Origin of the sequence: Colwellia sp. BRX8-5 (assembly GCF_014077325.1) — a bacterium.
In the GTDB taxonomy this organism is placed as follows: Bacteria; Pseudomonadota; Gammaproteobacteria; order Enterobacterales; family Alteromonadaceae; genus Colwellia_A.
Genome location: NZ_JACGVR010000002.1, coordinates 115343 through 173013, shown reverse-complemented (window position 1 = coordinate 173013; position 57671 = coordinate 115343). Strand labels below are relative to the sequence as shown.

Genomic DNA, 57671 nt, shown 5'->3' with positions numbered 1-57671 from the left:
AAATACGCCCATAAATTCAATCAATTTTCCAACTAATCTAGGATCTAACATCGTACCAGATACCTTAGTTAGCTCTGTAAGCGCAGAGTAAGTATCTAGTGCTTTTTTATAGTGCCGATTCCTCGTAAGGGCCTCGTATGTACAAACGACGGTTAACATTCGAGAATACAAGTTTATATTTCTCTTTGATAGGCCGCATGGGTAACCGTTACCATTATAATATTCATGATGCGAAGCAATAACATCACAAATAAAGTCAGGGAAATCTTCAGATTTTCGTATTAACGCGACACCTATATCTGTATGTGTATGTAAATGAAGTATTTCATTTTCAGATAATTTTTCCGCTTTATTAAAATGTATGGGTAAATTAATCATCCCGATGTCGTGTAACAAGGCTGCACAACCAAGCTCTAATAATTTATCTTTTTTGATGCCTATATATTTACATAAAGTAATATAAAGTATTAAAACCCGCACTGACTTTTGAGCTATTGTTGGCGCGTTACTCCGTATAGTATTTAAATATAAATAGGTGTTTTTATCAGCTAGCACTTGTATAACTAAATGATTAACCATTAATTGAATTTTATAAGAATTTATATATGCGTTTTTACTGATATTATTAAAAACTAAGTTGAGTAATTTGAATGAATGTTCGATTTTTTTGTGAGCAACTCTCTCATTTTCAATACTAAATGAATAATTCTCAATACGTTTGTGCGCATAGTTAACATTGGAATCAATATACACAAAATCACATAAATTACGTAATTTAGTTAATTGTTTTTCAGATTTTATAACAAAATTGTGCAGAATATAGGGGGTTTCTAACCAAGGACGGTCGAGTTTCACAACCTTCATCCCAATCTTGACGAGGTGTGTTTGTATTTTTTTCATAGTATCTTTTTTAATATCCATATTGACATTAATGTCAATAATAGTGAGTGAAATTCACCCAGTTTTTATTTAAAATTAGATACCATCCCATTGGTAATACGCCCATCCATTTGGCGAAAAAAATAATATATAAAAGATTGCTTTTAGTCAAATCTTTTTTATCTATTTTCATTTGAAAAAAATTAACAAGACACTCATCCTAAATTGAACAAGTTTTCCCTTTGTACTACGCTAAAGTAATCAAGCTACTTTATCTTAGGTGAGTTATGGCCACGCCAAGGAAGCAACAAATCAGTTTAGTAGACACACCTTATTACCATTGTGTGGCGCGTTGTGTTCGACGCGCTTTCTTATGTGGTGAAGATACCTTTTCAGGTCAAAGTTTTGAGCACCGGCGAGGTTGGGTGGAAGACAAACTGCATTTTCTAACGCAAGTCTTTGCGATTGAGGTTTGTGCCTATGCGGTGATGAGTAATCACTATCATGTGGTGTTATTTATTGATGAAGAAAAAGCGAAGCAGTGGACAATGACTGACGTACTTGTGCGTTGGCACCGCATACACAAAGGCACGTTACTGACCAAACAATATTGCAACGGTGACCGCTTAGCTCAACCCTTACTTGATGAGGTTAATGCAACCGCAGAGGTCTATCGAAAGCGCCTGATGAAAATCAGTTGGTTTATGGGGTATATTAATGAAAGTATTGCAAGAACGGCTAACCAAGAAGATAACTGCACCGGTAGGTTTTGGGAAGGACGCTTTAAATCCCAAGCGTTATTAGATGAAGCAGCGTTAGCGTCTTGTATGGCCTATGTTGATTTAAACCCTATTCGAGCCAATATCGCAAAGACACCAGAGAGCTCAGCCCACACAAGCATAAAACGTCGTTGTAAAGAGGCAAAAAAGGGCCAGCAGCCCAAGACCCTGCTTTCCTTTATTGGTAACCCCAGGAAAAACATGCCAAAGGGCCTACCTTTTGAACTCGCCGACTATCTTCAATTAATTACGTTAACTGGCCGTTGTATTAGCGGAGATAAACGGGGTTTCATCGAACAAAAACAACCAGAGATACTCAAGCGATTAAATATTTCAGCGGTCAACTGGTTAATCATCACCACCGAATTTAGAACACAATTTCATGGTGCCATCGGCCACGAAGATGTGCTGAGTGATTACTGCGAGCATCAACAATTAAAGCGACGACATAATTTAAGCCATTGCAATAAACTCTTTGCTTGAAGACATTAAAAGAGGTGTGAATTATTAATTAATGACTTTGGGTGAATAACCTTGCCAAAAAATTGTTATTTTGGGAGAAAATTGACTACATCTTTCTTTAACACACGAATATATTGTCAAAATATCTCTTATAGGTGAGGACTCCATAAATGTTGAAGTATATTTGTCATCTATTTAGCTTTTTAGCATGAGTGTCATATTAATTATTATATTAATTATGAGTGTCATTTTAATTACTTTTTGATTTTTACCGTGAGTGTCTATAAATCAATGGTTTAATGCCTCACTAGTTGTGCTGAATTCCTCGTAACTTTTGTTTCATAAAATCGATAAAAATGCGGTTCTTATTGGGTAAATATTTACTTTGTACATACTGCAAACAAATATCACCTTGGTAATTGCCTTGTAACCGCCAATCTTCCAAAAGTGGAATGAGCTTGCCACTGCTAATGCCCTGTTGCGCGATATAATCAGGCAGAGAGCCAATACCAAAGCCCTGTTCAATAGCGTCTCGACGCATTTCACTGTGGTTAAGTAAATATGAACCAGTGACTTGTACGCTTGTTTGTTGATTTTTTTGACTAAATCGCCACCGGCTATCTGACATATTTTCACCTAAGCAAAGACAGGGTAAATTTTTTAAATCGTCGGGGTGTGTTGGTAGCGGATGTTTAGCTAGAAAATCAGGACTGGCACATAACACTTGTTCACTGCGACCAATTTTAACGTTGACCAAAGCTTCAATCGGGCTGTCATTGATATGAATTAAGAAATCAACACCGTCATGAATAGGGTCTAAAATCCGGTCGGTTACTTTTAAATGCAATTGAATATCAGGGTAGCACTTTAAAAACTCAACAAAGAGTGGTCGCAATACGCGATTGGCGAGTGATTTTGGTGCTGCCACTCTCAACAAGCCACTAACTGTCGATGTTGTCGAGCTACTGGCATTAACGGCTTGCTCTGCAGACTCTATCATCTGTTTACAATAATTAAAGGTTAATGTTCCAGACTCAGTTAACGCTAGTTGCCGTGTAGTGCGTTGTAATAGCTTTATGCCTAAAGCATCTTCTAATCGGCTAATTTGGCGACTTACCGCTGAAGGTGTTACCCCAAGTTTTATTGCCGCTTTACTAAAGTTGCCCTGCTCAACGACAGTTACCAAAATAGCCATATCAGATAATAAAGGGATTAGTTTATTTGTGTCCATCAAGCACAAGTCCTTTTACAAATAGGTGTATTGTTTTAAATTTCTCATAGATTAACATAGCTGCACAGTAACAAGTGAGTTGTTATGAGACTATTTTAAATGATGAGAGAGAAATATGGAGTTGTTAATAAGTACTTACATGACAGAAATTATTGCGGTAAGCACCATCGCTATTTTTATGGCTATGTTGCCTGGTGCTGATTTTGTCATGGTGACTCGCACGAGTATCTATAATGGCCGTTTATCGGGGTTATATATGAGTTTAGGTATGTGTTTATCAGTTTGTATACATGCTAGCTATTCGATTGCAGGATTAGCGGTTGTGATTGCAAACTCCGCCTGGTTATTTGCGACAATCAAATATTTAGGAGCGGCTTACCTTATTTATATTGCCTGGCAGTTATTAACAACACGTGATCTGTTAAATAATGATCACAACAATCAAACAGCAGCAATGTCGCCTTTTAACGCGATGCGTCGAGGCTTTACCTGCAACATCTTAAATCCGAAAACATCTATCTTCTTCTTAAGTATTTTTACGCAAGTTGTTTCTGTAGATACTCCGCTAATAATGCAAGTAAGTTATGGGATAATTATTATGTTGGCTCATTTTATTTGGTACAGCGGTGTGGCGTTATTGTTATCACACCCTAATATAATGCCTCGTTTCAATCGTCACAAACACAAAATAGATAAAGTCGCAGGATTCATATTGATGATAATTGCTATAAAGCTCATTTTAATGAACGCTGTTTAAGTAAAAATTTCTCAGGCGTTTATTTAGGTCTGCCAACTTATATCAGCTTTTCAGTGATTTACCCTCGCAGTAATTTCGCTGGCAACCATAGGTTTGGTCATGCCGTAATCTTGAGCTAAATTACATCGCCTTTCTATAAGAGCTGCGCGATGTTCTATCGTTTCTTTGGCCTCACTTTACGTTTGAATGATTTAGCTAAGCCATCATCGTGATGAACTTTTTTATTGCTAAATGAAGCTTAATGACTGTTATTTTAAATAATACAATGAATTCAACTGGTTGATGAGATGGGTGTGTCAGATTTATTTACATATTTACTCTAATGTTATTTTTTGTTTTATATAACCAATTGAAATATATCCTATTTAATTTGTTGGCCTGTTATTTGCTTTGCTGGGGTATGATTATTGTTTTAATAATTATCTCCCAGATTTAATTGAAATAAATTTAAAGGCACAAAAAATGAAAATGAATTTTTTACCATTAGTACTATTAACAACTGCTCTTACTTTACTTACGACTACCGCCAGCGCAAGTTTAATTCTTGGCACAGGAACTGAGGCATTAGTGGGTGGTGATTTAACTGATCCAGAGAATGACGGTCTTGCTAATTCGAATGTAAACTATAATGCAATGTTTCGTTCTAGTATAGAACCTGCCTTTGGCAATGGAGAGAGTGCATTTAATGTATTTGATAACATTTTATCATCTGGTAACGCCAAGTGGTGTTGCGATGGTGGTAATGTATGGGTAGAAGCTGATTTTGGTACAAATCGTTACATTCTTGATAAATTCACACTTTCTTCTGCAAATGATGTTCCTAACAGAGATTCCGATCAGTGGAGTATCTTAGGCTCAAATGACGGAATCAACTATACGTCTATTTATTCTTATGACGTAGCAGGAAGCTCTATTTGGGGGGCAACACGCTTTGAAGTTATTCAGTTTTCAAATGCTGATGATTATAACGTTAATACGGCATATAGTATTTTCCGTTACCAATCAACTTCGGTTGTAAGCGGCAATAATCACCAATTAGGTGAAATTGAGTTTTTTGGTACTGCTGCTGTTAATGATTCTGCTGTTAATGTTCCTGAACCAACTACCCTGGCAATTTTTGCGTTAGGTCTAATTGGCTTAGCGTCGCGTCGCTTTAAGAGCTAACTATAATAGTGTAAACGTTCTTAGTTATATAAAAACATCAATTGTAATGATTGGTGTTTTTTTGCTTTTGTAGGTTCAGTTAAGTTTGTTCTAACTTAACTAATGTCTTTTTATTATTACAATTATAGTTACTGATAACTATTTACACTTTGCAGGCGTTCTTTTTGTGTAATATTTTATATTAAGCAAATTGGCTTATTAAACCTCTCAAGTTTGATTTAAGTCATTAATAGCATTACATTGATTATACATGGCTAAAAAATAAACATATTTATGGATTAAATGTGGCTGAATCTTTGATATCAGAACTGAAAAGGCGAAATGTTTTCAAGGTTGGGATTGCCTACCTTGTACTTGCTTGGGTTGTTGTTCAAATCACGTCAATTGCTGTTCCGGCATTACACTTGCCTAATTGGATAAATACTGCGGTATTTTTTTTTGGTCTTATTGGTTTTCCTTTTGCCCTTTTTTTTGCTTGGGCGTTTGAAATAACTCCCGACGGTATCAAGCTTGAATCCGCCATATCATCTGGAGATTCTACTGCTGCTCTTACGGGTCGTAAATTAGATTTTATCATTATTGGCCTTATGGCAATTGCCTTGATTTACTTTATTTATGAGAGTCGTTTTCAATCACCAACGGCTTTAGTCTTGCCAACAGAACAAGCTGAAGTTATTGCCCAAGTTTCCATCAAAGTTAATGCAAATAATCCATTAATATCAGAGCCAAAGGGTACCTCGATTGCTGTACTTCCTTTTGTAAATATGTCTTCTGATAAAGAACAAGAATACTTTTCAGATGGTATTTCAGAAGAAATATTAAATGTATTAGCAAAAATACCGAAACTACAAGTAACCTCTCGTTCATCGGCGTTTGCCTATAAAGATACTAAGATTAATATTTCGGAAGTTGCTAAAATTTTGGGTGTAAAAAACGTACTCGAAGGCAGTGTGAGAAAGTCGGGTGTAAGAGTGCGTATAACCGCTCAGCTCATCAATGCTGAAACAGATAAACACTTGTGGTCTGAGTCATATGATCGCGAGCTTGATGACATCTTTCAAGTACAAGATGAAATATCAGCAGAAATTGTCGATGCACTGAAGGAAACCTTAGGCATATCATTAGTTAAGACAGTATCTTCTGCGCAAACTATCAACCCTAAAGCTTATGATTTATATCTGCAAGGTCTAAGGGGACTTCATACCTATACCTTTGAAAGTTTAGATAATGCCGCTGCTGCTCTTGAGTTAGCAACAGATATTGCCCCCGAATTTTTGATGGCGCGCATTAAGCTGGCAGAAACATATGCTCGTCAAATTATTACGGGTAGTCGCTTTGATTGGCTAATACTTGATAAGGCAGAAGCGCTAATTAAAGAAGTACTTAGCATTAATCCAAACTCTGCTGAAGCTTATTTTGTTCGGTCATTAATTATAAAAACAGATCGTAAGTTACGTAATCAGTATGCAAAAGAAGCTTATCGGCTAAATCCTAATAATGTCGACATTATCATAAGGCATGCACAATCAAATGGTGCTGAAATGGGAGAAGATAACGCCAGGGCTTTATTTGAAAGGGCTCAAAAAGTTGACCCACTTAATGCTGATTTACCGTATTTTTTTGCAGTATATTTAGTACAAACATTACAAAAATATTCAGAAGCGGAACAAACGCTTAAACAAGCTATTAAGGTTAACCCGAAGAATACTTTTTATCCTTTTTATTTAGGACAAATATATGCACAGCATATGGGGCAAATTGTTGATGCTATTAAGCTGGCTGAAAATGGTGCAAGGTTAGACCCTAACGACCCTTATTTTCCTCAAGCACTTTCGATCTACTATTTATCTTTGGGATCTGGTCTTAAGTCTCTTGAATATGCAGAAAAGGCAATGTCGATTAATGCCAATAACGCTGAAATTATCAATCAAAAAGTGAACAGTCTTATTTATCTTGGGCAAACCGCTAAAGCGTTAATACTCATTAACGATACCATAGCCGATGTTAATACGGTATATCCCAGTACACAACTCAAAGAGCGCTTTATTACTGGTGCCATATACTTATTACTCAAGCAGCAAAAATTTACCGATGCAGAGGCATTGATTAATCTTCATATCCCGGGGATAAATGAATGGGTTAATCACCCCCCCCCCGCAACATTGAATGCTATAGAAAATGTAAATGGCATTTTGCTACTTGCCCGTGTTTATAAAGCACAAGGTCAGTTAGCCAAAGTTGAAAAGGTTGTTGAGAGAGTAAAGGGACGAGATGAGTCTTTTTATCTTACAGGTCAAGCACGCTTGTTGGGTATTGAATACATGAACCTTGCTATCAGTAGCTCACTCGAAAATAACGATGAGCAGACGATTAAGTACCTCGAAGCTGCCATTGATAATGGTTATTTATATAATTGGCGTTCTAACTTATTACAATCACCTTATTTTATCGATCTAGCGCAACAGCCAAGGTTTACGGCATTAATAGGACGATTAGAAACTGAAATGCTAAAACAAATAACGGTACTTAAGCAATAGTTAAGATTTTGATATAACGATATTTATACTCTTGTCTGTATAGAGTGCAGTATTTCTATAGTTAAATCAGAAGTTTTTGTGGCAGAACGTTTGGTTTATGGCTGATATCACTAAGGCGAAATCAGCCATATAATCGCAATGTGATTGGTACAGTGCGAATAATGCGATTTTTTTATTCTTCTTGCAATGCAATAGCAGCCATTTTCATAGTACTTTCAAAGACTTTGCTTCTGCTATAAACAGGCTATTTAAGCTACAAAACATTTGGTTTTTCTGTGTTTTTTATGTTTCTTGCAATGCAATAGCAGCCATTTTCATAGTACTTTCAAAAGTCTCTGCTCCGGCTATGAACAGGCTATTTAAGCTACAAAACATTCGGTTCTTCTGTGTTTTTTATTCTTCTTGCAATGCAATAGCAGCCATTTTCATAGTACTTTCAAAAGTTTCTGCTCCGGCTATAAACAGGCTATTTAAGCTACAAAACATTTGGTTTTTCTATTGTTGTTATTCTTCTTGCAATGCAATAGCAGCCATTTTCATAGTACTTTCAAAAGTCTCTGCTCTGGCTATGAAAAGGCTATTTAAGCTACAAAACATTCGGTTCTTCTGTTGTTTTTATTCTTCTTGCAATGCAATAGCGGCCATTTTCATAGTACTTTCAAAAGTCTCTGCTCTGGCTATAAACAGGCTATTTAAGCTACAAAACATTTGGTTTTTCTATTGTTATTATTCTTCCTGCAATGCAATAGCGGCCATTTTCATAGTACTTTCAAAAGTTTCTGCTCCGGCTATGAAAAGGCCATTATGACAGAACATTGCATCGTCAATACCGGTTACGGCTTTTAGCGCATCATCAGATAAGCCAGCCCATGCTTGAGGTAGTGATTTTCTATCTTCGAATGAACCCGGTTCAACAGGCACTGTTTGAATTCTCCAAGGACCAGAACCAGAAGGATAAACCATATATAAAGCTTGTGCAGACAGAGCATGAACGGTTCTTTTCCATGGCGTATATTTATCTAAAACAATCACTCTTGGATCTTCTGCATTCTCAATCGCTTTAGCGACAATTTCTTTTGCACTAATTCCGCCATTTGCAGAGGCAATAAATCGTGTCAAAATACGTGTCGCAAACTCAACCGCCTCATCAAAACAGCTATCAAAGTGACTATCTTCTTGCCAAGTAGGGTTGAACATTGAAATCGTTTGGCTAAGGCTAATACCTTGGTTTATACCTTTAGAAGCGCCTTCGGTATAGCCACAATCAATAGCGTCAATTGTTGAAACTAGCCCTGCATCAACAGCGTTAGCTACGTCTTGGTTACCCTGACATATTTCTAAGCCATATTTCTGCCAAACCAAGCCAAATGAAGAATAAGGAATTCCATTTTCGCGCTCACCGGCACCACCACGCTGATGGTGATCGAATCGACCTGCATCAGCGTTATATTCACCACCAACATCAATAACAAGATCTGCTTTACCGATAACCTCTAAATTGCGTGTGCGTATGAGGTTAAAGTTAGGAAAAATGTGCTTAAGAGCAGCGATACTAAACACGTCATCTGCATGAAAATTACCGTTGTGAGTTGCTATAGTTATATCATTCATTTTTTATATCATTTTAGAAAGGAATAAGAAGATGTTGCTAGTTAACTTCACTATTTTGACTGGCCGATTTGGGACAACGTCAAGGTGTAGAAATTATAAGGCAGATTCTATACGAAGACAGCTCACAAAAATAGTGGGCTTTTAATAACACTAGTTTTCAATAGCGGTGCAAAAATCAATAAAGAACAATAATATCCTTGTTAATAATGTTGATTGCATCTGCGTTTAGCTAAGGGGGAATGGTAGGGGGTATTTTCTAAATTGGGATTAAAACGCATCATCTTCGCTGTAAACATTAACATCAAGATCACCGTCCATGCTTTCTGAAACTAAAAAAATTATTGGTTTACAGCAAACTTGGCAATCTTCAATATATTGCTGGTCTACGTCGGCTGAATCAATGAGTACTTTAATTGTTTCGCCACAATAAGGACATCCTATGCGCTTTTTAGTCAATTGATTCAATTGTTACGGTTTCCTATAATTGTCAGTAATATAATCATTTATTATCGAGAGTTATTTTAAATGATAGGTGGGAAAGGTGTAATGATAAAGCCATATTCAAGCATAACTCAACGCTATGCCTGAATACTGGTAATTAACCAAAATGATTAAAAACGATTTTGTTACCATCTAAATCACGAAAGTAAGCACCATAAAATACGTCAGGTATACGCTGCCCTGGTTCTCCATCACAAGTCGCACCTAAGGCAATGGCTTTATGATACATTTCATCGCACTGCTCTTTTGAGCCCGGCGCAATAGCAAGCATATTGCCGTTACCACAGTTTTGAGGCGCTTCATTATAAGGTACACAAATAGCGAGCATGGGCTCTTTCATACTTTTACCAATAAATATAATGCGTTCCATTTTTATTAACGTTTTAGCGCCTATAGGTGCCAAGAGTTCATTATAAAAGGCTTCTGATTTTTCTAAATCGGTTACACCGATGGTGGCATAGCTAAGCATATCCATTCCTTTTTAATTATGATTAAGGTGATTCATTTTAAGTAGAATGTTAACTACAACAGGTTAACCAAATCATGTCAATAACGCTTGTTTATTCAGATATTATGGGATGGATTTATAACTCGTACAATATGATGAATATTAACTATTTTAATAACGTGGCTAACTATTTATTGGTATTTAGCAATAATTTTCTCAATGCTTTTATTATCAATCATTTGTTGTAATGCTTTATTTAATCTTGGTAAAAGTTCAAGTTTTGTTGGGTGTACACGCATCATAACTTCTACCGAGCTCACCACGTCTCCCACGACAATATCACTTAAAGTTGGAAGATGTCTTTTCATATATTGTATTGAGGATTTACTGATAAAAATTTGGTCAACACGTTCAGCCAACAATTGCTTAATGAGCAAACTTTCTGATTTATTTAATACCTTGTTGATGTCATTATTGGTAAAGGATGCCTCAAACCTAGGATAAGTAAAGCCTCTAACTATGCCTACTTTGTGTCCAAATAAATCTCTTGGTCCTTTTACTTCAAATTCATCACCAGAGCGAAAAACAATCACTTCTTCAACACGTTCATAGGCAATGGAATACAAACCTATTTCTTTTGAATTACTGCGCCAAATAGGGTTGATTCCGGGTTCAATATCAACACGGCCAAGGTCAAATTCAAGCATAGCTCTAGCGGCTGGCATTTTAACCATTATAAAAGTATCGCCGGTAATTTCTCCTATTTGGTGAAACATGTCGGCAAATATGCCTGATATTGTAGCCTTGCCTTGTTGATCTATTGTAGAGATATTGTGTGGAGGATTGGCAGGATCGTAAGAAATCACCTTATAGGTATCAGCGATGAGTGGCCATGATGTGATAAGAAGGATATTAATAAAGCATAACTTTATTTTACAACGTAGAGTCATTTTACTTTCTTTTCAATCGGTGATCTTACAATAAACATAGCAGAATATAGGTAGTTAAGGGAATAAATCTCATGGTGAAATTATAAATATTTAATGGGTTTTAATCCTGCTAAGTTTGTGGTGCTATGGCAGACAGCTTAATCGTTATAAGGTGAACTGATTGAACTGTATCGCCAAAGTGATACTGCGAAATAATAGTAATCTTCGCTAAAGCTTAGCTAATATAGCCATATTTTCAAGTTGTCGTTTTTTAAGTGATTGAAATAATGATAAAATATATAAGGAATAAACTTTGCAAGATAGCATTTTTATTTAATGAATAATGAGACAACCTAACCATGAATATAAACCTTTGGGTATTTTTAAGTATCGCTGTGATTTTTTTAGTGAGTTTTTTAATTATTTTGGTATTAAGTACCAATAAAAAGAAAATAAAAGAATTAGAAGTAGAAGCGTTGAAATTAGAAAAAGCTAATTTAGAGACAGAAGTCGCGGCAGCGGTTAATAAAACACTGGGTGACCAATTAAGTCGAATAGAGGTATTGGAAGCTATCGTTACCGATAAAAACTACAACCTAAACGAAAAAATAACTCGATTATAAAGAGTAATACGATTAATTTTTTCTGATACATTAATCGTATAAAATATTGATGTATTAGCGGTTAAGACAGACTGACCAGCAGATAAAATAGGCGATCAGCTAATCGCCATAGAAGGATGCAAATTTCTGGCTGTCGGTATACTAAACTAAAACATTAATGAATAAGCCCAAAGGGAGTAATTGCCTTTAATACTCCTAATAAGGATGGTTCAGAATATTCACTGAGTTTGTTGCTAGAATAAAATCTTTGGTTAATCTTTTAGGCCAATTTTTTCTAATAAAACCATCATAGGGCACCATTTAGTAAATGATGACTGTATTAAGTTGACCGCAATAAAAGCAGTAAACCATAACCAGTTTATTGATAATGTTACGGTTAAAATAAGTGAAATAAGTATCATTGTGCCTGCTATTAGTCTTAATGCATCGTTCTTAGTCATGGTAACTCCGTGATATTGGTATGGTTAAATTAGTATTACAGTAGATTATATTAGGTTTTATTAAATTAGCAAACACTAATGTATGTTGTTGGCGCAAGTTATGGTGGTTATGCGGCGGCCATGGCAGCGGTAAAAACACCTGACTTATTTCGGTGCGCCGTCAGTTTTGCCGGAGTGAGCGACCTTTGAAATATTGTTTTTAAGAGTCGTTACTACACTAATAAGAAATTTGTAGAACACCAAATGGGTAAAGATGTTGACAACTTAATCGCCCACTCACCCTTTTATCAGGCAAAGCGAATTAATATAGCTATGTTATTAATCCATGGTGCCAGCGATACCGTGGTTAATGTTCGTCAAAGCCAAAGATTTTACCAGAAGCTATTAGACTTAAATAAGCCAGTTGAATATATTGAATTGGCAGACGGCGACCACTATTTGTCTATTCAGCGCAATCGACACAAAGCTTTTACAGCCATTGCCGAATTTTTTAAACAACATTTAGTCAGCCTAAAGTGATGATGTATTCTTAATATAAAATAGGCAAAAGAGCTTAATTATGAAAATTTTATTTTTGGCTAATAAAGATTTAGCGAGTAATTTTGCACTGAATAAACTGCTACCAGAGGTCTGTAAACACCATGACGTTCATCTGTGGTTATCAGCAAAAGTAGGCAAAAGCAGTGTGATACCAACACCATTAAAGACGCTAAAGTTTTTCGAGCAAGACTTGTTTAACCAACTGCTAAGTCCGCTAATTCCTAAGACTAAAAGTAATAACGATAGCTATAAAACTTTTGATGGCTTTAGCGTCTTTTTAAATTCAGCGATTCGAGACGTCAAGCAAATTAATTCGCCTGAGATGATTAATGATTTGAAAGAGTTGGCGCCCGAACTTATTGTTTCAATACGCTTTGGTGGCATCCTAAAAGAAAAGGTTATTAATATTCCTACCAAAGGCATTATTAATCTGCATTCTGGCATATTACCTAAGTATAAAGGTGTGATGGCGACGTTTTGGGCAATGAAAAATAACGACGATAAAATAGGTACGACACTGCACACCATTGACGATGGTTCGATAGATACAGGAAAAATAATCAAGACTTCTACCACACTAGTTAATAGAGAGAAATCTTATTTATGGCATGTGCTTGAGCTTTATAAGCAAGGTGCAACCGATATATTAGCGGCTATTGAAACACTTGAAAATGACGAGTTACTTTGTTCTCAGCCACAAGAAAAGAGTGCTAGCTATTTTACCTTTCCAAATAAAAATGAATGTCTAGACTTTGAACAAAGTGGTTTTAAAATCACCGATGAGCAAGAGTACATTGAATTTATACAACAACATTACCTGTAAGTATAAATTTTAGTTTAACTAATATGTTGTTGCAAATAAAAGGGGGAGCATTAATAATGCTCCCCCCTTTAGTCTTTACCATTAATATAATCGCTAATTTATGACGTTCTAAGGATTATAAACAACATCCAAGCTTACACCACTAGCAGCTGAATAGCCGTAAATACCGATATGCCAAGTGTCTGCTACAGGGCTGGTAAATGAACAAACTTCATTATTGCCACCTTTGTATGGGCGACAATCATAAGTTGATGATGTTGGCTGTGCGCCACGTCGAATATATAAATCAGCATCACCAGTACCACCACTCATCGTGAAGTCTAATGTTGCCATGCCGGCTGGTACGTTAATGGTGTAATAAGTCCATGCTTGACGAGCGACACTAATATCCGTTAAAGATGCACTGCCACCCGTTGCTCCGCCACCTGTTGTAGGTTCAGTAAAGCTACCTGTTAAGTTAACACCAGAGAAAGCTGAGTAGGCAACAACTTTCACATAATAAGTGCCCGCTTGTGCCGTACTAATAGGACAACTTTCACTATTACCACCAGCATAAGGACGACAGTCATAGCTAGTACTTGTAGGTGCTGAACCAAATTTAACATATAAATCAGCATCACCTGTTCCACCAGCCATATCAAAGGTTAGGTCTGTTGCACCCGCTGGAACTTCCATTGTAAAGCTAAGTTCAGTACTTGAAGCTAAGCCAGTTTTGGTTGTGCCATTACTTAATACATCATCACCAGTTGGTGGCGGTGGTGGTGTTACGCTACCACCACAAGTTGTAGCTAATGCATCAGACGCTGCTTTTGCTTGTACTAAGCCAAAACCTGTCTTGTCATCGCGGCCAGCAACATCAAGATCAATAGCCGTTGATTTTAATGCACTTCGAACTTCGTCAGCGCTACAATCAATGTTATTACTCCAAACAATCGCTGCAACACCTGTAACATGAGGCGTAGCCATTGAAGTACCGTTGTAATAAGCATAGTTTTGCGAGCCGTTAACCGTTAACGTTGCCGCACTGCCTAACTGCGTCAATAATTGCTGACCCAACGCACGACTAACCGAAACACTGGGCACTGAAACAGCGTTAGTAGAATCAACTAAGAATGGATTTTGTAAACCAGGACGAGTACTGTCACTATAAACAATAACACCAGAGGCACCTGCATCAGCACAAGCTTTAGCTGGGTTTATTTCGGGGTAATTACTGCCTTTTTGGTTGTCATTACGTTCTGCTAAACAAATATTACCAGCAACATTACTACAGCTGTAGCTACTTCCTGAAAGTGTACAACTTGCTAAAACACCGTTCGCACTGCTATCTACATTGCTTACGATGAAGCTACCACCACTTTCAATGTAATGAGTTTGTGGCACAATATCATTAGCATAAGTTGTTGAACCTAAGTTAATAAAACCTAAGCGACCATCGCCAGCAACGGTTGATAAAACAGCTTCACCAGGCGCAGAAATTTCAACTTGTGGTGTGTATTGAGAAAACTCAGCATGTTGATTGTTGCTATCAAGTGCGCCAACAGCCATAACAGCGTCATAAGAAGCAGGGTAAGATAATGTGGTATTGCCATCATTACCTGAAGCGGCAACTAATAATACGCCAGAATCAGCAGCGGCTTGTAATGCGTTTTTCTCAGTAACACTTGAACCTGCACCACCTAAACTCATGTTAATAACTTTTGCGCCATTATTTACACAAGTATCAACTGCATCACTTAACTCGCCAACATAACCCCAACCAGCTTCATTAAATACTTTAACAATATGCAGATTTACATTGGTGTTCGGCATAATACCAACAACACCTTCACTGTTATTAACACCAGCAATAGTACCTGCTACGTGAGTACCGTGAGATCCCCCGTTTTGATACCAATTTCCAGTACCTGAGTTATTGGTACCTGAAGCATTGTTAGCATTTAAATCAGGATTTGCCTGTTCATAACCAGAATCAATAATACACACGGTCATATTTGCGCCGTCGTTATCAGTTAATTGGTCTGATTGTGTTTGTGCTATACCCCAAGGTTGATTTTGCGCCATTAAAAAGCGTTTGTAATCAGGCTCAATGAACTCAATTGATGAGTCCTTTTTCATGCGGTTGATCATGGTTTTCACATCTTTAATGTTCTTTTCTTTACCAAAAGAAATAATGTGATGACCATTTTTCAAAATCTTTTCGTGTTTTAACGATAAGCCTGCTTTTTTCGCTAATCCTGGTGGGATTGCTTTTCCGTTTTTCTTGTTTTTATATTTAACAATTAAACGATCAGTAAAATCCTGCTTTTCGAGCATTTGTTGTGCACGCCAATCAGCAAAACTTAATGTTGTTGATTGGGCAGATTCCATTCCGCTTTTATTTACTTTATTAATTTTAGCTTGGCTCGCATAACTTGCCGCGCTAGTTACGGTTAGAATAGATAAGGCTACTGCACTGAGTGCAAGGCGTTTGTTATTTCTCATCTGATATAAACTCCATCGTTTATTTTTACGTTTAATTTGAACGTTTGCCTAGGCTACCTTCAACGTATTTTATTATGTATTGCTTTAGTGGGTGAAAACCCATTGCAAAAATAATGGCTTGTTTGCGATATTTTATCTAGCAAACCACAGACTGTTTTTCATAGTAAAGCGACAAGTTGTTTTTTGTTTTTTTGGTTATCTACATGAAAAAATAGGTTTTATTTTTATTTTGTCGTTTTTTTTCGAAAAGCTGTCGCTATTTTGCTAGGGAATATTTTCTAACTTGATATTATCGAATTATGCAAGATGCACGATACTGATTTAACAAAGATAAATAAGTCATCATCAAGATAGTAAGGACTGCTCAATAAAATAAAACATAACGTTGATCATAAAAATAATATAAACAACGTCCCTATATATAAGAGAGAGTAGAACATATGAAAGCTTCTAAATTTACGACATCAATTATTGCTTTAGCCGTTACCGCAGCATTTTCAGCACAAGCTGCCGATGATCGATACATTATTAAAGTAGACGAAAGTAAAAAAGGCCTTGTTAAAGCTCTCGCTAAAAAATTAGGCGGCGAATTAAAAGTTGACGGCAAAGGTTTTATCGCTGCTTCATTCGCTGGTAAAGACTTAAGCCAAGTTAAAGGTTTATTAAATAACCCACATATTCAAATGATCGAAGAAGATCAACGACGTGTACCACTTTCTGTATATAGTGATACTGCAGGCAACCCTGCTACAACTCAACTTACTCCTTATGCGGTTGTTCAATCTCAAGCTGACCAAGTTAACTTTAACGCTGGCGCAGGTATGAAGGTATGTGTTATCGATTCAGGTTTAGATCGCTCTAACCAAGATTTTATTTGGAACAATATCACAGGTACTAATGATTCAGGCACAGGTAACTGGGATGAAAACGGTGGCCCACACGGTACTCACGTAGCCGGTACCATTGGTGCTGCAGATAACGGTTTTGGTGTTGTTGGTATGGCACCTGGCGTTGATATGCATATTGTTAAAGTATTTAACGAAGCAGGTTGGGGATACTCTTCTGATTTAGCTTATGCAGCAAATATTTGTTCTGGCGCTGGCGCGAATATCATCAGCATGAGTTTGGGTGGTGGTGGTGCAAACAGCACTGAAGAGAACGCCTTTAAAGCATTTACAGATGCTGGCGGTTTAGTTGTAGCGGCAGCAGGTAACGATGGTAACAATGTTCGTTCATTCCCAGCAGGTTACTCTTCAGTAATGATGATTGGTGCTAACGACAATAACAACGCTATTGCAGACTTCTCACAATTTCCAAGCTGTACAGCTACTTCAGGTAGAGGCAAAAATGCAACGACTGTCACAGACGAAACTATTTGTGTTGAAGTAACAGCTGGTGGTGTCGATACATTATCTACTTACCCGGCAGGTATGGCAACTAGCGCTTCAATGAGTGCTGATGGCGTTGCTTTTGCTTCCTCTGCAATGGAGAACTCAGGGGCAGTTTCAGGTAATACTTACAACATGGGTACTGCAGAGTCTACTGATTCAGGCGCAAACGGTATGGTTTGTGTTATAGAGCGTGGCGTTATTTCTTTCCATGATAAAGTGAATAACTGTGAACTTTCAGGCGGTATCGGTGCGGTTCTATATAATAACGAACCTGGTATGCTATATGGTACTTTGGGAGACACTAACGCAACTAGCATTCCTGCAGTAGGGGCTTCTCAAGAAGATGGAGCAGCGTTATTGGCAGCAAATACAGTTGATATTAACATTGGAGCTAGCGATTACGGTTTCATGAGCGGTACTTCAATGGCAACACCTGCAGTATCTGGTATTGCTGCGCTAGTTTGGTCTAATCATAACGGTTGTACGGGTACAGAAATTCGTGATGCACTAAAATCAACAGCGGAAGATAACGGCGCAACAGGTCACGATGACTACTTTGGTCACGGTATCGTTAAAGCAAAAGCGGCTAGCGATTACTTAACCGCTAATGGTTGTGGTGGTGGCGTTGTTACTCCTCCTCCAGTAGAAGGTGGCGATATCACTGCTGACGCATCAGGATACAAGGCTAAAGGTAAAAACAAAGTTGACGTAACTTGGTCAGGTGCAGCTACTGCAAGTGTCGATATTATCCGTAATGGTTCTTTAAGAACAACAACGGCAAACGATGGTGCTTATACCGACAGCTTTAGAACTTCTGGTTCGTTTACATATAAAGTTTGTGACCAAGGAACTAGTAATTGTTCTACGGAAACGACAGTTAATTTCTAGATTTATACGTTATTAATACAAGGAAGTAGTCTTATTAACTAGTTGATATCCAGTTCATTATTTGAGCTGGATATTTTTATTTTAGTAATGTGTAATAATTTGTAGTTATATGTATATACTCATAAGTTATTACAGGTTGGGTCCAGTTTAGTTTATGTTCACAATCAATGTGTATTTTGTAACTAATTATTAAAAATTGTTTAAATGTACAATTGTTTAAATTTAAATTACAAACATTAAGTTAAATTACCCTGACGTTTTTAAAAGATGTAACGGGAAAAGGGGATAAAATTTTGAATATTTCTGTAAAAAACATTATAAAACCACTCTCACTTTTAGGTCTTATCAGCGTAGCTGTTTGGCTGATCCATACAACAATTAATAAAAATGTAGATGCACAAAAGCAATCGTACATTATTTCTTCAAATAACTATCAATTATTGCAAACAGAATTAGTAACGCTAAACGTTCAACCAACGCATCAATTAACTATTATCAATGCTGTTGCCGTTTCTCTTAATATTGAACAGTTAGCTCAGTTACATGCACAGTTAGATATTCAAGTTACGCAAAATCATCATGTAGAAATGTCTGGTGGTAATGCCTGGGGCAAGCGCAAATGGCAGCCAAAGTCTGTCGTTAATGACTTAATTGAGGCCTCTGCTGCTCATTCGGCCTACAATTTTGGCGATGGTGTAACTATTGGTTTTTTAGATACAGGCCTTGATCAATTAGAAGGAACATCTTCAGGTTTATCTACTGATTTATATGGTCGGGATAAGTTCTGGGGAACTTATGATGCGGTTAATAACAATATCAGTAATTATAGTAATGAAGAAAGTGGCCACGGTACGCATGTCGCCAGTATTGCTGGCAATGCAGATTACGACGCTTACGGTAAAGTGTATGGTGTTGCGCCGAATGCTGCATTAGTTGGGATTAAAGCCTTTGATGCCGAAGGCAAGGCGACCTATGCAGACGTTATTCGTGGCATAGATTGGGCGCTACAAGTTAAAGATCAAATCAATTTAAAAGTATTGAACATGTCGTTCAGTGGGCCAGCTCGTTCATACTATTGGGAAGACCCACTTAACCAAGCAGTAATGAAAGCATGGCAAGCAGGTATTGTTGTTGTTGCTTCTGCCGGTAACAGTGGTCCAGACCCTATGACAATCGGCGTTCCAGGCAATGTACCTTATATTATTACCGTTGGTGCGATGACTGATAATTATACTGCTGATTATGCAGCTGACGACAAAGTAGCTACTTTTAGCGCGGCAGGCCCAACAGTTGAAGGTTTTGTTAAACCAGAAATTGTTGCGCCAGGCGGACACTTAACAGGTTTAATGGCTTTTGATACTCAAATCGTTCAGGAGCATCCAGAATTTCATGACGGCGGACGTTATTTTGAAATGTCAGGTACATCGCAAGCTGCTGGCGTGGTTTCTGGTGTAGTGGCATTAATGTTGACCCAAGATCCCACGTTAACTCCTGACGAAGTGAAGTGTCGCTTAATGGACAGTGCGCATGCCGCATTCGATAATAACGATGAGCTCGCTTATAGCGTATTTCAACAAGGTTCAGGCATGGTTAATGCTGCTGACGCATTAGCGAGTAACGCTTCAGCATGCGCTAATCAAGCATTAGATATCGCACAAGACATCGCAGGTAATGAGCATTTCTTTGGCCCTGCAAACATCAATGAAGATGGAAACTTCTATGTTGAAGGTTTAGGTGATGAATATATCTGGAAATTAGATGAAAGCAACCTTGATGGAGACACGGTTATCTGGAGAATGAATTTTACTGAAAATGCTTTAGATTGGAAAAATACCGCGTCTACGGATACTGTGATCTGGCGAATGAATGTCGAAACAGACACGGTTATCTGGAGAATGAATGTCGAAATGGATACTGTTATTTGGAGGATGAGCGTCGCTAATAGTTCTACTAATATCGGTGTTAATAATTGGGTTGAACAACAATAACTTAATTACCCTCAAGCCACTGCTTATAGAGTGGCTTTTTTTAATACCTTTATTCCATACTGTAAATTTATTTCATCAATATATAAGAGCTGTTTTGTGAAAAATATACTACTCTTTTTAATTTCTATTATCCTTAGTTTCAGTGTTATCGCGCAAGAAACCAAACTGTTTAAAAACTTTGGTATTGATAACCCAATGTCCTACAACTTTGTTAGAACCATCGCTCAAGATGAAGATGGTTTTATGTGGTTTGGTTCATCGGAAGGTTTAGATCGTTTTGATGGTCATCAAACACTTAGCTTTCATCATGATAGTTCTCTGCCTAACTCACTAAGCTCTAATGTAATAAGTCGTATTCTTATAGATAAACAGCAAAAACTTTGGGTCGGTACTTTTGGTGGCGGCTTAAATTTATATAGACCAGAAAGCAAAGATTTTATTCATTTTACTACAAAAACAAAAAATGTCACGCTGACCAATGATACCGTAAATGCTTTATTTGAAGACAGTGAAGGTAAAATTTGGATTGCTACAGAAAATGGTTTGAATGTTCTCAGTACAGATAAAGGTAAATGGTCAACTCAGCATATACTTCAAGAATTAGGCAACCCAAATAGTCTGACCCATAATGGTGTACTCTCGATTATTGAAACTCGTAATCGAGAAATTTGGGTTGGAACAAATGGTGGTGGAATTTCTGTATTTAATCTCCAAGGTGAATTTATTAAATCCGTCAAATACGGAAATCCAAATAGTGCGACTTACGTTAATAAATTTGTCAGCAGTATGTATCTAGATAGTAAAGGGGATATTTGGATAGGTACAGTTGATAGTGGTTTATTAAGATACTCCCTTAATACCGAGCAGTTTATACACTATCAAGTTAATGCTGATGGTCAGTCAACAATTAGCAGTAACGCAATAAGTAAAATTTATCAGGACTCAGAAAATAATATGTGGATTGCCACGGACAATGGTTTATCTATTTATAATTATACAACCAAGAATTTCAGTCGATACAATAACTCGCCCAATAACCCCTATAGTATCAGTAGTGATTTTGTTCTTACATTTTTTGAAGATAATAATAAAATGATGTGGGTAGGTACCTTTTCAGGAGTTAATCGTTGGGATCCTCGTATGGCAACCTTTCGTCAATACAGCAACCAAACTAATCCTATTTTAAAAAATAACAATATCACTAGCTTTACTCAGTTTGGTAAAGACAATTTGTTTTTTAGTACCTACAGTGGGGGAATTTATAAGTTGTCTAAACATGATAATTCAATTGCCCCCGTCGTTTTTAACGATTCGTTTTCAGAATATAAAATTATGACTCTGTTTGCCGATGGCAACACGTTATGGGTAGGAACACGAGGTTCAGGGCTATACTCAGTAGATTTAGCAACAAATAATGTTACTGGATATAGGCATGACGCTGAAAATTTCAACTCGATTTCGGCCAATAGTATTACTGATATAATTAAAGATGTTAATGGTAACCTTTGGGTATCTACATTCCATCAAGGAATTAATTTATTAAATAAAAATGGGACGTTTAAACGTTTTATAAAAAATGAGTCAAATTTAGAGAAAGGACCGAGCGGTAATCATATTTTACAGTTACTAGAAGATGAACAAGGCTTTATTTGGTTAGGAACTTTTGGTGGTGGGCTTAGTCGCTTTGATCCTAAGCTCGAAATATTTACTCATTTATTACATAAAGAGAGTAACCCCGAAGGGATCTCAGATGACTTCACATGGTTCATGTTACTCGACAATAACAAAAATCTTTGGTTCGGAACTCAATCTTCTGGCTTAAGTATGTTAAGTCGTGAAAATCGTTACAGAAACAACTTTTCATTTTCCCATCTTAATACTAAAGATGGTATGAAAAGTTTGACCGTATATGGCATCACCCAAGATGCTAATGAAGATATTTGGTTTAGTACCAATAAAGGGATATCTCGTTACTCAATAAATGATAAAAGTTTTAAGCATTTCAATTTAACTCATGGCTTAGTTGATCTCGAATATACACATTCTGCTGTATTTCGTTCAATAGACAACACAATATATTTTGGTGCAGGCAAAGGGATGAGTAGTATTAATCCTGAAAAAATTAATAGGAGTCTTTCTGTACCGGAAGTTCGGTTAACAAGTGTGTTAAAGTTGAATGAACCTATGCCTCTAGGGAGCTCATTATCTAATTTAACCGAATTAGAGTTTGATTACAGTGATCAAATAATTTCATTTGAGTATGTAGGCTTAAATTACTCAGATCCAGAATCAACCCGATATAAATATAGGTTACAGGGCTTTGATGAGGAGTGGATAGCTGCAGGTAAATCACGACGAGCCACTTATACAAATTTACCTGCAGGTAGTTATACACTGCAAATTATTGCTGGAAATAACGACAATGTTTGGAGTGAACCGGGTTATTCATTAGCTATTACGGTTAAACCAGCACCTTGGAATACTTGGTGGGCTTATTTATTGTATGCCATGGCAGTAGCTTTAACGTTATTAGTCTATTCACGCTTTTTGAATCGAAAACTATTGGTTGAACAACTACAAAAATCTTACCTTAAAGAGCAGGTCAAAGAGAAAACGCAAAAGTTACAATCGCAAAATAGCGAACTTGAACATGCCAATATTCTACTTGAAAAGTCGGCAACGGTAGATAAAGTAACTGGGGTACGAAGTCGCCGCTATCTTGATATTTATATTGAGCAAACTAGCCAGCTGATGAATCAAATTCATCAGAATATTCTACCAGTACAGCGGAGCACTTTACCCCGTCTTTACGTCTTAATGGTTCAGGTTAATGAGTTGACCAATATCAGTAATAGCCAGTTGATTAACATTACTGATTTATTACTGTTTAGCAGAAATACCGATGACCTAGTTGTTCGTTGGTCCGATGATACCTTTGCTGTTATTGGTTATGAAAAAGACAACAATGCTGGTGAGTTAGCAGCGCGGTTAGCAAGTAAGTTTGAAAAACAATTCGACGATAAAATTTCGATGAATATTGCTTATTCTTTTTATCCGTTTAATAGAGAGCAACCTATGGAAATATCGTGGGATCAAGTCAGTGTGATGATTGAACTTGGCTTAACATTAACAAGCGAAGAGCCAGCGATTGCTTGGCTTGGCTTATGTGAACCTAAGATACAACCCTTTAGCTACTTAGCGGTGATTCAAGGCGCTGATCTAGCGACACTTAAGCATAACATCCAAGTTAAGCAAGGTTAGCCTGAGTAGCTTTGTGGTTAGCTTTTAATGAATTGTTGTTGATATTGTTTTGGGGTGCAGTTAAACGACTCTTTAAAGCATCGACCAAAATATGTTTGTGAAGAAAAACCAACATCTAAGGCTATTCTGCCAATTTTAGAACCATTTTGTAGCAATATCTGTGCTTTTGCTAGACGGAACTCTTTAATGAAGTTATTAGGTGTTGTGCCCAGTGTTACTTTCATTTTTCGCTGCAGTTGGCGTTCACTCATCGCCATATTACTGGCTAGATCTTGAATACCTAAATCAGTTTCCAAGTACATCTTAGCAACAATGGTTTCTAGCTTCTCTATAAACTTTTCATCAACGGATAAGATAGCACTTTCGCTTGGAGTTAACTGCGACACTTTTTTTACGCTACTTTCTTTTTGTTGTTCTTTTTGATGGTCACGAAATTTATGTAAATAGTTCTGCTGGAGTAATTTACGATTTTCAATCAAATTTTCAATACGTATTAATAATTCCTGTTGATTGAAAGGTTTACTTAAATACTCATCTGCTTGTAAATTTAGGCCGTGAAGTCGACTATCTAAGTCTGAACGGGCGGTAAGCAAAATAACGGGAATATGAGAAGTAAGTTCATTTTCTTTTAATTGTTTAAGTACTTCGAAGCCATCAATGCCCGTTAGCATTATATCGCATACGATAAGGTCTGGTATATATTCCTCGGCGATGAGCAGTCCTTGTTCGCCGCTCATTGCTAATAAACAATGATGTTGCTGTTCAACCACACGTTTTATGTGATTTTGCATATCGAGATTATCTTCAATAACTAACACGACATTATGTAAATGATTTTTTGCTTTAGTTTTATTATTATTTTGTTCTAACAGCAATGATGATACTTCGCTTTGAGATACACTCATTGGCACTTGAGTTTCTATTTCGACAGCGGTAGCTAAAGGGATTGATAGAGAAAACTTACTGCCTTTATTGTATTCACTGACTAAATTGATACGCCAGTTATGCGCTTTTACCAATTCATTAACTAAAGATAAACCAATACCTACACCAAAAACAGCATGATTTTTTTCATCATCAGCTCTTTGAAAGCGTTCAAAGATTTTACTTTGTGATGCTTGATTAATACCTATGCCGGTATCTGTAATCTCTAAAATAACATTATCTTGATCAACATAAGCACTGACCTTGATGCTACCGCCAGCAGGTGTATATTTAATCGCATTAGCAAGTAAGTTGAAGATGATTTTCTCAAAACCTTGAGCGTCGCATTCTAGCCAAAGATCATCAGATATTTCAGCATCAAAACTTAAATCATTTTGTTTAGCTAAGCGTGAAAATGAATCAATTGGCATAGCCATTAACTGACTTAATCGATAAGTAGACAATGAAAGCTTAGGGTTGTCAGTAAGGCGAGAGAGTTCTAATAGTTGTTCAACCATACGAACTAAACGCAAACCATTACGCTTAGCGGTAGTAAGTTCCAACCCTTCTTCTTTACTGTGAGCTTTGAGTAGATATTGGTCTAAAATGCCATTAATAATTGTCAATGGCGTCCTAAACTCATGGGAAATGTTCGCAATAAACTTATCTTTTAAATCTAACATCTGCTTTTCAGCTAACTTTCGTGAAGTTAAATTAATAAAGGTAATAACAATAAGGGGTTGTTCTTCGCGATCTGCCCACTGCAATTCAACCTGAACTGGGAATTCAGTACCATCGGCACGTCGAGCAGCACACTCTACTGAAATACCGATATCTTTACGTTGTAAGGCGTATACATTACTTTTGAAGCCAAAAAAGTAATGCATAGTGTCTTCTGCAGAAAAAAGTGTGCTGACATTCGTGCCTTTCAATTCATGTTCTAAACTTTGGAACAATTGAACTGCGGCAGGGTTTGACGATAATATTTCGCCGCCCGTTGATGTCGTCAAAATAGCATTATTAGATGCTCGGACAATGGCTTTGTCTTCACTATTAAGAATTGAGCTGAGTAATTTATGGTTGGTCTGTATTAACTCTTTTTGTTCTTGTTGCTGAGTGAAAGCGTTTTCCTTAAATTCGAGCGTGTTTTTTCTTTTATTGTAAGCAATAAGAATGACTAAAATAAAAGCAATAACGCCCCAAATACCAATAACAAAAGACTGCCAGAAAGAATTTGTAATGTAGTGTGCCCCAACTTCTAAACCAACGATATGAATGCTAAAAATAATACTCACCAGCAATAAAATGTAAAATTCGGGAAAGGTATCTTTTGAAATAGGTTTGGTCGGTCTTTGAATGTTTAATGATGCACTTGCGGCAAAAATAAGACCACAGTATGGGATTAACGCTATTAAGCTGTTCGTATAATTGTCTTTATAAAGGGCTTGCTCTTGAAGAAGAAAATAACTATTAGTGTTATCAACTAACAAAGCTAATGAGGCAATGGCTAATGGCCAATAAATAGCGCGCCAAAATTTTTCATGACAAAAAATAACACAGCTGATTAGTCTAATAAAAATGAGGCCAGAAATGGTGATATGAAATAATAATGACGGTAATAACCTGTGATCTAACGCTTTTGAAAACTCTTCTGGCAGCAGTACGAAATAACAAAAACAGGTGACTGTAAAAAATAGTGCTGGCACTCGACCCGCAATGTATTTATTGAGTGGCGTTTCGCTGAGATGCGGGTTGGTTTCTATGGCCAGTAAGATAAAAAAGTAACTGAACAAAGAGAAAAAATCTTGCAGGATCGGGGGGGTGTTTATGTAGTTACCTGCGAAGATAACACCCGAAATAAGATCAATGATAATAGCGAGAGAGAAAAACTGCCAGAACAATTTTAATGAACGTGATCTGGTCTGTAAATAGCTATGAACAACAAAGAATACTGCGGTAGCCTGTAATAATATAGTAGGAAGTGATAGCAAAAAAGCAGAGGAAATATCAAGCGTGCTGGTGATCGTTGCATAGGGTAATAAGGTTAAAATTATTGTAATAAATAAAAGTGTTTTTTTATTAAAATATAGCAATGATGTGATCCAATATTAAAGTGACGTTTAGTATGTTGCCTAATCATGAGGCTAATTATTTTCTCCTTTAATAAATATAGTATACATTAATTTAACACTATATAAATGAATAGCCAGCTTTCACTGGCTATTTATATCGTTGAGTAAAAAGGCTAATTTTTCAATATTAGCATTCGACAATTGCCGATAATCAAAATAGGGACACACAATTAAATTTTTAGCTTTATCAATAGCAAATTGCTCATCTAGCCAAGTGAAATTAGCGTTTAGTTGATTTGTCGCTAACAAATTTTTGGCGTAGGTTTTTCCACAAATAATATGCAGAGTTTGCTTAGTGGTTGATAACTGAGGCGGAGAAAATAATAAAGCCGTTTGAGAGCCTTGCTGCAGCAAAAATCGCTCTCGATATTTTTGCCAAGTTGGCGCAAGTGTTGAGTAAGCGAATTTTTCTTTATCGAGTGCGTAAAGCAGCTTCGCATAAACATTGAAAACTTTCCGCCAACCATTGCCACAAGCTTGATTAACCATCTCTATTTCGCCCAAGGTTAGCGGCGATAGACAAGATAATTGCTGATATTCAAGCATACTCGGTTTATTGCCAATATAAACGGCGACGCTAAAGTTTGAGCAACCTAAACCAATAACATTCAATGGTACTTAACTCATTTTACGTGGGGGGTATGTTGAATTGTAAATTTATAATCGAGACAAGTAAAACGTCCTTAAAATTTTTTTGCTTGAATGTATGTAGTTACTGGTAAAGTTAGATCGATTGAAGATTATCAATGTCTAACAGATAACTAATATAAAATGTTAATATCGTATAGCTTTCTATGGCTATTTAAAGGTCCACGCGAGAAGTTTATCGAAAAAAATGACATTACAAGGGTAATGGTTTCAAATTTTGTTGGAGAAAACTGTTTTATATTTTATATTTGTGGCAGCTAAAAATATATTGCTTAGCTGCTGTTTAACATGACTACAGTATCAATAATGAATTCTAAAAAAAAATGATGGAGCGCAGCTATGAATGAAAAAATTGCAGCACTTAAGTCAGACCTAGCGCTACTTAAAGAACAATTTAGTAAAAAAATTACTGATGCAGAAACTCGTTTAAAAAATATGATTGAACAAGAAAGCTTAGATACTTCGGTTGAACGTGGCTATAAAATTCAAGCTTCTTTTGAAGAGCCAGCAGATTCTTTAGCTAATGGTGAATGTGTAATTTTACTGCATGGGCTTGCACGTTCGGCTAACTCCATGAAAGCTATTGAAAAACGATTGTTAGCAGAAGGATATTTTGTGATAAATATCAACTACCCTTCTAGAGATTATTCGATAGAAGAGTTGGCTGAAAAAGTGATTTCTAAAGCGCTATTAATTTGTGAAAATCGCCAAGTTAACTTTGTTACCCATTCAATGGGCGGTATATTAGTTCGCCAATATTTAAGTATGCATAAAATACCTAATTTACATAAAGTCGTGATGCTAGGTCCACCAAACAAAGGCAGTGAAGTTGTTGATAAACTAAAAAATACACCTGGTTTTAGTTTCATCAATGGTGATGCGGGTATGCAATTAGGTACCGGCGAATTCAGTGTCCCTAGTAACCTTGGCAATGCTAATTTTGATTTGGGTGTTATTGCCGGTAATCAAAGTATTAATTGGATATTATCAACACTTATTCCTGATAAAGATGATGGTAAAGTTTCGGTTGCTAGTACCAAACTTGATGGTATGAATGATCACATTGAAATGGAAACGACCCATCCATTTATGATGAAAAACGAAAAAGTTATCGAACAAGTTATCCATTATTTAAAATCAGGGAGTTTTCAAAAATAATTCGACTAGAAAACTTGCCTTTACTAACGACCTGTATATACTCACAGTAACAACTGTGTAAATTTACAGGCTCCCTATGCTAAATGAAATCAGCGAATTACGCCCTCTAACGAACCGACAACAACAAGTTTTTGATCTGATCAAAGACAAAATAAGCGATACGGGCATGCCACCAACGCGTGCTGAAATAGCCAAGTTTTTTGGCTTTAAATCAGCAAATGCAGCAGAGGAACATTTAAAAGCTTTGGCTAAAAAAGGCTATATAGAAATGTTGCCAGGTACTTCTCGCGGCATTCGTTTGACTGAGAAGTTAATGGAAGAAGCCGGTTTACCTTTAATCGGCAGAGTGGCTGCAGGTGAACCTATTTTAGCTGCAGAGCATGTTGAAGATCATTACAAAGTTGATGGTAATTTGTTCCACCCAGCTGCTGATTACTTATTGAGAGTTAATGGCGAAAGCATGAAAAATATCGGCATACTTGATGGTGACTTGTTAGCGGTTCATCAAACGACCGATGTACAGAATGGCCAAGTAATTGTTGCTCGTGTCGAAGAAAATGTTACGGTTAAACGTTATAAACGAGAAGGTAACATCGTTTACTTACATGCTGAAAATGATGACTTCTCTCCTATAAAAGTCGATTTGTCTGATCAAGAGTTTAATATTGAAGGGTTGGCTGTTGGCGTTATTCGCTCGGCAGACTGGATGTAATTAAGTTAACCTATCCAATAAACTTGGTGGTAACTAAGCCAATTTATCTAACAAATATAGTATTAAATATGTAAAACTGCTCCGCAAACTTTAGTGTATAAAATAGGCTAAAGTTTGCTTTTCTAACCTTTCGTATTCTTTTCATGCAAACCTTTCTCTTTACTAAGAATAATTTTCATTCTAAAGCCCATTCAAACAACTTTATCTTTCTCTGATTAAAAAACAACCAAGATCAATTTTTACAATACGCGTATTTATACTCAGCTGTTTATTTTTAATACTACGGCTACAGCCCTTTGTTATTAGGCCTTTGCCTGTATTAGAGTTGATACTCTATTGTTTTTATTGGTTTTTATTTTAAAATAGCTCGATTTTTAAATTGACCCAGATCAACTTTTAAGTAATTCTAGTTTGGAATGTGTACAAATATAAATATAAGGCGATGTTGTCGACGCTAACTGGTTGATAACAAAATCGCTAAGAAAATAATAAAAATCCGTACTAAAGGATGTGTTTTGTCCTAGGTATCAAGTTTTAAACTTTTATAGGGTGAAGGAGATGTCGTGTGAAAAGACGTAACCTAGGTTGGCTGTTGTTGGGGAGTGTTCTTTCCAGTTCAGCTTGGGCAGATATGCAATTAAATCTGACCAAGGGTGTAACAGAAGTAAGTAGAGATGTTTACGATCTACATATGCTCGCAATGTATATATGTGTAGCAATTGGTGTGGTCGTTTTTGGTGCTATGTTTTGGTCAATGGTTTTCCATCGAAAATCCAAAGGGGCTAAATCAGCAGATTTTCATGAAAGTACAAAAGTAGAAATCCTCTGGACAGCAATTCCCATTGTCATTCTTATCGCTATGGCTGTACCAGCAACAAAAACACTGATTGAAATGGAAAATAACGACGATTCTGACGTTACCATTCAAGTTACCGCCTCTCAGTGGAAATGGCATTACAAATATTTTGATCAAGATATTGAGTTCTACTCCGTTTTATCGACGCCAAGATCACAGTATGAAACACAAGAAGGTAAACACCTTAATGTTGATGCTGGCGATAAAGTCAAAGGTGAAAATTACCTACTCGAAGTTGATAAACACCTTGTCATTCCAGTTAATAAAAAAGTACGATTTTTAATCACTTCTGACGACGTTATTCATGCTTGGTGGGTACCTGCTTTTGCTGTAAAGCAAGATGCTAACCCAGGATTTATTAATGAAGCATGGACAAAAGTTGACAAGCCTGGGATATACCGAGGTCAGTGTGCTGAACTTTGTGGCAAAGACCATGGTTTTATGCCAATTGTTGTCGAAGTAAAGTCTGAAGCAGACTATGCAAAATGGCTTGATGAACAACACCAACTCAACGCTCAAGCCGCTGCTGCTGAGAAAGCATCTCTTAACGCTTCCGCATCAATGGATGAATTGATGACCTTGGGTGAAACTACCTATATTGCCCACTGTGCTGCCTGTCATCAAGTTTCTGGTGCTGGTCTACCTCCTGCATTTCCTGCACTTAAAGGAAGTCCAGTTGCTACGGGTAGTATTGCCGAGCATATTGATATTGTACTCAATGGTAAAGCGGGTACAGGTATGCAAGCTTATGGTAAGCAGTTAAGTATGAAGCAAATTGCTGCAGTTGTGACCTACGAGCGTAATGCTTGGGGTAACAATACCGGTGATGCCGTACAAGCCGCTGATGTTAAAGGTGCTGCTAAGGGATCAGGCAATGACACAGAAACACCGGTAGCAGTTGCTGAAATGGTTGCTGAAGAAGCCCCAGTAGAAGATCTAACTAAAGTGTACAGCGAAGATGAACTGATGGTTATGGGTGAGCAAGTTTACATGAAAGCTTGTGCTGCTTGTCATCAAGTTTCTGGTGCGGGTTTACCTCCGGCATTTCCAGCACTAAAAGGTAGTGCAATTGCACTGGGTGATATTGCTGTGCATATAGATATGGTTATTAATGGCAGTAAGAAAAACCCTGCTATGGCTGCTTTTGGTAGTCAGTTAACTAAAACCGAAATAGCGGCAGTTGTTACTTATGAGCGTAATGCTTGGGGCAATAACACCGGTGATTTAGTACAACCTGCAGCTGTTGATGCTGCTAGTGCGAAGTAGGAGGATATAAAATGACTACAGACGTTATAGAACAAGAATCGCACGACGATCATCATGATGACCATAAAATGAAAGGCATCAAACGTTGGTTGTACACGACAAACCATAAAGATATAGGTACGTTATATCTATGGTTTGCTTTTATTATGCTATTAACCGGCGGCGCTTTAGCCATGGTTATTCGAGCCGAGTTATTCCAACCCGGTTTACAAATAGTGGAGCCTGATTTTTTCAATCAGCTAACAACCGTACATGGTTTGATCATGGTATTTGGTGCAATTATGCCGGCCTTTACCGGGTTTGCTAACTGGATGATACCTATGATGATTGGTGCTCCAGATATGGCCTTACCACGTATGAATAACTGGAGCTTCTGGATTCTACCTTTTGCTTTTGGGATTCTTTTGTCTACATTCTTTATGGAGTCAGGTGCGCCTAACTTTGGTTGGACATTCTACGCACCACTTTCTACAACCTATTCAAATGGTAGTACGGCATTTTTTGTTTTTGCTGTTCATATTATGGGTATCTCATCAATAATGGGCGCAATTAATATTGTTGTTACTATTATGAATATGCGTGCGCCTGGTATGACTTACATGAAAATGCCATTGTTTGTTTGGACATTTTTTATTACCGCGTACTTATTGATTGCGGTGATGCCCGTGCTCGCAGGTGTGGTAACTATGTTGTTAACCGACACTTATTTTGGTACGAGTTTCTTTGATGCCGCTGGTGGCGGTGATCCGGTATTGTTCCAGCATCTTTTCTGGTTCTTCGGGCATCCTGAAGTTTACATCATGATTTTACCTGCTTTTGGTATTGTTTCGACAATTATCCCAGCGTTTGCTCGTAAGAAGTTATTTGGCTACAGCTCAATGGTTTATGCAACGGCATCGATTGCTGTGTTGTCATTTATTGTTTGGGCGCATCACATGTTCACGACAGGTATGCCGTTATTTGGTGAACTGTTCTTCATGTATTGCACCATGTTAATTGCCGTACCTACGGGTGTTAAAGTGTTCAACTGGGTCGCAACTATGTGGCGTGGTTCAATGAGCTTTGAAACGCCGATGTTATTTTCTATCGCGTTTGTCATCTTATTTACTATAGGCGGATTCTCTGGTTTGATGTTGGCATTAACACCTGTTGATTTCCAATACCATGATACCTACTTTGTTGTTGCTCATTTTCATTATGTATTAGTTACCGGTTCATTATTCTCGATTTATGCTGGTGCATACTTCTGGTTGCCAAAATGGACAGGTCATATGTATAACGAGTCGTTAGCTAAATGGCATTTTTGGTGTTCACTGATTTCAGTTAATTTACTATTCTTCCCTATGCACTTTTTAGGATTAGCGGGCATGCCTCGTCGTATTCCAGATTATGCGTTGCAGTTTGCTGATTTCAACAAGTGGGTCAGTATTGGTGGTTTTGCCTTTGGTCTTTCGCAACTAATATTCTTAGCGGTAGTCATTAAGTGTATTAGAGGTGGAGAGAAAGCATCGGCTAAACCTTGGGATGGCGCTGAAGGTTTAGAGTGGACTGTTGCAAGTCCTGCTCCGTACCATACATTTTCAACACCACCAAAAATTGATTAAGTTAATAAAATATGAATAAAGGTGACGAATTGCAAAATTCAAATAACAAAGATAGCACTGCTATAACGAAAAACAATCAAGTGATAAAAAAGCTGGTTATGATTGTTTTTGGTATGTTTGGTTTTGGTTTTGCACTTGTCCCTTTATATGATGTGTTTTGTGATATTACTGGTTTGAATGGAAAAACGTCAACCACTGCCGCCGCTGTCTATAATGTTGAGCAGATTGACACAAAAAGGATTGTTACGGTGCAGTTTATTAGTCGAACCGCCCAAGGTATACCTTGGCAGTTTGAACCTATGGTCCGTGAAATAAAAGTTCATCCCGGTGAAATGAAACTTGTTAAATTTTATGCAAAAAATGAATCCACCCGCGATATTATTGGCCAAGCAGTTCCGTCAGTATCGCCCGGTTTAGCGGCAGCGTATTTTCAAAAAATTGAATGTTTTTGTTTTACGCAGCAACCGCTAAAAGCGAATGAAGAGGTAGAAATGGCGTTACAGTTTTATGTTGACCCAGAATTACCTGAAGATATTTCAACGCTAACTTTGTCTTACACTTTGTATGACGTGACCGGAAAAGTGGAATCGTAGCAATTTATACTGAGCACTTAGCGTGTAACAGTATTTGTTTAGGGGAATAATAATGACAACAAAAGAATATGAAAGTTATTACGTACCATCACAAAGTCATTGGCCAATTGTTGGCGCAGTGGCACTGTTTTTAATTGCTGTTGGCGCCGGGAACTATGTTTCTACGTTAAATAGTAGCGAAGGTGGCATTGGCGGTTACATATTGCTTGCCGGCATTTGTTTAGTTATATACATGCTCTATGGTTGGTTCAGTAACGTTATAAACGAATCGATGGCAGGTAAGTATAGCCATCAAATGGATAACTCATTTCGTCAAGGAATGAGCTGGTTTATCTTTTCTGAAGTGATGTTTTTTGCAGCATTCTTTGGTGCCTTATTTTATGCCCGCACGTTATCAGTCCCTTGGTTGGGCGGCGCAGATAATAATGCCATGACTGGTGCTGTTTTATGGCCTGAGTTTGTCGCAAGTTGGCCGTTATTAGTCACACCAGATGGAACCGAAACAACTCAAATGGGCTGGTATGGCCTACCGTTAATTAATACTATTTTGTTATTAACGTCTTCAATTACTGCACATTTAGCACATTCAGCCTTAGAAAAAGATAATCGTAAAATGCTGAAAATATGGTTAGGTTTTACCATATTATTAGGTGTTGTCTTTTTATTCTTGCAAGTTGTCGAGTATATGCACGGCTATTCAGAAGAAATGAAATTGTACTTAACTAGTGGTATCTATGGTTCAACTTTCTACTTACTGACCGGTTTTCATGGTATGCACGTTACCTTAGGTACCGTCATGCTTATTGTGGTATTTTTAAGGGTGTTAAAAGGCCACTTTACCCCAACAAATGCTTTTGCTTTTGAAGCGGCAAGTTGGTATTGGCATTTTGTTGATGTGGTTTGGGTGATACTGTTTGTTTTTGTTTATATCGTATAAAAAATTACTGATATAAACGTTTAAGAAATATTGTAGGTGAAGCTAGCTTCACCTACTTTTTATTTTTAAGCGAGTTGATTAGAATGGTCGTGGGTGTGGCGTAATAACGCCTGTTAAAATAGCGACTAGCATAAGTATAATAATGAAGGCTGAAATCATCACGCGTCGGCCAATAAATTTTGACATTGACGGTTTACTTGGGTCATTTTTGTTTAAGACAAAGAGTGCCTGAAACAGGCTAAATACCATGAAGACTAAGCAGCCAATAATAATTATTTTTATCGCAAATGCCATTTAAAAATTTCCTATGTTGTTATGTTCGCTTTAAGCATATTTAAGGAATTAATTGTTTGAAAAATTTTATATCAAACATTCGCCTACCTTGGTTGATATTTACCCTACTTGTTTTTTCCGGATTAGTAAAACTCGGATTATGGCAAAGTGATCGTGCTTTACAAAAAGAGCAACGCATCGCAACCATTACACAATTGAGCCAAACACAAGCCTTGTCACTTTCTCAAGTGCTCTCAGAAAAAAATGAAATTAATGATCTACCGATCACTATGTTTGGGGAATTTGATAATAATACTATTTTTTTATTAGACAACCAAACGAATAAAGGACAATTAGGTTATCGTGTTTATCAAGTGTTTAATAGTGGTGAGCAGGCGGTCTTAGTTAATTTAGGTTGGGTAGTAGGTTCTATAAATCGTCAAGAAATTCCCGATGTGCAGGCTATTACTGGAAAGTATCAACTATCAGGTCACGTACGTAAAATAGAGCAAGGCATAATGTTAATGGAACAAGTCTTGGTTAAAGGTGAGTGGCCATTGCGTGTTCAGCAGATAGAATTAGATAAATTTTCAACATTAATTTCACGTCAACTCTTGCCCTTTGTCGTCTACTTAGATAAAACAGAGAGTGTGGGTTATGAAAAAAATTGGCAACCAATTGTTATGCCACCTGAAAAACATCGTGCTTATGCCTTTCAATGGTTCAGTTTAGCGATTGCATGGTTATTGTTGATGATATGGGCGTCAATTAAGTTGGGTAAAAATAGTGAACAAGCGTTAAATCACTAATAAAAAAAATAATAAGGTCTAAGTGTATGAATGATGTATCACAGAAAAAATCTCGTCGTAGTATGGTCATGGTGCTGGGCGCTTTTATCCTCCCTATCGTGTTAGCAAAACTCGCCTTAACTCAAAATTGGCTTGATTATGGTGTGACGAACAAAGGCACTTTAGTTGAGAATGAACTGACTTTAGAAAAGTTAGGCTTGAGTCAACCCGCTTTACAAAAAACTTGGTCAATTATTTATAGCTTGCCACAGCATTGTGATGATCACTGTGAACAAACGTTACTTAGTGTTAATAACTCTTACATAGCCCTGGGTAGAGAAATGCCCAGAGTAAAGCGCGTCGCACTTTCTCCTAATCCACTCTCACCTCAGCAAACGGAAAGGTTAACTGAAAACAGCTGGGTGATCATTTCTACTCCAAGTCTAGTTGATGACTTTTTATCAGATACCAAAGTCTTAGTTGTTGACCCTTTAGGTAATGTGGTTTTATCTCATAAACCACCGACAAATGATGATGCTCAAGCAATGTTTGGTAAAGAAATTTTAGCCGATATGAAGAAATTACTTAAGTATTCAAGGGTGGGTTAAGATGAAAAATCGTGTTAATCATCGTGTTCGTACCTTAGTCTTAATTAGTATTCTATTAGCACTAATCGTGGTTAGCTTAGGTGCTTATACGCGCTTAACGCATGCGGGTTTAGGTTGTCCAGATTGGCCAGGTTGTTATGGATTAATTGATGTACCTGCAACCGCAGAACAAATTATTAAAGCAGAGCAAGCATTTCCAGAAAGAAAAGTTGAAGCGCATAAAGCATGGAATGAAATGATCCATCGATATTTTGCTGGTGCGTTGGGTTTATTAATTCTAGCGATAGCATTTATGTCTTACCGACAACGCGATCAAGGTACGCCATTAAGGTTGCCGATGTTGATACTCGTGGTGGTCATTTTCCAAGCGGCCTTGGGCATGTGGACCGTAACCATGAAACTAATGCCGATTGTCGTTATGGGTCATTTACTTGGTGGTTTTACAACCTTGAGTTTGTTATTTTTATTATACTTACGCTTGGCTGACTTTAGGGTACCAGGTGGTGATTTCGCCATTAAGAAATATGGCAGATACGGCTTAATTGGTATTGTACTGTTAACCGCACAAATAGGTTTAGGGGGCTGGACATCGTCAAACTATGCTGCCTTGGTTTGTACTGAATTACCTATTTGCCAGTCAGGCTGGCAAGAGCAATTGACCTTCGAAGATTCATTTGATTTGATCCCACCAGAAAAAGACAGTTACGAATTTGGCCATTTATCTCATGCTTCACGTGTAACGATTCATGTTGTTCATCGATTAGGAGCCATTGTCACTGGGCTTTATCTTTTTTGGTTAGCATTAATGGTATTTCGAAAATCTCAATCTGCATTTTTTAAGAATGCAGCTATTAGCTTAGCGTTTATTCTTAGTTGCCAAATATTATTGGGTATTAGCAATATCTGGTTCTCATTACCGTTAGCAGTTGCGGTGAGTCATAACGTGGTAGCAGCATGTCTAATGTTGTCTTTGATCACGTTAACCTACAGTTTACGACGGAAATTATAAGGAATACTTATGAGCGAATCAGTATCAACAGAAAGCCCAAACGGGCCAGCAACTACACCTGAAGTTATAGAGACTAAAACCGCTATTTGGCGAGATTATTATGAAATCACTAAGCCTCGTGTAGTGGCACTCTTAGTGTTAACCGCTCTGGTGGGGATGTGTCTTTCTGTACCGGGTACCATTCCATGGCAAGTGCTTATTCCTTCAATGGTCGGTATTGGCTTTTTATCATCAGCCGCCGCCGCGATAAATCACATTGTTGATGAACGAATTGACAGTATTATGGGGCGAACTTATAACCGGCCCGTTGCTACGGGACGTTTAACGCCGAGAAATGCGACTTTGTTTGCTATGTTTTTAGCGGTCAGTGGTTTTGCCATTTTATATAGCTTGGTTAATCCCTTAACGGCATGGCTTACTTTTGCAGGTTTGGTGGGGTACAGTTTTGTTTATACTATGTATTTGAAACGTGCTACGCCTCAAAATATCACGATAGGTGGCTTAGCTGGAGCCATACCACCACTGTTAGGTTGGACAGCAATGACCAATGAAATACACCCTAATGCTTTGTTATTAGTGTTATTGATTTTTACTTGGACACCTCCTCATTTTTGGGCTTTAGCGATACATCGTAAAGATGAATATGCAAAAGTAAATATTCCCATGTTGCCGGTAACCCATGGGGTAAACTTTACAAAAACCCAAATTTTACTTTATACCGTGTTACTTTTTGTTGTTGGCTTGTTACCTTATTTAGTGGGAATGAGTAATTGGTTATATTTAATTGGCGCAGTAACATTGAATCTGATGTTTTTTGCTTACGCCTGGAAACTTAAGTTTAATGCCGATGAGAATACGGCAATGGACACTTTTAAGTTTTCAATCGTACATTTAATGGGCTTGTTTATTATCCTATTACTTGACCATTATTTGTTACCTATGATACCAAGCTGATCAATTATCTGATCATTGTTAAGGGTAAGGACAAAGCTACTTCGATATAATATTTAGTAGTAGGATAACGACTTACTAAATTTTATATCGGGTATTTATCTATTTTTCCAGATGAAAAGTAGACCATTTAATCAGTCAAATGGTTATTGGATAAGACAAACGGAAATAATTAAATATGAACAAGTTGTTGTATGTCATTGTCGCCCTTGTTGCTGGTGCAGTAGGTTTTTTTGTCTTTCAAAAAGCGACAGTATTACCACAGCCCGAACATGCTTTATATTATCAGCAGGTTCGGGAAGTTAAGCCGTTTCAATTAACGAATCATCATAACCAAGCCTTTACCAAAGAACAATTAGCCAATAAATGGTCGTGGGTATTTCTAGGGTATACTTCTTGTCCTGATGTTTGCCCGACTACATTACAAGAACTAAACTTTGTTTATGACGATTTAAAAGCGATCAGTAAAGATACACAAATTTTGTTGGTTTCTGTTGATCCTAGTAGAGATACGCCAGAAAAATTAGCTCAGTATATAGCTTACTTTAATGAGGAGTTTATTGCGCTTACGGGTGACCATGGTGTGTTATTTCCGTTTGCTCGTAACCTTGGCATGATGTACGCGATTAACGAGCCTGAAGGCGATGAAGCCGACAATAATGGTTACTTAGTCGATCACAGTGCTTCTTTAGTGTTAATTAATCCACAGGGAGATATCGCGGCTATTTTTAAGCCTAGACAAGCCTTGGGTGTATTACCTACCATTGATGGCGAGAAACTGGTCAGTGATTTTGCAAAGATTGTAAAATTAGCTGAATAAAGGAAACTTGTCATCCTTAACTTTATGGGCTGACAAGTTTATTAAATCGCTATATTTGTTAAAGCGGATACCACTGCATACCTTCTTTTAAGACAAACCAAGGCTTTGAGTACCAATAATAACGTCCTGGCTCACTAATACTTGGCGCGGTACAGTTACAGCGAACACGGCCAATGGGCAAGGGCGCGCTATAATTAATGGTAAAGCTATTTTCTTCTTGCCATTCTATTTTTTGTCGACCTAAACCCGAAATATAACAGTTCAATTGTGCGGGAAGAAAATCTTCAACGACAACATCAAAAGTCACTGATTTTGATTGGTTATACTCGACAATAGTACTTGCATTCTCATTACGTAAAGTCATGTTGAAAGGTAAAGATTTTAATTTATCACGCAGACTAGATATTTGATCATAGGGTTTTGACGCAGGAAAACGTGGCACGCTTGTTAAATCTGTCGCTAAGCCTACGGCTCCTGATTGTTGTGAAAAAGCAATGAAATCGTTTTGTGCTACCCATTGTTGTACTGCCGGAGTGTACTCACCATAAGGGTAGGCAAAATAGCGCCAACTTTGTCCGGTTTTTTCTTTAATAATACTTTCAGCCTCTAATAATAGTTCAGTATGTTTCATTAGCCATTGCTGTTCGGTTAAACCTTCACTAATACGGGCCATAGAGTCATGTTCCATGCCATGGTTAGCTATAATAACGCCTTGATCAGCCATCGTTTTAAGTTGTTGCCAAGTAAGATAGTTACTCGAACCACGCTCAACAATGGCAGGGTTGATAAAAATCGTAAAAGGATAATTAAATTTGTCGAGAATAGGCTTACCATTGAGTAGAATATCAAGATAAGCATCATCAAAAGTTATTGCCACTGTTTTGTCAGTAATAGGTTGCTGTTTCTTGATAGAATTCATTAAATCTGAAAGCGCGATAACATTGAAATTGTTATCAGATAAATACTGCATATGAATTTGAAACTGTTCCGGTGAAATACTAGTACTTGCCGGTGTTTTGTCACTAACATGGTGATATTGTAAAATTACAGCGGCAAAGCTAGAAAAGTGAAAGCAAGATAGCAATAGTGCAGGTAATAAAAATTTCATGAGTGAAGCCCTTGTTTAGTCAGTCATAAAAATAGCGCGTTTTGCTTTCTTTTTATAGTAAATTTTCAGGTAATTTTTATATGGAATACTTTTTTGAACGTTAATACTATCAACCACCATAAACAACTATTCCTCATCGCCTTACCGATGATCTTTTCAAATATCACCATACCTCTTCTAGGCTTAGTTGATACTGCTGTTTTAGGACATTTAGACCAGGCCTATTACCTAGGTGGCAGTACAGTCGGGGCAATGATTATTACCTTTGTTACTTGGTTGTGTGGCTTTTTACGTATGTCGACTACAGGTCTTACCGCTCAGGCATTAGGTGAAGAAAACGCACAAAAAAGTTTATTGGTTCTGCTACGAGGTTTGTTAGTGGCTTGCTTAATTGGTGGTGCACTGATTTTGTTACAGTCTTTTTATCTTGATCTGAGCTTAGGTTTAGCCGGAGGATCTGAACAAATACAATTTTATGCTAAACAATATTGTGATATCCGTATTTGGGGTTTACCTGCTGCGTTATCAAATCTTGTTATATTAGGATGGTTGTTGGGCAATCATAAAGCTAAGGCTGTAATGTGGATATTGATCGTCACTAACTTAATTAACTTGTCGCTAGATCTATTGTTTGTCTTAGTGTTTGATTGGCAAGTGCAAGGGGTGGCATCAGCAACGTTAATTGCTGAATATTCAGGTGTTATTATAGGGTTGGCTTATATTATCTTTGCGCAACAGACAGGTAATCGACAACCCCTAAAAAGTATATTAATAAAAATGGTGGGTAAATTTACAGCTATCAGAGATCAGTTATTTGAGAAGTCAGCGCTGACCAATTACTTTCAACTTAATCGAGATATTCTTATTCGAACACTGTGCTTAGAGATTTGTTTTGTCTTTATTACTTTTCAAGGGGCTAGGTTAGGGGATGATGTTATTGCAACTAATGCCATTTTAATGAACTTTGTTTTGTTAATCTCATTTGGATTAGACGGCATTGCCAATGCAGCAGAAGTGCTAGTGGGTAAAGCACAAGGGCAAAAGAATCTTAAGCAGCGTAATTTTGTCGTTAAAATCGCTTTATTTTGGACAGGACTCTTTGCGCTCACTTATAGTGCACTCTTTGCCATAGCAGGTGATTTCTTGATTGGTTTACTAACCGATATTCCAGAGGTTGTTTTCTCGACCGAACAATATGTACATTGGATGATTATCTTACCTGTATTAGGCTGTTGGTGTTATTTATTTGATGGTGTTTTTGTTGGTCTAATGAAAGCCAAAGTGATGCGAAATAGCATGATAATTGCGACCTTTGGTTGCTTTTTTCCAATGTGGTGGCTATTACAAGGCTTTGGTAATCATGGGTTATGGGCTGCATTTAGTGTGTTTTTGCTGGTTCGAGGATTAAGCTTAGCTTGGCATTATTATCGCGTTATAGAAAAACAACCCATTAGTCTTTAATTTTTTTATTTGTCTGACGATCAAAAATATTGAGTAAACGATTAGCAAAGATCCCACTGTAACCCCAAGCAGAGGTTAACAGACCAACAGCTAAAAAAACAATGCCGGCGATTTGCCAATAATAATGGTAATAGTAACCGATAAAAATTAAGCAAGCGCCAATAGCAAAAAGACCAAGTCCGCGAGTAAAAAGCACTAAGCTTCTTTGCGGGTCTTGGCCTAATTTTTCAAGTATTGTTATCATTTTAAATTAATGAATAACTCAGCAGTCAGTATAGTTGTCAGGTTAACGAACAAATAACTTAATAGTAAGAATGATCACCACGTTCGTGTTCAGTCATATCACGAACACCTTTTATCTCGCCTGCCATTGTTTCGAGAAGTTGCTTTTCGATACCATCTTTTACAGTGACATCAATTTGACTACAACCATTACAGCCACCACCAAATTGTAGAATAGCGAAGCCGTCGTCAGTAATTTCCATTAACGTACACTCGCCACCATGGCCAGCTAACTGTGGATTAACTTCTGCTTTTAAGAAGTAGTCAACACGTTCGAATAATGGCGCATCGTCATTTACTTTTCTTAATTTAGCATTTGGCGCTTTTAAGGTTAATTGTGAACCCATTTGATCTGTGGTGAAATCTATTTCAGCATCTTCTAAGTACAGCTTACTGTCACCGTCAATATAAGCAGAGAAGTGTTCGAATTTCATTTCAATATCTTCAGGTTCTATCGCGTCAGCTGGGCAGTAAGACACGCCACACTCTGCACTAGCAGTACCTGGATTAACAACAAATACACGGATACTTGTGCCTTCTGCTTGTTGTTCTAATAATTTAGCGAAATGCGATTGTGCTGTTTCGGAAATATTGATCATCACGGTTATTACTCTCTTACACTTGTTACCAAAATTTCTCTAAAGTTTCTCACGGACCTTAGAGATTGAAAATATTAATACCTGACTAATTTAGTCAGGTATTAATATTTTACGCTGTTATCTACCTATACGCTAGTGAAATTATAGTTAATTGAAATAACAATATGATAAAAAGAGACAGTTATTCTGGTGTGTTTCGATAGATTTTGGTATTTTATTGTTATTGAATTCAAGGATATATTTTATGTTACCACGATTGTTTTTAGCCGTGCTGGTCGGTTTTTTTATTTTTTCACCATTGAGTTATGCGGCAAAAGTTACCGACTATTTACCAGCCGATCACACTTACAATCAAGCTATTCCAACCCCAGAAAGCTCATTAGGCTTTGGCATTGGCGAGCGACATATTCGTCATGATCAACTCCTCAACTACATCAAAGTATTAGCAAACAGCTCAGAGCGGATCACACTGACGGATATTGGACAGACCCAAGAACTACGCCAGCAAGTGCTATTGACGATTTCTTCTAAAGATAATTTAGCTAATTTGAGTAAAATATTGGCAAAAAGATCAGCCACGGGGAGCGCCGATGACATCAGTTCACCGTTAGTCATTTGGCTTGGCTACAGTGTACACGGTGATGAAATTAGTGGCGCTAATGCGGCAATGGCCGTGGCATATCATTTGGCGGCAAGTGAAAACACTGATATAAAACAAATGCTAGAAAATACCCTGATTGTTATTGAGCCAAGTATTAACCCTGATGGCATGGATAGATTTGTGCAATGGGCGAATATGCATCGCGGCAGCACACCTAATGCGGATCCTAATCATATCGAGCATCACCAAGGTTGGCTTACCGGTCGTACCAACCATTTTGGTTTTGATCTTAACCGTGACTGGTTATTACTCGCACAAAAAGAAAGTCAACATAGATTAGCGTATTTTCACCAATATCAGCCTCATGTATTAGGCGATTTTCATGAGATGAGTGCCAATGGCAGTTACTTTTTTCAGCCAGGCATTCCAACGCGTACTCACCCATTAACGCCAAGTGCCAATACAGAAATGACACAACTTTTAGCAACCTATCATGCGAAGGCACTTGATAAAAATGATCGCCTTTATTACAGCCAAGAAAATTTCGATGACTTTTATTACGGGAAAGGCTCTACTTACCCAGACATTAACGGTGGAGTCGGTGTTTTATTCGAACAAGCAAGTAGCCGAGGTATGCAACAAAACAGTGATAATGGCTTATTAACCTTTGAGTTTGGTATTCAAAATCACGTATTAACTTCACTCTCGACCATTGAGGGGGCATGGAAAAATAAGACCAAGCTATTGAGTTACCAGAAAAACTTTTATAAAGAGTCAGAAAAATTGGCTGATCAAGAAAGCTTTAGTGGCTACTTATTACATGAAACACATGATTCTTATCGCCTCAACGTCCTACTTGATAAATTAAAACAACATCAGATTAAGGTCTATCCGCTGACTGAAGATTTTCGTTTAGCTGGCGTTGTTTATGCTAAAGAACATAGCTTCTATGTGCCATTAGACCAGCGTCAGTATCGAGTTATTCAAGCGTTATTTTCGCAGCAAACTCAGTTCGAAGACAATACCTTTTATGATGTTTCGGGTTGGACAATGCCACTGGCAATGGATATAGACTTTTATCGGGTTGGTCGTACTTGGGGACTAAAACTGGCAGATAATGCTTGGGAGAAGCCAACAAATATAGCGGATAACAGTGGTATTGAGCAACAGGCGTATGCCTACGCATTTGAGTGGCATCATTTTTTAGCACCCAAATTACTCAATGACTTACTTAATAAAGGTATTAAAGCAAAGGTTGCTACAAAAACGTTTTCGTCACGATTTAAACTTGATGGAAAAATGGTTAATAAAGATTTTGCGCGAGGCAGTATTATTATTCCTGCGGGCATACAAACGCAATTAAATTGGCGTGATATTGTCACGCAAAGTAGTCAAAAAATTGATATACCTATTAATAGCTTGTCGACGGGATTAACCGTTAAAGGTATCGATATAGGTAGTGGCTCTTTCCGGTTATTATCGCCAGTAAAGGTTTTAATGCTTGGTGGTAAAGGCGTTTCTCAATACGAGAGTGCAGAGATGTTATTTTATCTTGACGATACCCTGTCAATCCCTGTAACGGTTGTAGAGCAGCAGCGTTTAGCAAAAATTGAGTTAAGTGGTTATAGTCATATTATTATGGTTGATGGCAAATACGATTCTCTTGGACAAGATGATGTCGATAAAATAGCGGCATGGACAAAAAGTGGTGGTGTTATTTTTGGGCAGAAACGAGCAGCTAAATTTTTATCAGAATATGAATTACTGGCGATGAACTTCGTTACTACTAATGAAATCAACCAGTTATTTGATACGGATAATGTACGCTACCAAGACAAAGAAAAACTGGCTGGGCGTAAACGTATTGCTGGCGCGATTTTTGAGTCAACACTCGATATCTCGCATCCGTTAGCTTATGGTTATACGGATAACCGTTTACCGTTATTTCGCAACAGTACATTAATTTTGCAACATAGTTCAAAGCCGTTTATCTCAGTGGCGAAATATAATGCACGGCCATTATTGAGCGGTTATGCTGATAAAAACATGGTCAATCGAGTGGCAAATTCTTCAGCTATAGTCGCCCATAATTATGGTAATGGGCGAGTGATTGCCAGTACTGACAATTTAGCTTTTCGTGGCTATTGGTTAGGCAGTTCAAAGCTAATAGCGAACAGCTTATTTTTTGCTAAAGCATTTAACGCTTCTACTACTCATTAATAATTTGTTGAAAGATGAAAAGATTTAAATTGTGTAAAGCTAACACCGTATAAGTTAACTTTTATTGAATTTTGTTATTAGGTAAAGATAAACAAAGGCTTAATACGGTAACTTTTTTAACGCCATTAGCTTTCAATAAACGACAAATTTCATTACACGTTGAGCCTGTTGTTACCACATCATCAAGGAGCAATACGTGTTCAGGTAAACGTGATTGTTGATCGCTTTTATTGACTAAATATTCGCTTGACAGTTTAAAGGCATGGCGTAAATTTTTACGGCGAATAACACCGGTTTGACCCGCTTGGCTTTTATCGTGACTAATACGCTGCAATGCATCTGGACAATAGGGCATTTGTGCAAGGCGGGCAAAATCTTCTGCCAATAAATGCGCTTGATTAAAGCCTCGCGTTTGCCATTTTTTCATGTGTATTGGTACGGACAATAGTAAGGGTTGATGGGGACAATGCGTATAAGGTTTATTTTCATACGGTAAGGCGTTTTTCCATTGTTTAAATAATAAAACACTCAGTAAAGGGACTAATTCAAAACGGCCGTGATACTTTAGTTGCCTGACCCATAAGTCTATGGGCCATTGGTAAGCTGATACTGAGATTAACTGATCAAAAATTCTTTTAGGTAATATAGTATTTATCGCTGGCCAGGTTAATAAATCACCGTGTAATTTTTTTAAATCAAAAAGTGGTAAATCAGCCAAGCAAAAATCACAAATAAGCGCTTGGCTTTGACAGCGACCACCACATAAGTCACAACAACTTAATTGTGTTGTAAACAACTTTAAACGATCAATAAAGTTAAATGATTTTTGTTTTAAATATTGAATAAATTTTACGTGGTTAAATTCCATTTAATACCTTCTTTAAGTAAACTGTCGTTAACTTCGTGTAATAAAAATTAACGGTAATACCCTCTATTATGAGCATGGCAGAAACTTTAAAAATATCGAGTCAAGGGTGCGGACTTCCGCTAGTTTTTATTCATGGCTGGGGATTAAACTCAGGCGTTTGGCAACCGAGTGTCGAGGTATTAAAAGAGCACTTTGAAGTGATCACTGTCGATTTACCTGGTTTTGGTGCCAATTTAGAACACTCAATATCTCCTTATACTTTAGCTGAAGTTGCATCATTAATAGCGCAATCTGTAGCAAAACCTGCGGTATATATAGGTTGGTCGTTAGGTGGTTTGATTGCCAGTGAAATAGCATTAAATTTTCCAAAGCAAGTGAAAGCATTAATCACGGTCGCTAGCTCGCCTTGTTTTGTTGAGCAAGAGAACTGGTTTGGCATTAAGCCAGATGTTTTAGCGATATTTCATCGACAACTAGCAGAAGATACCGCCAAGACGATTAATAACTTTTTAAAAGTTCAGGCGATGGGCAGCCCTCATTTACGTCATGATATTAAATTGCTACGAGAACTCGTTATGCAGTTTCCAATGCCAACCAAATCAACTTTAGATGAGTCGCTGCAATTATTGACAACCGTTGATCAGCGCGAAAGTCTCGCCCAAATATCGATACCCTACTTGCGGTTATACGGAAAGCTTGACGGCTTAGTGCCGCGCAAGGCAATTACAGCTATTACTGCATTATCACCTAACAGTGATGTTGTTATTTTTGAACAGGCATCACATGCACCTTTTATTTCTCACCCGGAGGCGTTTATCGAAACACTAACGACTTGGCTAGCCCCTTTAGTTGAAGGTACTTATCGATAAATCGATCCTTTACTTTTTAGTCGTATTGTATGATAATTGAACAAAGATGTTGCAGGGTTAAATAGCAAAAACTGAGTACTTAAGCCGATTACTTAAGCTAAGTATTTAAATTAAATATGTAAATTAAGTCTGTAAATTTAGTATTTACTTATTTGTACATTGTTATTCTGTTAATAGGTATAGAGGAGTTTGTTATGGAAATACAATCAGCATTAACAAGTGGTCTACAAGGCTTTCAAAAAGCGCAAGGCGATGTAACAGAAGCTGCAGCAGATATTGCGGCTAACTTAGCTGTTAGTCCTGAAGATTTTGGTATTGGCCAAGAAAACAATACTGATAATGCACCTAGCCCAGATACAGCTAGTAAGAATGCTAGTTCAGCAGAATTACCAGACCTTACCAAAGCCGTTGTCGATTTAAAAGTTGCAGAATTTCAAGCGAAAGCGTCCGCCGATGTTATTCAAACAGCTGATGAAACTTTAGGCACGCTATTAGACGTTCGAGCATAACCGATGAACATCACGCCGCAAACGCCTACTCTGTCTATTCCTACTGCGGTTAATCCGCAAACGGATAGCTTGCGTCGTGAAAATAATATCCGCGAAGTTATTGCAAAACCAGCGGCCTCAAACCAGTCTCCAGCAGAAAAAGGGGTAGCTTCTGACAGAGAAAGAGGCAGAACCCCTGCACAGAATAATGAAAATTTTGATTTTGAAAGCATCCGCAAGCAGGCGGAATCAGCAACAAAAACGATTAGCGGTGATAGTAATCGCGAGAGTGGTTCATCAGAGCAACAATCTTCAGCTGAGACTTTTCTAGCAAACGAAAATGCTATTGAAGATGATAGTGAAAATGGTCAAAATTCAGCAAGCTCCCCTGATGGCAAACCGGCTCCTAACAGTCGAGAAGCTTTTACCGAACAAAGAATTATTAATGAGCTACAACTAAGAGATCAAGAAGTACGTGCTCATGAATTGGCACATGCTTCTGTCGGTGGCGCATCAACGGGCTCACCTTCATATACTTTTGAAATGGGTCCAGACGGAAAGAAATATGCTGTTGGTGGTGAAGTTTCAGTAGACCTTTCTACGGTTAATGGCGATCCAAGAGCAACCATAACTAAAATGCAAAAGGTCTATGCCGCCGCACTAGCACCTGCCGATCCATCAATTCAAGACACCCGTGTTGCAGCTTCAGCGTCGCGAGCTATTTTACAAGCGCAAACAGAGCTGGCCGCGATTAGTTCAGCAGACACCAGTGAAGCAAAAAATGTAACCGTCCAAGGTAAGTCTCGTGATGTCTTTTCAGCAGAAGAAAATCAAGAAACAGAAGATTTTGATACACTAGTTAATCGCACGTTAGCGTCTCAGGACGAAATTATAGCTAACCGTGATAGTTCTGTTGATGAGCGAGCTTTAAGAATTGAAAGCCTCTATGCTGGCATTACTCAAGCTTATGAAAAAGAACCCAGTTTTCATTTCCAATTAACGGCCTAAAACCTCTTAAGCCTAAACCTCTTAAGTTATTGCGCTATAAAGAAAAAGCCTCATTATTAATAAATAATGAGGCTTTTTATTGTGCTTGTATCATTAAGCTAAAGTGATATTAATGATTGTCAGCTAAATACCGTAATTCTCACGGTATTTATTAATACTCGCTAAACTTGTCGCTAATGCAGGTTGCAAAGCAAGGTTCTCTTCAAGGTAAGTAACCACGTCAGCTAGGGTAACAATGGCAATAACTTCTGTACCAAAGTCACGTTCAACTTCTTGAATAGCAGATAATTCACCTTGGCCTTTTTCTTGGCGGTCAAGAGCGATTAATACACCAGACAATTGAGCGCCATGGGCCTTAATAATTTCCATTGATTCACGAATAGCAGTGCCGGCAGTAATAACGTCGTCCACTAACATTATCTTACCTTGTAAAGGAGAGCCAACTAAGCTGCCACCTTCACCGTGAGTTTTTGCTTCCTTACGGTTAAAACAATAAGGCATGTCCATACCGTGATGATCAGCTAATGCTACTGCAGTGGTGGTTGCAATTGGTATGCCCTTATAAGCTGGACCGAAAAGCAAATCAAACGCGATAGTAGAATCAACGAGTGCTTGTGCGTAAAAACGACCTAAGCGTGCTAAATCACCGCCGGTATTAAATAAACCCGCATTAAAAAAGTATGGACTTGTACGGCCTGACTTCAAAGTGAATTCACCAAAGCGAAGTACTTCTTTCGCTAGAGCAAATTCAATAAATTCACGTTGATAATCTTTCATCTTTATTCCCACTTTAATCAGAGTATTTAGCTAAGGGCTAACTTTTGTAAATCAAATAATTCGTTAATACTATCTTTTGCTAACGCTAGCATATTGTGCATTTCATCAAAACTAAACGGCGCTTCTTCTGCTGTGCCTTGAATTTCAATCAATTTGCCTGTGTCTGTCATAACGACATTCATATCGGTATCGGCAGCAGAATCTTCTGGGTAATCAAGATCCGAAACGGCTTCACCTTTATAAATACCAACAGAAACTGCTGCTATCATATGCTTTAATGGATTAGTTTTAATAATATCTTTAGCGCGCATATAATTTAAAGCATCGACTAATGCGACACAAGCACCGGTAATGGAAGCAGTACGTGTACCGCCATCAGCTTGTATAACATCGCAATCGACGCTAATGGTATTTTCACCTAGGGCTTTCAAATCGACAGCTGCGCGCAATGCACGAGCGATTAAACGAGATATTTCCAACGTACGACCACTTTGTTTGCCGTTAGCTGCTTCTCTGCGCATACGGGTGTGGGTAGAGCGAGGTAACATGCCATACTCTGCTGTGATCCAACCTTTACCTTGTCCTTTTAAAAAACGTGGTACACCGACTTCTACTGAGGCAGTACAAATAACTTTGGTGTCGCCAAATTCAATTAATACTGAACCTTCAGCATGAGTAGTAAATTGACGAGTAATGGTTACAGGACGTATTTGACCTGGAGTTCTGCCGCTTGGACGCATGTTAATATACCTATGGTGAAATAATTGTTGCGCATTATAATCGTTCAGCAACAAATTTGACATAATCACGTGAAAACAATTTGAAATATAGTTAATCTAATTAGGGTCTAGTTAGCAGTACTTTACAATATCCTAATTTATATTGAGCCTACTTATGAAAAGCTTTGTTGTGTTAATGCTTGTTACTTTCGCTTCTTTTTTGTTAATAACACCCGCCTCAGCCATTAACGCTGATGATTTACCTAAATACAGTAAAGTCTATGATGAAAAAAGTGATCCCTTTAAAGATGCGAATGCGGCAATAAAGCTAGCTCAAAAAACTCAGCGTAATGTGCTAATTGAAATTGGTGGCAACTGGTGCAGTTGGTGTAAAAAAATGGATGTTTTTTTGGCTGAAAACCCTGAGGTTTATCAGAAGCTCCATAGTGAGTTTGTCTTGTTAAAAATAAGCGTCAGTGACAGTAATGAAAATGAAGCGTTTATGAAATCGTTACCACCCGTTTTAGGCTATCCTCATATGTACGTATCAACAAGTAGCGGTAAAATGCTTTTATCAAAAGATACTGCCGAATTACTCGTTGGTGAACAATATTCTAAAGAGCAGTGGTTAGCCTTTCTTAATAAATGGCAAAGCAGTGAGACAAAAGGATAAATCAATGTCAGGTACAGCATTAAATAAAATCAACAGCTTCTTTGATAAAAATTATCAAACACCATCTTGGTTATCACATAAGTTTTCTCGTCGTAAATTATTAAAATCAGCGGCGGGAGCAACGGCAATCTCTGCACTTCCTGCGGTAGCGTTCAGTCAACATGAAAAAGATAAAGTGTTTGAGACTTTGCAGGCAGAGCCTTGGTTAACCTTGAATGCCGTGCTTGATCATCTCTTACCAGAATCAAGTAGTGGTCCAAGCGCCAAAGAGTTACAAGTCGTTATTTATTTATATAACGTTGTTTATCAGCAACCCACTGAAAAAAGTGAAATTGACTTTATTTTTAAAGGTGTCGGTTGGTTAAATGGTTATACACAAAACCAATTACAAAAAAACTTTACTGAGTTAAGCAAAGTCGAAAAAGAAACTATGTTACGAGGGATCAGTGGCTCGAGAGCGGGCGAAAACTGGCTCAATAATCTACTGGGTTATATTTTTGAAGCTATGTTATCGCCACCTGCTTATGGCGGTAATCCAAAAGGTACTGGTTGGCAATGGCTAGAGCATCAAGCGGGCTTTCCATTACCTGAAGCGGGTCAACGTTATTTCGAGTTACCCAAACGTTCGGTGACCAGCGACAAAAGTGCCAACAACATTATTCAATCAAAAGACTTATTAGCAAATAAAAAGTGGTCGACAGTTAAAGGAAGTAACAAAGCATGAGTTTTGATATTTGCATAGTTGGTAGTGGTGCAGGGGCCTCACCTGTCGCTTATACATTAGCGAAAGCTGGCGCTAAAGTATTAATACTGGAAAAAGGTCCGTGGTTAACCGAGAAAGAATTTTTCAAAGATGAATTAGCGATTAGTTTACGTGATTCTTATAATCCCAAACTGGCTGATGAACAGCATGTTATTGAAGAAGAATATCAAACCGCTGACGGAGAAAACTATTGGCAAGGCGAGCCAACAAGTGAGTCGGGCTGGAGCTTCTGGAACGGTAATGTTGTCGGTGGTTCATCTAACTTTATGAGCGGTTATTTTCATCGATTAAAGCCGGTAGATTTTAAGTTAAAGTCAACCTTTGGTGATATTGAAGGCGCTAATATTGTCGATTGGCCGATCAGTTACCACGAGCTTGAAACTTTTTATGCGCAAGTAGAACGAGATGTTGGTGTCTCGGGGAAAGTTGTTTCACACCCTCATCAAGAACCACGCTCAACCGATTTCCCATACCCGCCATTAGTTGATCATCAAGTATCAGACTGGATTGACAAAGCAGCAAAAAATATTGGCTATCACTCATTGCCAGTACCTCGTGCCATCTTATCGACTCCAGCCATGGGACGAAAAAGTTGCGAGTATTCAGGGTATTGTAGTAGCTATGGTTGTTCAACCGGTGCCAAAGGTAGTGGTCGAGCTGCTTTGTTAAACCATGCCGTGGCAACGGGAAATTTAACCATTAAAGCGAATGCTAAGGTTTATCATATAGCGAGTGATGATGAAGGTAAAATATCTGCCATCCATTATTACGACTCACAAGGTCGAGAACAAAAAGCCACAGCAAAAATTTATGTTGTTGCTTGTCAAGCGGTTGAAACATCACGTTTATTGCTGGCTTCCAAAGGGAAAAAATTCCCACAAGGGCTTGCGAACAATAGCGGACAAGTGGGTAAGAATTTAGTGTTTAGTGGTGGAGGTACAGGTAAAGGGGACTTTTTATTTGCTGATTTAACAACGCAAAAGCAAGCTCAATTAAAGCAAGTTGGCCCTTTTATAAATCGTGCTTTACAAGACTGGTATCAAATTGACGATAAAAGCTTCTCTGGTGCTAATCAACAAGGTCAAGCGAAAGGCGGCACCATAGACTTTCTCTTTTATCAAAACCCTATTGCTCGTGCACAAGGGCAACAATTCAATGATGCAAATGAGTTAGTGTGGGGCGAGCAATTACAGAAAAACTTAAAAGAAGAATTTACCACTTATAAAACCTTACGTTTTGAAGTCTTTAATGACTGGTTACCCACCGACGATTGTTTTGTTAGTTTAGACCCAGAAGTCACTGATAAATGGGGGCAAGCAGTCGCCAAGGTAAGAATTGGTGCACACCAACATGATAGGGTGGTTGGAGAGTATCTAGCGGAGAAAGGCAAGAAGTTGCTGGAAAGTATGGGCGCAAAAAATATTACTAGCTCTGTTAGCAGCTACCCGCCAACAAACTTAATGGCAGGAGGTTGCCGGTTCGGTAATGACCCCAAAACATCGGTATTGAATAAATACTGTCAAGCCCATGAAGTCAATAATTTATATGTTACTGATGGCTCATTTATGCCCACAGGCGGTAGTGTTCCCTACACGTTTACCATTTATGCCAATGCATTTCGAGTTGCAGAGCATATTAAACACCGTTGGCAAGAGTCTATCATTTAGCCATTGTTATTGGGGGGAGTGTTGTGAGGAGATAAAAGCATACCCTCACAACAGTTTATTGATTAGGTTTTAACGAGACATCAATTTTCTAAGGCTAATCGACGAGTCTGATCTGAATTCGCTATAGCCACGTATTACTGCACAGTTTAATTATAACTTGGTGTAATAAATTGCTAATCAAAGCGAATGTTATTATTACACTTAATTCGTTTGTCCGATAACGAGGAGTAATACAGTATTGTTAGCACATAAACCATTAGGGGTGATATTTGATCTCGACAACACCTTGGTCTCTTCATCTTTAGATTTTGACAGTATAAGAGCTTCCTTGGGGTGTCCAAAAGGCATCGATTTATTAGATTTTATTGATGCTTTACCAGAACATCATCAAGTTGAAGCTCATGAGGTGATAGTAGAATATGAAATAAATGATGCTAGGACAGCAAATAAGTTGGCGGGAACCGACCAAATTTTAACTTTATTAGCTGAGTTGTCTTTACCTTGTGCGATTGTTACCAGAAATTGTCGACAAGCAGCGACGATAAAAGTAAAAAACAATAATATCGATATTGAGATATTACTGACCCGAGAAGATCACAAAGCCAAACCAGCTCCTGATGCGTTACTACATTTAGCCGAGCTTTGGCAGATAGCCCCTGAAAATTTATTGTATGTCGGTGATTATTTATATGACTTGCAAGCGGCGCGAAATGCTAACACCATGTCTTGTCTTATCAATTATGGTATAACAGCAAGCTATGAAAATTTGGCAGATGTTGTCGTTCTCGACCTTAATGAATTAAGCGAGACAATTAAGCAAGTATCGATTGTAGAACATGCATAATGGAATTATCTGCAGTGTATGTTCTTTACTGCAGATTTTCATGCACATTAAATCGTTAATTACTTATTTTCAAGTAATGCTGTTAGGCATGATACTTGTTCGCTCAATACGGTAACTTGCCTTTCTAGATCTGCTACTCTTTGCTCCAGACGAGGCTGATTTTCAGATGAACTATCGTCTATATCGACAATGTTAGTATCAGCTAATTGATTTTCATGGGTATCAGAAAGTAAATGAACGTAGCGAGAATCACGTTTGCCAGGCTCTCGCGCTAGCTTTTTGACTAATATCTTACTGTTTAAATTTTGCAATTGATGCAAAGTCGTTTCAACTTCACTGACATCGGTAAAGTCAGCTAAACGATTGGTACGAGTTCTTAACTCTCCCGGGGTTTGCGGCCCTCTTAGTAATAACACACAAATAATGGCTTTTTGCTGGCGTGTAAATTTTAAATGACCAAACTCAGTATCACAAAAACGATGAAAATATTTATTTACCCTTACCGAAGCTTTTCTATCTACCATTAATTGATTCATTTCTACCAATTCATCGACTAAGTTTTGCACATCACTTTCAGAAAAATTCGTTACCGGCTCACGGTTACTTTTTTGATTACAGCCTAGGGTAATACCATTTAATGAGAGTGGATATTGCTCAGGTGTTGTGATTTCTTTCTCAAGCATTACACCAATAATGCGGCATTGGTTGGCGGATAGTGTGATCATTTTTAAAGTTTCCTGACAAAAGTCTTTGCTAATGTTATACCAAGCTATGTCTATATTTACTATGTTAAGTTGTTTTATCAGTCATAAAAAAAGCCATAGTTTGCTATGGCTTTTAAAAGAATCAAACCTACTTAATACCTATTCGATATTCGCGATCTGCTCACGCATTTGCTCGATAAGTACTTTTAGTTCGACAGCTGCATTGGTGATATCAACATTAATCGATTTAGATCCTAAGGTATTCGCTTCACGATTAAATTCTTGCATCATAAAATCTAGGCGACGACCTTGTGCACCACCTTTTGTTAGGATGCTTCTTGTCTCTTTTACATGGCTAAATAGGCGATCAATTTCTTCGTCAACATCCATTTTTTGCGCAAGTAACACTAGCTCTTGTTCAACTCGGCTTGAATCAAGCTCAATTTTGGCGTCGGTGAATTTATCGGTGATCCGCTTACGCTGCCATGCAATGATTTCAGGCATAAATGCTTTTACTTTGTCTGACTGCTCAACAATACCTTCAAGGCGTTGTTCAATTAATACTTTTAAGTTTTCTCCCTCACTTGCCCGAGCATCAATAAAGTCTTTTAGCGCTTGTTCAAATCCTTCCAAAATTTCTTTTTGAATGTTGGTCATATCGGCTTCTTCAGCTTCCATGACACCAGGCCAGCGCATAATTTCTAAAGGATTTAATTGACTATTAAGTGTTTGTTCGTTTATCCAACCTGCGTGCTGTAACAGTTGTTCAGCTAAGCCTTTATTAAGTGATAAATTGTTTTTTGCTGATGGGTTAGCATTGAAACGCAAGCTGCACTCTACTTTGCCACGATTTAATTGTTTACGAAATCGCTCGCGCAATGCCGGTTCAATGCTACGAAATTGTTCTGGTAAACGGAAGTAAGTTTCCAAAAATCGTTGATTTACAGATCGAATTTCCCAAACTGCATTACCCCAATCACCTTTCACTTCAAAGCGAGAAAAAGCCGTCATACTATGGATCATATTGTTATCCGTTTACTGAATCTAAAAATTAAGGTAATTATGCCAAACGCGTAATCAGGTAGCTACTATATTTTATACGCTTAAAGAATGAATTTTTATTTATACTAGGGTTAATCTAATTTCCATTTTTCTTTAATTTTTGCAAGTTGACCTGTGGTTACTAGTTGTTGAAATGCCGTTTGGTATTTTTTTATCAATGTTGGTGACGTATCAAGACTAAAGGCAATACTGAGTTTGTTATTTAAAGCGGCTACTTCGTTTAACCTTTGTAACTCATTAAAATCATAGCCCAGATTTTTAGCTCTGGTTTCTATGGTGATTTGTGTGGCAAGTATTAGGTCAACTCTATCAATAAATAGCATATTCATGGTTTGTCGCTCGTTAGCAAGTTGGTAAATATTGGAGAAGTCTTGAGCGATTAAATATTGTGCTGAATTAGAATTTCTAGAAACAGCGATCTTACGGTTTTTTAATGCGGAGACTTTATAGTTAGTTTTAGGGTAATGTTTTTTTAATCCCCAAAAATATAAGCGCTCTTCTTTAAGGGCACCGATCCAATGAAATTTTTTATTTCTAAGCTTTGTATGTGCAATAGAGTAAATTAAAACATTAGGGTTATGAAGTGCAACGTCGTATGCCCTTGCCCAAGGCATTACCTGAATCTTAGGATGGTCTTCAGTTATTTTAAATAAAGCTTCAACGACATCGGTAGAAAAACCACCTAAGCTACCATCCGGGTTTTTAATTTGATAAGGCTCTAGAAGCTCGGTAACAACTTCAATGACTTCAGCTTTGCCATTAAACGGTACCAATAAAAGGAAAAAAGTTATTATTAAAATGGTGAGATAATTGTTAAATAATTTGATCATATATATTTTAAGTATCCGTAATATACTCGGTAGCAATACTATTTATAAACCTTAACCAAGATTTTTATTTTTATTAATATAGCTCATTTTATTTGAATGGGTGGTTATATTATTAAATTTAGGCATAAAAAAAAGCAGCCTAAGCTGCTTTTTAAAATAAACGCTAGATATAGGTTAACTTAGCACAAAGTCTAAAATACCTATTGCTGCTTTGCGGCCCTGATCAACAGCTGTAACAACAAGGTCTGAACCTAGCACCATATCACCACCGGCAAAAATATTTTGTTTAGTGGTTTGTAAAGCAAATTCGCTATTATCAGCGGCTAACACCAGACCACGTTTATCTATTTCAACACCGGCATCTTTCATCCATTGTGGTGGACTAGGTAAGAAACCAAAAGCAATAACGACGGCGTCAGCTTCCATAATAAACTCACTACCCGCTATCGGTTCAGGGCTTCTTCTGCCTTTCGCATCCGCAGCGCCTAGTTGAGTTTTTACAAATTTAACACCACAGGCATTACCTTCTTTATCAACAGCAATATCAAGAGGTTGTATGTTAAATTGAAAGTTAACACCTTCTTCTTTAGCATTTTGAACCTCACGTGGTGAACCCGGCATATTGGCTTCGTCACGACGATAAGCACAGGTTACTTCGGTAGCACTTTGACGAATTGAGGTACGTACACAATCCATTGCCGTATCACCACCACCGAGGACAATGACTTTCTTATTTTCAAAACTAATAAAAGGTTTAGCATTTTCAGTAATTTTCATTAAGTTTTGTGTATTACCGATTAAGAAATCGAGTGCGGTATAAACACCAGCAGCGCCTTCGTGTTCAAAGCCACCTGTCATATCTGTGTAGGTACCGAGCGCTAAAAATACCGCGTCGTACTCTTCACTTAATGAATCAATGGTAATATCAACACCGACATTGACATTTAATCTAAATTCAATGCCCATGCCTTCAAAGATTTCACGACGCGTTTGAATAACATCTTTTTCTAGTTTGAATGATGGAATACCAAAAGTGAGCAAGCCACCTATTTGAGCATGTTTGTCGTAAACAACAGCGTCGATACCATTACGTGTTAGTACGTCAGCACAAGA

The 57671-nt window shown here is 37.7% G+C and carries 50 protein-coding genes and 2 pseudogenes (2 of these 52 running past the window's edge); 30 read left to right on the top strand and 22 right to left on the bottom strand.

The window, feature by feature from the left end:
• Positions 1-900: the 5' portion of an HD domain-containing phosphohydrolase gene (locus tag H4J62_RS02285; protein ID WP_182214486.1), read on the bottom strand. The gene continues 150 nt to the left of window position 1, outside the view; 900 of the gene's 1050 nt are visible here — the first part of the coding sequence; it begins with the start codon at positions 898-900; the stop codon falls past the left edge of the window.
• A 266-nt stretch (positions 901-1166) separates the two neighbouring features.
• Here H4J62_RS02285 and H4J62_RS02280 point away from each other — a divergent pair, with 266 nt between their 5' ends.
• Positions 1167-2141, top strand: coding sequence for a transposase (locus tag H4J62_RS02280; RefSeq protein WP_182214484.1), 975 nt, complete (start codon positions 1167-1169; stop codon positions 2139-2141).
• Positions 2142-2427: 286 nt separating this feature from the next.
• Here H4J62_RS02280 and H4J62_RS02275 read toward each other — a convergent pair whose 3' ends face one another.
• Positions 2428-3351, bottom strand: coding sequence for a LysR family transcriptional regulator (locus H4J62_RS02275; RefSeq protein ID WP_182214483.1), 924 nt, complete (start codon positions 3349-3351; stop codon positions 2428-2430).
• Between the two features lie 115 nt (positions 3352-3466).
• Between H4J62_RS02275 and H4J62_RS02270 the strand changes: the two genes are divergently transcribed.
• The 3 genes from H4J62_RS02270 (at position 3467) to H4J62_RS02260 (ending at position 7809) form a co-directional block, all read left to right on the top strand.
• Entirely contained in the window at positions 3467-4108 is a 642-nt protein-coding gene (locus H4J62_RS02270; RefSeq protein ID WP_070375462.1) for a LysE family translocator, read from the top strand.
• Positions 4109-4570: 462 nt separating this feature from the next.
• A complete protein-coding gene (locus tag H4J62_RS02265) occupies positions 4571-5272 on the top strand; it encodes a PEP-CTERM sorting domain-containing protein (protein ID WP_070375463.1) in 702 nt (233 codons plus the stop codon).
• Positions 5273-5556: 284 nt separating this feature from the next.
• Complete coding sequence (locus H4J62_RS02260; RefSeq protein ID WP_182214481.1) at positions 5557-7809, top strand: hypothetical protein; 2253 nt, start codon at positions 5557-5559, stop codon at positions 7807-7809.
• A gap of 393 nt (positions 7810-8202) precedes the next feature.
• Here the strand turns inward: H4J62_RS02260 and H4J62_RS20715 are convergent.
• The 5 genes and pseudogenes from H4J62_RS20715 to H4J62_RS02240 form a co-directional block, all read right to left on the bottom strand.
• Positions 8203-8295: pseudogene (locus H4J62_RS20715) on the bottom strand (MYG1 family protein); the annotation flags it as partial.
• Between the two features lie 240 nt (positions 8296-8535).
• Complete coding sequence (locus H4J62_RS02255; RefSeq protein ID WP_182214480.1) at positions 8536-9420, bottom strand: MYG1 family protein; 885 nt, start codon at positions 9418-9420, stop codon at positions 8536-8538.
• 267 nt (positions 9421-9687) lie between these two features.
• Positions 9688-9885, bottom strand: coding sequence for a CPXCG motif-containing cysteine-rich protein (locus H4J62_RS02250; protein ID WP_070375466.1), 198 nt, complete (start codon positions 9883-9885; stop codon positions 9688-9690).
• Between the two features lie 133 nt (positions 9886-10018).
• Entirely contained in the window at positions 10019-10390 is a 372-nt protein-coding gene (locus tag H4J62_RS02245; RefSeq protein ID WP_070375467.1) for a VOC family protein, read from the bottom strand.
• A gap of 170 nt (positions 10391-10560) precedes the next feature.
• Positions 10561-11319, bottom strand: a complete 759-nt coding sequence (locus H4J62_RS02240) for an ABC transporter substrate-binding protein (protein ID WP_182214478.1) — start codon at positions 11317-11319, stop codon at positions 10561-10563.
• A 338-nt stretch (positions 11320-11657) separates the two neighbouring features.
• On the opposite strand from H4J62_RS02240, the gene H4J62_RS02235 reads away from it, so the two are divergent.
• Positions 11658-11921: a hypothetical protein gene (locus H4J62_RS02235; RefSeq protein ID WP_070375469.1), complete on the top strand. Its 264-nt coding sequence runs from the start codon at positions 11658-11660 to the stop codon at positions 11919-11921.
• Between the two features lie 251 nt (positions 11922-12172).
• Here H4J62_RS02235 and H4J62_RS02230 read toward each other — a convergent pair whose 3' ends face one another.
• Positions 12173-12361: a DUF2892 domain-containing protein gene (locus H4J62_RS02230; protein WP_182203383.1), complete on the bottom strand. Its 189-nt coding sequence runs from the start codon at positions 12359-12361 to the stop codon at positions 12173-12175.
• Positions 12362-12439: 78 nt separating this feature from the next.
• On the opposite strand from H4J62_RS02230, the pseudogene H4J62_RS02225 reads away from it, so the two are divergent.
• Positions 12440-12880, top strand: a pseudogene (locus tag H4J62_RS02225) (alpha/beta hydrolase family protein).
• A 40-nt stretch (positions 12881-12920) separates the two neighbouring features.
• Positions 12921-13724: a formyl transferase gene (locus H4J62_RS02220; RefSeq protein WP_182214476.1), complete on the top strand. Its 804-nt coding sequence runs from the start codon at positions 12921-12923 to the stop codon at positions 13722-13724.
• Positions 13725-13832: 108 nt separating this feature from the next.
• Here H4J62_RS02220 and H4J62_RS02215 read toward each other — a convergent pair whose 3' ends face one another.
• Positions 13833-16208: a S8 family serine peptidase gene (locus H4J62_RS02215; RefSeq protein WP_182214474.1), complete on the bottom strand. Its 2376-nt coding sequence runs from the start codon at positions 16206-16208 to the stop codon at positions 13833-13835.
• A 440-nt stretch (positions 16209-16648) separates the two neighbouring features.
• Between H4J62_RS02215 and H4J62_RS02210 the strand changes: the two genes are divergently transcribed.
• The 3 genes from H4J62_RS02210 (at position 16649) to H4J62_RS02200 (ending at position 23736) form a co-directional block, all read left to right on the top strand.
• Positions 16649-18487: a S8 family serine peptidase gene (locus H4J62_RS02210; RefSeq protein ID WP_182214473.1), complete on the top strand. Its 1839-nt coding sequence runs from the start codon at positions 16649-16651 to the stop codon at positions 18485-18487.
• Between the two features lie 293 nt (positions 18488-18780).
• Entirely contained in the window at positions 18781-20475 is a 1695-nt protein-coding gene (locus tag H4J62_RS02205; protein WP_259364763.1) for a S8 family peptidase, read from the top strand.
• Positions 20476-20571: 96 nt separating this feature from the next.
• Positions 20572-23736 (top strand): two-component regulator propeller domain-containing protein, encoded by a 3165-nt coding sequence (locus H4J62_RS02200; protein WP_182214471.1) that lies wholly within the window; start codon positions 20572-20574, stop codon positions 23734-23736.
• A 17-nt stretch (positions 23737-23753) separates the two neighbouring features.
• On the opposite strand, the gene H4J62_RS02195 is transcribed toward H4J62_RS02200, so the two are convergent.
• Entirely contained in the window at positions 23754-26753 is a 3000-nt protein-coding gene (locus tag H4J62_RS02195) for an ATP-binding protein (RefSeq protein WP_259364761.1), read from the bottom strand.
• Positions 26754-26873: 120 nt separating this feature from the next.
• Positions 26874-27404: a DUF6942 family protein gene (locus tag H4J62_RS02190; protein ID WP_182214469.1), complete on the bottom strand. Its 531-nt coding sequence runs from the start codon at positions 27402-27404 to the stop codon at positions 26874-26876.
• Positions 27405-27779: 375 nt separating this feature from the next.
• Here H4J62_RS02190 and H4J62_RS02185 point away from each other — a divergent pair, with 375 nt between their 5' ends.
• The 6 genes from H4J62_RS02185 to H4J62_RS02160 all read left to right on the top strand — a co-directional run bounded on the left by H4J62_RS02185 (position 27780) and on the right by H4J62_RS02160 (position 34566).
• Entirely contained in the window at positions 27780-28598 is an 819-nt protein-coding gene (locus tag H4J62_RS02185) for an alpha/beta fold hydrolase (protein WP_310733553.1), read from the top strand.
• Between the two features lie 76 nt (positions 28599-28674).
• Entirely contained in the window at positions 28675-29310 is a 636-nt protein-coding gene (gene lexA, locus H4J62_RS02180) for a transcriptional repressor LexA (protein WP_182175283.1), read from the top strand.
• Positions 29311-29875: 565 nt separating this feature from the next.
• Complete coding sequence (coxB, locus tag H4J62_RS02175; protein ID WP_404842430.1) at positions 29876-31432, top strand: cytochrome c oxidase subunit II; 1557 nt, start codon at positions 29876-29878, stop codon at positions 31430-31432.
• Between the two features lie 11 nt (positions 31433-31443).
• Positions 31444-33036, top strand: a complete 1593-nt coding sequence (gene ctaD / locus H4J62_RS02170) for a cytochrome c oxidase subunit I (protein WP_182214468.1) — start codon at positions 31444-31446, stop codon at positions 33034-33036.
• Positions 33037-33047: 11 nt separating this feature from the next.
• The gene (locus H4J62_RS02165) at positions 33048-33629 is read left to right on the top strand and encodes a cytochrome c oxidase assembly protein (RefSeq protein WP_182214466.1); all 582 of its coding nucleotides are present in this window, start codon (positions 33048-33050) and stop codon (positions 33627-33629) included.
• A gap of 52 nt (positions 33630-33681) precedes the next feature.
• On the top strand, positions 33682-34566 hold the full coding sequence (locus H4J62_RS02160) for a cytochrome c oxidase subunit 3 (protein WP_182214464.1): 885 nt from the start codon (positions 33682-33684) through the stop codon (positions 34564-34566).
• 78 nt (positions 34567-34644) lie between these two features.
• On the opposite strand, the gene H4J62_RS02155 is transcribed toward H4J62_RS02160, so the two are convergent.
• Positions 34645-34860, bottom strand: a complete 216-nt coding sequence (locus H4J62_RS02155) for a DUF2909 domain-containing protein (protein WP_070375487.1) — start codon at positions 34858-34860, stop codon at positions 34645-34647.
• Positions 34861-34916: 56 nt separating this feature from the next.
• On the opposite strand from H4J62_RS02155, the gene H4J62_RS02150 reads away from it, so the two are divergent.
• The 5 genes from H4J62_RS02150 to H4J62_RS02130 all read left to right on the top strand — a co-directional run bounded on the left by H4J62_RS02150 (position 34917) and on the right by H4J62_RS02130 (position 39015).
• Positions 34917-35648: an SURF1 family protein gene (locus H4J62_RS02150; RefSeq protein WP_182214462.1), complete on the top strand. Its 732-nt coding sequence runs from the start codon at positions 34917-34919 to the stop codon at positions 35646-35648.
• Positions 35649-35674: 26 nt separating this feature from the next.
• A complete protein-coding gene (locus H4J62_RS02145; protein WP_182214460.1) occupies positions 35675-36235 on the top strand; it encodes a hypothetical protein in 561 nt (186 codons plus the stop codon).
• Position 36236: 1 nt separating this feature from the next.
• Entirely contained in the window at positions 36237-37244 is a 1008-nt protein-coding gene (locus H4J62_RS02140) for a heme A synthase (protein ID WP_182214458.1), read from the top strand.
• Between the two features lie 9 nt (positions 37245-37253).
• Positions 37254-38198, top strand: coding sequence for a heme o synthase (cyoE, locus tag H4J62_RS02135; RefSeq protein ID WP_182214456.1), 945 nt, complete (start codon positions 37254-37256; stop codon positions 38196-38198).
• Between the two features lie 175 nt (positions 38199-38373).
• Positions 38374-39015 (top strand): SCO family protein, encoded by a 642-nt coding sequence (locus tag H4J62_RS02130; RefSeq protein WP_182214454.1) that lies wholly within the window; start codon positions 38374-38376, stop codon positions 39013-39015.
• 58 nt (positions 39016-39073) lie between these two features.
• Here H4J62_RS02130 and H4J62_RS02125 read toward each other — a convergent pair whose 3' ends face one another.
• Complete coding sequence (locus H4J62_RS02125) at positions 39074-40123, bottom strand: polysaccharide deacetylase family protein (protein WP_182214452.1); 1050 nt, start codon at positions 40121-40123, stop codon at positions 39074-39076.
• 93 nt (positions 40124-40216) lie between these two features.
• Between H4J62_RS02125 and H4J62_RS02120 the strand changes: the two genes are divergently transcribed.
• The gene (locus H4J62_RS02120; RefSeq protein WP_310733554.1) at positions 40217-41584 is read left to right on the top strand and encodes an MATE family efflux transporter; all 1368 of its coding nucleotides are present in this window, start codon (positions 40217-40219) and stop codon (positions 41582-41584) included.
• Here H4J62_RS02120 and H4J62_RS02115 read toward each other — a convergent pair.
• Entirely contained in the window at positions 41574-41828 is a 255-nt protein-coding gene (locus tag H4J62_RS02115; protein ID WP_182214451.1) for a hypothetical protein, read from the bottom strand. The two genes, H4J62_RS02120 and H4J62_RS02115, sit on opposite strands and share 11 nt — an antisense overlap.
• A gap of 58 nt (positions 41829-41886) precedes the next feature.
• Positions 41887-42465: a Fe-S biogenesis protein NfuA gene (gene nfuA / locus H4J62_RS02110; protein WP_070375496.1), complete on the bottom strand. Its 579-nt coding sequence runs from the start codon at positions 42463-42465 to the stop codon at positions 41887-41889.
• A gap of 244 nt (positions 42466-42709) precedes the next feature.
• On the opposite strand from nfuA, the gene H4J62_RS02105 reads away from it, so the two are divergent.
• Positions 42710-45286, top strand: a complete 2577-nt coding sequence (locus H4J62_RS02105) for a M14 family zinc carboxypeptidase (protein WP_182214449.1) — start codon at positions 42710-42712, stop codon at positions 45284-45286.
• 61 nt (positions 45287-45347) lie between these two features.
• On the opposite strand, the gene H4J62_RS02100 is transcribed toward H4J62_RS02105, so the two are convergent.
• Positions 45348-46154 (bottom strand): ComF family protein, encoded by an 807-nt coding sequence (locus tag H4J62_RS02100; protein ID WP_182214447.1) that lies wholly within the window; start codon positions 46152-46154, stop codon positions 45348-45350.
• Positions 46155-46222: 68 nt separating this feature from the next.
• On the opposite strand from H4J62_RS02100, the gene bioH reads away from it, so the two are divergent.
• The 3 genes from bioH to H4J62_RS02085 all read left to right on the top strand — a co-directional run bounded on the left by bioH (position 46223) and on the right by H4J62_RS02085 (position 48519).
• Positions 46223-47023 carry a pimeloyl-ACP methyl ester esterase BioH gene (gene bioH / locus H4J62_RS02095; protein WP_220465216.1) on the top strand — a complete coding sequence of 267 codons (801 nt, stop codon included), beginning with the start codon at positions 46223-46225 and terminating at the stop codon, positions 47021-47023.
• Between the two features lie 194 nt (positions 47024-47217).
• Positions 47218-47532 carry a hypothetical protein gene (locus H4J62_RS02090; RefSeq protein WP_182214446.1) on the top strand — a complete coding sequence of 105 codons (315 nt, stop codon included), beginning with the start codon at positions 47218-47220 and terminating at the stop codon, positions 47530-47532.
• A 3-nt stretch (positions 47533-47535) separates the two neighbouring features.
• Entirely contained in the window at positions 47536-48519 is a 984-nt protein-coding gene (locus H4J62_RS02085; protein ID WP_182214444.1) for a putative metalloprotease CJM1_0395 family protein, read from the top strand.
• Between the two features lie 123 nt (positions 48520-48642).
• Here H4J62_RS02085 and pyrE read toward each other — a convergent pair whose 3' ends face one another.
• A complete protein-coding gene (gene pyrE / locus H4J62_RS02080; RefSeq protein WP_182214442.1) occupies positions 48643-49296 on the bottom strand; it encodes an orotate phosphoribosyltransferase in 654 nt (217 codons plus the stop codon).
• 26 nt (positions 49297-49322) lie between these two features.
• Complete coding sequence (gene rph / locus H4J62_RS02075) at positions 49323-50036, bottom strand: ribonuclease PH (protein WP_070375502.1); 714 nt, start codon at positions 50034-50036, stop codon at positions 49323-49325.
• 154 nt (positions 50037-50190) lie between these two features.
• On the opposite strand from rph, the gene H4J62_RS02070 reads away from it, so the two are divergent.
• The 4 genes from H4J62_RS02070 to H4J62_RS02055 all read left to right on the top strand — a co-directional run bounded on the left by H4J62_RS02070 (position 50191) and on the right by H4J62_RS02055 (position 53962).
• Positions 50191-50688 carry a thioredoxin family protein gene (locus H4J62_RS02070; protein ID WP_083277985.1) on the top strand — a complete coding sequence of 166 codons (498 nt, stop codon included), beginning with the start codon at positions 50191-50193 and terminating at the stop codon, positions 50686-50688.
• Between the two features lie 4 nt (positions 50689-50692).
• A complete protein-coding gene (locus tag H4J62_RS02065) occupies positions 50693-51412 on the top strand; it encodes a gluconate 2-dehydrogenase subunit 3 family protein (protein ID WP_182214440.1) in 720 nt (239 codons plus the stop codon).
• The gene (locus H4J62_RS02060) at positions 51409-53118 is read left to right on the top strand and encodes a GMC family oxidoreductase (protein WP_182214438.1); all 1710 of its coding nucleotides are present in this window, start codon (positions 51409-51411) and stop codon (positions 53116-53118) included. The genes H4J62_RS02065 and H4J62_RS02060 overlap by 4 nt, the downstream gene beginning before the upstream one ends.
• A gap of 238 nt (positions 53119-53356) precedes the next feature.
• Positions 53357-53962, top strand: coding sequence for an HAD family hydrolase (locus tag H4J62_RS02055; protein WP_182214437.1), 606 nt, complete (start codon positions 53357-53359; stop codon positions 53960-53962).
• Between the two features lie 59 nt (positions 53963-54021).
• On the opposite strand, the gene H4J62_RS02050 is transcribed toward H4J62_RS02055, so the two are convergent.
• From H4J62_RS02050 to H4J62_RS02035, 4 genes are all read right to left on the bottom strand, one after another.
• Positions 54022-54687: a YceH family protein gene (locus H4J62_RS02050; protein WP_070375507.1), complete on the bottom strand. Its 666-nt coding sequence runs from the start codon at positions 54685-54687 to the stop codon at positions 54022-54024.
• Positions 54688-54825: 138 nt separating this feature from the next.
• Positions 54826-55689, bottom strand: a complete 864-nt coding sequence (locus tag H4J62_RS02045; protein WP_182214435.1) for a YicC/YloC family endoribonuclease — start codon at positions 55687-55689, stop codon at positions 54826-54828.
• Between the two features lie 110 nt (positions 55690-55799).
• Positions 55800-56558, bottom strand: coding sequence for an ABC transporter substrate-binding protein (locus tag H4J62_RS02040; RefSeq protein ID WP_182214433.1), 759 nt, complete (start codon positions 56556-56558; stop codon positions 55800-55802).
• Between the two features lie 174 nt (positions 56559-56732).
• Positions 56733-57671, bottom strand: the 3' portion of a protein-coding gene (locus tag H4J62_RS02035; RefSeq protein WP_182214432.1) for an FAD-dependent oxidoreductase. 477 nt of this gene lie beyond the right edge of the window; the window shows 939 of its 1416 coding nt (coding positions 478-1416); its start codon lies beyond the right edge, outside the window; its stop codon occupies positions 56733-56735.

Coding starts and splice junctions, on each gene's coding strand:
- H4J62_RS02245 (WP_070375467.1), bottom strand. CDS start 10,390: ATGCTTAGCTATGCCACCATCGGTGTAACCGATTTAGAAAAATCAGAA.
- H4J62_RS02210 (WP_182214473.1), top strand. CDS start 16,649: ATGAAAGCTTCTAAATTTACGACATCAATTATTGCTTTAGCCGTTACC.
- H4J62_RS02265 (WP_070375463.1), top strand. CDS start 4,571: ATGAAAATGAATTTTTTACCATTAGTACTATTAACAACTGCTCTTACT.
- H4J62_RS02045 (WP_182214435.1), bottom strand. CDS start 55,689: ATGATCCATAGTATGACGGCTTTTTCTCGCTTTGAAGTGAAAGGTGAT.
- H4J62_RS02060 (WP_182214438.1), top strand. CDS start 51,409: ATGAGTTTTGATATTTGCATAGTTGGTAGTGGTGCAGGGGCCTCACCT.
- H4J62_RS02255 (WP_182214480.1), bottom strand. CDS start 9,420: ATGAATGATATAACTATAGCAACTCACAACGGTAATTTTCATGCAGAT.
- lexA (WP_182175283.1), top strand. CDS start 28,675: ATGCTAAATGAAATCAGCGAATTACGCCCTCTAACGAACCGACAACAA.
- H4J62_RS02090 (WP_182214446.1), top strand. CDS start 47,218: ATGGAAATACAATCAGCATTAACAAGTGGTCTACAAGGCTTTCAAAAA.
- H4J62_RS02160 (WP_182214464.1), top strand. CDS start 33,682: ATGACAACAAAAGAATATGAAAGTTATTACGTACCATCACAAAGTCAT.
- pyrE (WP_182214442.1), bottom strand. CDS start 49,296: ATGAAAGATTATCAACGTGAATTTATTGAATTTGCTCTAGCGAAAGAA.
- H4J62_RS02070 (WP_083277985.1), top strand. CDS start 50,191: ATGAAAAGCTTTGTTGTGTTAATGCTTGTTACTTTCGCTTCTTTTTTG.
- H4J62_RS02155 (WP_070375487.1), bottom strand. CDS start 34,860: ATGGCATTTGCGATAAAAATAATTATTATTGGCTGCTTAGTCTTCATG.
- H4J62_RS02115 (WP_182214451.1), bottom strand. CDS start 41,828: ATGATAACAATACTTGAAAAATTAGGCCAAGACCCGCAAAGAAGCTTA.
- H4J62_RS02240 (WP_182214478.1), bottom strand. CDS start 11,319: ATGACTCTACGTTGTAAAATAAAGTTATGCTTTATTAATATCCTTCTT.
- H4J62_RS02140 (WP_182214458.1), top strand. CDS start 36,237: ATGAAAAATCGTGTTAATCATCGTGTTCGTACCTTAGTCTTAATTAGT.
- H4J62_RS02125 (WP_182214452.1), bottom strand. CDS start 40,123: ATGAAATTTTTATTACCTGCACTATTGCTATCTTGCTTTCACTTTTCT.
- H4J62_RS02040 (WP_182214433.1), bottom strand. CDS start 56,558: ATGATCAAATTATTTAACAATTATCTCACCATTTTAATAATAACTTTT.
- H4J62_RS02145 (WP_182214460.1), top strand. CDS start 35,675: ATGAATGATGTATCACAGAAAAAATCTCGTCGTAGTATGGTCATGGTG.
- H4J62_RS02065 (WP_182214440.1), top strand. CDS start 50,693: ATGTCAGGTACAGCATTAAATAAAATCAACAGCTTCTTTGATAAAAAT.
- H4J62_RS02050 (WP_070375507.1), bottom strand. CDS start 54,687: ATGATCACACTATCCGCCAACCAATGCCGCATTATTGGTGTAATGCTT.
- H4J62_RS02100 (WP_182214447.1), bottom strand. CDS start 46,154: ATGGAATTTAACCACGTAAAATTTATTCAATATTTAAAACAAAAATCA.
- H4J62_RS02130 (WP_182214454.1), top strand. CDS start 38,374: ATGAACAAGTTGTTGTATGTCATTGTCGCCCTTGTTGCTGGTGCAGTA.
- H4J62_RS02220 (WP_182214476.1), top strand. CDS start 12,921: ATGAAAATTTTATTTTTGGCTAATAAAGATTTAGCGAGTAATTTTGCA.
- H4J62_RS02085 (WP_182214444.1), top strand. CDS start 47,536: ATGAACATCACGCCGCAAACGCCTACTCTGTCTATTCCTACTGCGGTT.
- nfuA (WP_070375496.1), bottom strand. CDS start 42,465: ATGATCAATATTTCCGAAACAGCACAATCGCATTTCGCTAAATTATTA.
- cyoE (WP_182214456.1), top strand. CDS start 37,254: ATGAGCGAATCAGTATCAACAGAAAGCCCAAACGGGCCAGCAACTACA.
- H4J62_RS02280 (WP_182214484.1), top strand. CDS start 1,167: ATGGCCACGCCAAGGAAGCAACAAATCAGTTTAGTAGACACACCTTAT.
- H4J62_RS02185 (WP_310733553.1), top strand. CDS start 27,780: ATGAATGAAAAAATTGCAGCACTTAAGTCAGACCTAGCGCTACTTAAA.
- H4J62_RS02275 (WP_182214483.1), bottom strand. CDS start 3,351: ATGGACACAAATAAACTAATCCCTTTATTATCTGATATGGCTATTTTG.
- H4J62_RS02230 (WP_182203383.1), bottom strand. CDS start 12,361: ATGACTAAGAACGATGCATTAAGACTAATAGCAGGCACAATGATACTT.
- bioH (WP_220465216.1), top strand. CDS start 46,223: ATGAGCATGGCAGAAACTTTAAAAATATCGAGTCAAGGGTGCGGACTT.
- H4J62_RS02215 (WP_182214474.1), bottom strand. CDS start 16,208: ATGAGAAATAACAAACGCCTTGCACTCAGTGCAGTAGCCTTATCTATT.
- H4J62_RS02270 (WP_070375462.1), top strand. CDS start 3,467: ATGGAGTTGTTAATAAGTACTTACATGACAGAAATTATTGCGGTAAGC.
- ctaD (WP_182214468.1), top strand. CDS start 31,444: ATGACTACAGACGTTATAGAACAAGAATCGCACGACGATCATCATGAT.
- H4J62_RS02165 (WP_182214466.1), top strand. CDS start 33,048: ATGAATAAAGGTGACGAATTGCAAAATTCAAATAACAAAGATAGCACT.
- H4J62_RS02105 (WP_182214449.1), top strand. CDS start 42,710: ATGTTACCACGATTGTTTTTAGCCGTGCTGGTCGGTTTTTTTATTTTT.
- rph (WP_070375502.1), bottom strand. CDS start 50,036: ATGCGTCCAAGCGGCAGAACTCCAGGTCAAATACGTCCTGTAACCATT.
- H4J62_RS02235 (WP_070375469.1), top strand. CDS start 11,658: ATGAATATAAACCTTTGGGTATTTTTAAGTATCGCTGTGATTTTTTTA.